We start from the raw sequence: 57,671 nt of genomic DNA, 5'->3' as shown, positions 1-57,671 counted from the left end.
CTTCAATTGTTGAAGAGTGTGACATGGAACTGTTGAATTTAACCTGTGTTCAATCAGTGATGCTTGATCAGGTTATTTCAGTAACAGAAGACACAAAAGTATTAGAAGCAGCCCAGCTTATGATAAACAAAAAGATTGGTTGCCTTCCAGTAACCATGGATAATAGAATAATAGGTTTATTTACTGAAAGAAATGCCATTAAGGGGCTTATTTCCCTGACTGGTTCAAATGAAATATAAAAAATTAATAATTATCCTCCTTTTCTAACATAATATAAATAACTTTTTGGTCATTAGGAGGAGTTTATGAATGGTATATTCACAGCCTGAAAATGCCAGTTCTAGCTTTAAATGTGCTAACTGTGGAACCATGTTTTCCCTGACAGAGAATAAATCAGGGGAGTGTCCTATTTGTGGCTATCATTGCAGCGAGGACAATTGTAGTATGGTGGATGCTTCAGATGAGGATTACTAAATGGTAATCCTCATTTTTTTTTAGTAATAACTTAAACCATTAGAAGGATTAACTACTTGTATAGAGAATTAAGAATTGTATAAATTAGAATGAAAATTTGAACAATTGTCCATGGGAGAGTGACTGTAATGATTTTTAATACATTAGAAAAGCCTCTTTTTTATGACGTTGAAGTTCTTATGAAAAGAAAGGAAACTGATAATTCCTTTACTTTTCAATTTGCTTTTATAAAAAAGCAAATAGTAACAAAACTAGAATTTGTGCCTGGGCAGTTTAATCTATTAGAAATACCTGGTTTGGGGTTATATAAAAGTACCATTACATCCAACCCTAATAAAACAGATTTTTTTGAGCATACAATTCATTATGCAGTAAAAAATAGCATTGAATATAAAATTATTGAATCACTCATGGAGGGAACAGTAATCAAGGCTGCAGGGCCCTTTGGAAACGGCTGGGCAAAATCTAGTCTTCAAGGAAAAGATCTACTTGTTATTGCAGGTGGATTGGGCTTTAGGAGCATTCGACCAATGCTGGATTATATTGAGCATCGAAGAGTTTTATTTAATGAAGTAGAGGTTTTATATGCAGTGAAAACCCCTAAAGATTTTCTTTACTCTTATGAGTATGAAAGATGGAAAAATGCAAAAATTGACATGGAATTTATTGTGGAAAATGCTCCATATAATTCAAATACTCAATATAAGAAGGGGCTTATTGTGAGTCTTTTAAAAGATATGAGAATTTCAAATGAAGAGACAATGGTGCTGATTTCTGGGTCTGAGATGATGATCAAATTTACAATAAACTTTTTATTTAAAAAGCAGTTTTCAGAAAAGCAGATTTATATCAGTCTAGATTATTTATTAAATAAACCGGATAGTAATTGGGTAGGTCTAAATGGCCCGGTTTTTTCTCTGGAGCAAATAAAAAGTTGGCTGCTGCAGTAATAAAATTACTTGCTTTGCAGAACAATATAGGAAAGTGAAACTTGCCATAAGAAAAAAATGCAAGATGTGGTGCAAAGAAATGAACATGATATGTCCCTTGTGTAATGGATTAAGAAATCTACAGGAGTACACGTGTCCCGGCTGTGGGCATAATATGCAAGATCAAGGCAGGGTTAACGGATTTTTTGGTCCATACAGCCCCTATGAAGAGCTGGAAGCTGCAAACAGCCCTGATGAAAAATGCGTGCACTTGATTAGCTGTCCAAGGTGTGGTAATGATTTTAGAGTGAATATAGATTTAGTAGAGATGTAGTTGTACCTTATCCTTCTCCCTTTGTATGGAGTCCCATCTTACTAAATCTCTTATTAAGCTGTTTTTAATTAATTTAGACCATGCTTTTTGCAATCCTTCTACATATTTATTGTTGAGGGATGATTTTTTTTCTATCAAAGGACATTGGTAAGGCAGTTCAAGGGTTTCCCAGATTATTTGTAAGTTGCCATCCATCGTAAGATTAGGTGCCAGGGGAAAGGTTCTGCACTGGATAGGGCGTTTTTCCCTTGGACAAGGCTTTAAGCACCTTGCATAGTAAACAGGCTGAACCCAGCTATAAGGAAAATCATAGTCCTGGGGGTTGTGTATCTCCCAGGATAACCAGTCCCTATCTGCAGACGTAAAAACTTTTTCTTCACCTGGCAGCAAATACATACCCATGTTCTGGTTGTGGGTTTGGCAGCAGGCAGCTTTACAAAGGCTTCCACAGTCAATGGCAGCTAGAGGTCCCGGATCCAACAGGGCATATATTTCAAGATAATCTTCTAATGTGAGTTCCAATTTAATATCTCCTTATCCTATTAATGCTTATATTTGATGCTATTTACAGTGTTCTGGAGTGGGAAAATGTCGTCACTTATAGATTCTATACTATATTACATAATTTTAATAGGTTATCCAGGGATTTTTTTCGCAATGTTTCTTGAGGGTCTGTCAATACCTTTTCCTGGCACTTACCTTATTATATTTGCAGGGTTTTTAGTAGCTGGAGGCCTGTTGTCGTTTTGGCCCACCTTGCTGTCTGGGGTTTTAGGTTTTACCCTGGGTTCCATGGGTCCCTTTTTCATGTCCTTTATCTGGGGTAAGAAACTGCTAATTAGAATTAAAAAAACAAGCAGCAGCTATTATAGAAAAATCCTATCAGGTCAGGAATGGCTTGAAAAATACGGCCCAATGGTGGTTGTGTTCAGCAGGCCTTTATTCTGCGGCAAATATGTGTCCTATTTTGCGGGAATGGCAAAGATGTATCCTTCCAGATATTTCTGCTATACCCTCATGGGAGCTTACCTGTGGTGCGGTGGACTATTAGTCCTGGGTGTGTTATTTAAAAACAACTGGCAGCTGCTTGTAACCTATTCATCTATGGCTTTCCCAGGTGTAATAACTCTAGGCATAGTGTATTATATAATTATTCGTATTTATTATAGATTAAGGGTGTAGGCTAATGAAGCTGAAGGAAAAGCTGGTGGAGTTTTGTAAAAATCTAGGATTTGATTTGGTTGGCATAATAGAGCCGGAACCACTAAAGGAAAGATTAGAAGTCCTTCTAGACAGGCACAAAAAAGGCTATAATTCTAATTTTGAAAACAAGGATATTAACCTGCGTATTTCACCCCATTTGCTATTACCTGGAACCAAGTCAATTCTTGTTCTTGGACTGGGGTATTGCTCAGAAGTCCATTTTAAGGATCCTTTAAAGGGACAGGTTGCTAGATACGCAAGGGGTAAGGACTACCATGTAGTCATGAGGAAGAAAATGACCCGGGTTGTTGAATTTTTAAAAGCCCTACAAGGGGATTTTCAATATAAAATTTTGGTTGACAGCAGTCCCTTAATTGAGAGGCTTCTTGCAGAAAAAACAGGCTTGGGCTGGATTGGCCAGAATACTTGCTTTTATACTAAACCCACAGGCTCATGGATATTCATTGGCGAGATCTTGTTGACAATTGACCTTGGAATTCACAAGGCCGATGGTATACGCGGTGGTTGTCAGAACTGTCGTATCTGTATCAAGGCATGTCCTACAGGGGCCTTGGAAGGTGAATATATCCTAAATCCTCATAAATGCCTGGCATATGTTTCCCAGGCCAGGGGGGTTATTCCTAAGGAACTAAGGGAACTGATGAGGCATAACCTTGTGGGTTGCGACATCTGCCAGGAGGTATGCCCAAATAACAGGGGAGTTTTGCCTGGTGGAAACGAGGATTTTAAATCCATGGATTTTCATAATATAGACATCAAGGACATATTAGGTATTTCCAATACAGATTATAAAAGGCTATACACTGGGTCTGCATTTGGCTGGTGTGGAAAAAAAGTTTTGCAAAGAAATGCTATTGTTCTTCTTGGGAACCAGAAGCAGCCTGAAGCAATTTCCTTAATAAAGCCCTTTTTAAATCATCATGACTATAAAATGAGGATACATGCTGCCTGGGCTTTAGGCCAGATTGGCGGCAGTGAAAGTAAATTACTACTTGAAAAAAGAATGGTAGAGGAAACCAATCTAGAAGTTGTTAACGAAATTAAAGAAGCCCTGGATAAAATACAGCAGAAAGCATCACACTATACTTAACAGGAAGACGCAGGGACTTCCATCATCTTATTCAAATAAATGAGCTATTTCTCAGTGTAATAATGTGAAATAGGTACAATTAGGTGATGCTCAAAATGATTCAAAGGAGAAAGCACAGTGAAACTTCGCATGGTATTTATAGGTTTATTATGCCTTATTATTTTTTCTGCCTGTAATCAAGGTCCCCAGCAAAAGCCCAGCCTTCCAGAGGGAAAGATTGGGGTTATTTTTACCTTAATGGAAGAGGATATTGCTCAGATAATGAAAAAAACCATGGAGGAGGAAGCACGTAAACAAAATGTGGTTTTAGCCGTGGTGGAAATGGCTCCTACCCAAGAAGAATTAAGGCAAAAGGTTGATGAAATGCTTCAGGAGGACATAGATGCTGCAATTATTCAGTTTGGTCCGGGAAAAGGCAGCAGGGAGATTGCAACAAAAATAATGGAAGAGGGTATTAAGCTAATTTCCATGGGCACAATGCCTGAACAGGTTCCCCTGGATGGACATGTGACTCCTGACTTTGTCAGGATTGGACAGCTGCAAGGTAGTTTTATAAGTACAAGCCTTAAACAAACCCAGGGTGAGGTTGTAATATATACCTTTGATACTGACGCAGTTGCTTTTGCAGAAATGGTTGACGGGGCAGCAGCAGAACTTGAGGAAGCCCAAATTAAGTATACTGTTAAATATCTGTCTCCTGATGATATAGAAGGGGCCGCAGATGCTATAGCACGGGACTTAAGTCAAAATTTTAATATTATTGGTGCCATCTTTCCGTCTAGCCTACTAGCCCTAAAGGGTGTGGAAGCTTTAGATGCTGTGGGCAGAGACCCCCAAGTAATTACATTAGGTCTAGGTGCCAACAAAGATGCTGCAGAAGCTATAAAGCAGGGTTTACATGATGGGGAAGTGGATTATATGCCCCAAATGCTTGCTAGAAATGCTGTTATAGCAGCTGCCCAGCTTATCAAGAATGATCAATGGGATAGTGATGAGACCCTTAAAAATGGAAATTTTGATGTACCTGCTGCAATCATTCCTGTGAGGCTGATAACTCAAGAAAATACATACCTTTTAGATGAGCGTCTGAAACTGATTGAGGGCCAGGAAAACAGCAGCTCAAATCAAAATAACCAGGGAAACCCACAATCATCAGGCAGCGGCCCTATGAGTTTAACAATTGAGACTAAAGAAGGAAGACAAGTACAGGTTCAAATTCCCAAGCCCATTGCTAATTTGGAGGTTGGACCCAAAGAAGATGGGGAGCAGACTCCTCTAATGTTAACTATAGAAACAGTTGAAGGTCAGACTATTGAGATGGAGATACCCGGGGAGATTGTAACCCTGCAGCTGCAGCAGGCTGAGAAGGAATGAATATGAAAAGGTCGAGAAACATCTCGACCTGGTCTAACTTGATAACATAGCAAAACATTGAGGATTATCTATAAATGCTTTATAAATAGGTTTATCATTTACCTCACATAAAGGCTGTTCTATGTTTGGAGCGGCTTTTATTTTTAAGCCCACTGAGTTTTTATACGCAGGATTTTTAATCCAATCACCCTTGCCATTTTCAGTTTCTACATAGAAATAGGCGGCTCCCAATTTTTCTAAAAATGGTTCCGGACTAGAGTCTACACTTGTTGCAATTAAATTAGCAACAACCAGAAAACTGTCTCCCGGATTAATAGTGACATGGCCGTAATTTGATGGTATGTATACCTTATCCCCTGTTTTGGCTTCAATGGCAATAACCTCTTCAACCTCATTATTACGACCATTTTTTTGCAATAAAAATATAGCCTCGCCAGATAGAACTTCGCAGTATTCTGAATATGTTTCCTTGCCTGTGTTTTTTAATGGATGGAAATGACCGGCAGTTTTAATAAACTCTTTACCTATTTTACCTGATAAAAGGACAGTAATATCGTACCGTATACTATATTCTCTAAAAACTCCCTCATCCTGTTGGAAACATATATTTTCGTATCTATAGTACAAGGGGTCCTCACTAGGTTTTGTCTTATAATAATAGACTTGCAGTGCGTCTTTTAGTCTGCGAATTTCTGGATCGACAGGATGAATTATTCCTTCGGTAAAAACTAAAACACCTCTATCCGTCAGAATAATATCTGTACCAAATATCATTAATAAAGGCCTCCTTGGCAACTTCTTTTTAGATAATTATATTATAATTTAAAAAATAATACAAAAGAAAAACAGGAAAATATAAAACTATAAAATATTAAAAAATAACCAGCTCACATCATCCGGCTGGTTATTTTAGCTTTACATCTTGACCATATTATTACCACAACATTCCTGTTCTACACTAGATGTGCTGCTGCATGTTTTACATTGGTAAGCGCCCTGCCTAACAGTTGATCTGCCACAGCAAAAGTCTGGTAATCTTGAGGTTTTCCCACATTGACTGCATACGTAAGCCAAAGTATTCACCTCCACCCATTTTATTATTTAATTCTATCTATAAAATACCCATTATTTAGTAATATTACTCATACCATATAAAAACCTGCAATATATTTTTTAAGAGAGAAGTATAATGTACTTAGTACCTGAATGAGGGGGAAAAGAATGGGATTCTTAAATGAGCTGCAAAAAACACAAGAAGGTTTACAAAAAATCAAATGGGAAGGAACTTTTACAGATTATCTGCTAAAAGTTAGAGAAAATAAAAACATTGCAAGGTTGGCTCACAGCAGAATTTACCACATGATTGCATCCCGCGGTATAACTAAAACATGGGGGCTGCAGCAGTATAACTTTTTTGCTTCGGATCTTTTTGGGTTAGATAAGACCCTTGAGAAAATAGTTGAAGATTATCTTCACCCTGCAGCAAGAAGATTAGATACTCGAAAAAGAATTTTGGTTCTGGTAGGCCCAGTAGGAGGCGGGAAGTCAACCATAGTTAACATGTTAAAAAAAAACCTGGAGAAATATTCCAGGACAGAGGAAGGGGCTCTTTATGGAATAAAGGGCTGTCCCATGCATGAAGAACCCCTGCACCTGATTCCAGAGGAAATGCGAGAGCTGTTTTACCATAAATATGGTATATATATAGAAGGAAATTTATGCCCCACATGCAAAACTAATCTTAAGGACAAGTATAATGGAAACATTGAAGATGTAAAGGTAGAAAGGGTTATCATTTCCGAAGAAGAAAGGAGAGGCATAGGAACCCTTAGTCCTTCAGACCCAAAGTCCCAGGATATCTCTGAACTTACTGGGAGCATTGATTTTTCAACAATCTGCCAATATGGCTCAGAATCAGACCCAAGGGCATATAGATTTGATGGGGAATTAAATAAAGCAAATAGAGGTATAATGGAGTTTCAAGAAATCTTTAAATTTGATGAGAAATTTTTGTACAATTTATTAAACCTCTCCCAGGAGGGTAATTTTAAAGTGGGCAGATATGCTTTAATTTCAGCAGATGAAATGATAATTGCCCACAGCAACGAAACAGAATATAGAAGCTTTATAAATTGCCAAAAAAATGAGGCCTTGCGCTCTAGGATGATGTTTATACAAGTTCCCTATAATCTAGAGGTAGGTAATGAACTAAAAATCTACGAAAAAATTATTAAAACAAGTGATATAAGTGTTCATATAGAACCCCATGCCCTGTGGACTACTGCAGCCTTTTTGATTCTAACAAGGCTCATGCCTTCAAAAAATCAAGGCTTGACCTTGATTAATAAAATGAAGCTTTATAATGGAGAACAGGTAGAAGGCTTTTACAAAAAGGATGCAGATGATTTTAGGCGAGAGTTTTCTAGAGAAGGAATGGAGGGTCTTGATCCCAGATTTATTATAAATGTAATTTGTTCAGTACTTGGTAAAAGACACAATAAATGTGCAGGTTCACAAGATTTCTTAAAGGCTTTAAAAGTCGCGTTAAGGGAAAATGATATGCTCATAAATGAAGTACGGGAAAAATATCTTGGGTTTTTAGAACAAGTGCGACAGGAATATTTTAGCAAAGTCAAAAAAGACCTATTTGCTGCCAGCAGATTTTCTTTTGCAGCAGAAGCAAGGGTGGTTTTTAAAGAATATCTTGAGATGATTTGTGCTTTTGTAAAGGGTAAGGCTTATGATGAAAGCTTTATGAGAGCATTAGAGGAGCATATGAATGTTAGTGAAAATGCCAAAAAAGGCTTTAGAGAAGAGATATATGTAAGATACAGCGGTAACACCACAGTATACTTAGAACATGAACTAGATGAACATAAATTATTGAAGAATGCCATTTTTGAAAAGCTTTTCTTTGATTTAAGAGAATTGCTTAGGTTAAAGCTGGCTAGTTATTCTAAAGATGATAAGAAACTACAAGAAATTATCCAATTTCTTATTGTTGAATATGGGTACTGTGAGGAATGTGCATTAAAACTGCTGCAAACTATTAATAGTTTAACATACAGATAAAACAAATCCACAAACAAACAAATAGATAAAAATACTTTTAAGCAGCATTCTAGTATGCTATAATATAATGTAGAAAAATATTGTTTTGGGCAATGGCGTCCTTAATAAACCTGCCAGACAGCAGGTTTATTAAGGACGCCATTTTTATGGTATGCCGTTTTGTATACCAATTTGATATAAAAGGGGTAAAAACCATGCCAACTAATTGTGCTACCACAGGCTTGATAGAACTGGACAAAATAATTGACAAGTTGAGAATAGGGGACAATGTGGTCTGGCAGGTAGAGGATATTAATGATTATCATCACTTTGTAACCCCCTATGTAAACAAGGCCCTGGCTGACGGTAAAAAAGTGGTTTACATGAGGTTTGCCCGCCATAAGCCATTGGTTGGGGATGGAGAAGGAGCTATCATATATAACCTGGATGCCCACAGGGGTTTTGAGCATTTTTCCTCACAGGTTCATAATATTGTGACCCAAGAGGGGGAAGATGTGTATTTTGTATTTGATTGTCTAAGTGATCTACAGGCAATATGGGCAACAGACACCATGGTTGGCAATTTTTTCATGATAACCTGTCCCTATTTATTTGAGTCAAGAACAATAGCTTACTTTGCTATTTATAGAAATAATCATTCATTTAAAACTATAGCTTGTATAAGAAAGACTACCCAGCTGCTGATAGACGTGTACAACTATGATGGAGCCCTTTATGTTCATCCGCTAAAGGCCTGGAAAAGATACTCTCCAACCATGTTTTTACCCCATAAAAAGGTTGGTGAGAGTTTTATTCCAATAACAAATAGCCATGATACTACCATTCTCCTCTCCTACATGGCGGCAAAAAGAAATGAAACTTCTAAAAGACATCTGGATTACTGGGATCAATTATTTTTAAAAGCTGCTAATATCTTGGAAAGGCCTTCTACAGAAGGTGAAAAACAGGAAATGGTTGAGCAGCTTTGCAGGATCATGATTGGCAGAGAAAAGAGAATACTGGGTCTTGCCATTGACAACTTTACACTAGAAGACCTTTTAAGCATCAAAGCCAGACTTATTGGAACCGGATTTATAGGTGGAAAGGCAGCAGGAATGCTTATTGCCAGAAATATTCTTTTAAGAGATAAAACCTTTGATTGGCAAAGCCATTTTGAACCTCATGACTCCTTTTATATTGGTTCGGATGTTTTTTATACCTACCTGGTTCAAAATGGTTGGTGGAAACTGCGCATGAAGCAAAAGGCTAAAAAAGGATATTTTACTGAGGCTCAAAATTTAAAAGAGAAAATGTTAACAGGAGAATTTCCTGAAGAGATTAAAGAACAATTTTTGCAGATGATAGAATATTTTGGTCAGTCTCCCTTTATTGTTCGTTCCAGCAGCCTGCTGGAGGATGGTTTTGGAAATGCTTTTGCCGGAAAATATGAGAGTATTTTTTGCGTGAATCAGGGTTCGCCAGAGGAAAGGTACAAACAATTCAAAGAGGCAGTTCGCAGAATTTATGCTAGTGTTATGAATGAAGATGCCCTAGCATACAGGCTGCAGAGGGGTCTGGATCAGCATGACGAACAGATGGCACTTCTGGTTCAAAGAGTATCCGGCGCCTACTATAATAATTACTTTTTCCCTTATCTGGCTGGAGTTGGCATATCACACAATACCTTTGTTTGGAACAAGGACCTGGACCCTGAAGCTGGAATGCTGAGGCTAGTTTTCGGTCTAGGGACCAGGGCAGTCAATAGGGTTGAAAATGATTATCCCAGACTAGTTGCCCTGGATGCCCCATTATTGAGGCCCCATGCAGGCCTGGCAGATATAAGAAGATTTTCGCAGCATTATGTAGATGTACTAAATGTACGCGACAATAAACTTGAAACAGTTCCCCTAAAAAAATTAACCAATGATAAATTAGACTTAAACCTTGATTTAATTGGTGTTCGAGACCACGAATCCATTAGAAAGCTCAAGGACATCTGTGATATAGACGAGGACTTATGGATACTCAATTTCGATAACCTGTTCACTAAAACATCCTTTAATACAGTTATGAAAAAAATGCTTAAAAAACTGGAAGCAATTTATGCCTATCCAGTTGATACTGAGTTTACAGTTAACTTTACCAGGGATGGTTCATTTAAGATAAACCTTTTGCAGTGCCGTCCTTTACAGACCCAAGGAAGTGACGAAAAGGTTACAATCCCAGAAAACCTGGATGATAAAACAGTAATTTTTAAACTTGAAAGCAGTTTTATGGGTGGCAGCATTGCTAAAGAAATCCAAAGGGTTATATATGTTGACCCCAAGAGCTATAGTGAGCTCTCAAATTTCCAGAGACATGAGGTTGCCCGCACTGTAGGTAAATTAAACAAGAAAATCCAGGATAAGGACAAAACACCTACTTTACTGTTAGGGCCAGGAAGATGGGGAACAACTACACCTTCATTAGGTATACCGGTAAGCTTTTCGGAAATAAATAATATAACGGTAATTGGTGAAATTGCCTATAAAAGCGGCAGCCTTACACCAGAATTGTCCTATGGAAGTCATTTCTTCCAGGATCTGGTGGAAACTAATATATTCTATATAGCAATTTTTCCTAGTGACCAGAATGTGGTTTTTAATTGGGAGTGGTTTAACTGCCTTCCAAATGAACTGTTAGATTTCTTGCCGGAAAAAGCAGATTACAGCCATGTGGTCAAAATCTGCAATTTAAAAAATAATAAGGCAATGATTCTAGCAGATATAGTTTCACAAAAGGTAATTTGTTTCACAACATAATTAAAAATAACAAAATAATTGGGGGTCGTAAGAATGTTAATTACACAAGAAATCATGGATCAAGTTATCAAGAGAAATCAAAATGAGCCAGAATTTCATCAAGCTGTACATGAGGTGCTTGAATCTCTTGAGCCTGTTCTGGAAAAATACCCAGAGTACAAGGATCTTGGTATTATTGACAGGATAGTTGAACCTGAAAGGCAAATTGTTTTTAGTGTTCCCTGGGTGGATGACAATGGGAAGGTGCAGGTAAATAGAGGTTTTAGGGTTCAGTTTAACTCAGCCATTGGTCCATATAAGGGTGGCTTGCGTTTTCACCCATCTGTTAACCTGGGCATTATTAAATTTTTAGGTTTTGAGCAAATCTTTAAAAACTCTCTAACTGGTTTACCAATTGGTGGAGGCAAGGGTGGTTCTGACTTTGATCCAAAGGGCAAGTCAGAGGGTGAAGTTATGAGATTCTGCCAGAGCTTTATGAATGAACTCTTCAGGCATATAAGTGCAGATAATGATGTGCCTGCGGGAGATATTGGAGTGGGTGCAAGGGAAATAGGATACATGTATGGACAATATAAGAAAATAACTAACTTGTATGAGGGTGTATTCACTGGAAAAGGCATTCCCTATGGCGGTTCCCTGGGCAGAAAAGAAGCTACAGGCTACGGACTTGTTTACTTTGTTGAAGAGATGCTAAAGGCCAAGGGGGATTCCTTTAAAGGCAAAACTGTGGTAATTTCAGGTTCTGGAAACGTGGCAATTTATGCAGCAGAAAAGGCCCAGGAACTGGGTGCCAAAGTTGTGGCAGTATCTGATTCTAATGCATACATTTGTGATGAGGATGGCATCAAGTGCAATCTAGTCAAAAGGCTTAAGGAAGTGGAGAGAAAGCGTATTAAAGATTATCTCTATGATGTGCCAGGAGCCACATGTGTTGAGGACTGCTCTAGCATCTGGTCAATCAAGTGCGATATAGCCCTTCCCTGTGCTACAGAAAATGAACTGGACGGTATGGCTGCCAAGAAGCTTATAGAAAATGGTGTAATTGCTGTGGCTGAAGGTGCTAATATGCCATGTACCCCTGAGGCTGTTAAGCTTTTCCAGGACAATGGTGTTTTATTTGGCCCTGCCAAGGCAGCTAATGCCGGTGGAGTTGCCTGCTCGGCCCTGGAAATGACACAAAACAGCATGAGATTGCAGTGGACATTTGAAGAGGTTGATGCAAAGCTGAAGCAGATTATGAGAGACATCTATCTCAAGTGTGATAAGGCAGCAAAAGAATTTGATTTAGAGGGAGATTTCGTGGCTGGTGCTAACATTGCCGGCTTCCTGAAGGTAGCAGATGCCATGAAAGCCCAGGGAGTTGTGTAAGATAACAAAAACCTAAAGTTCAAAGGACAAAGTTTAAAGGACTATGTACACATAACACATGGTCCTTTATGATTCACCAGCAAGTCAGGCGGGTCTTAAAATATTTAAGAATTTTTTTTATTTTAATGGAACTTTTTGCTTTGGTTAATTGACTTATTAGTAGAAGCATAAATAAAGGGGGATCTTATGAGATTAAGCATTAAATTTTTATTTTGGATTTTCCTGGTGGTTTTACTTTCTATCCCTGTAGCCGGAGAAGAAAAGCAATCAGATTTGTCTGAGGCATCAGTGTATTATGAGAGATCTAAACATGGACCCATTGATGGATTTGATGTAAAAACAAGTAATTATCTAATAGAGGAGGGCTTTGGGAGAATAACTGATCGTGGAGATGGAACGGTAAGTTTATATGGCTATACTAGAGCAAATAAGATCTGCAATGAAATTAGCATACAGATCATCCTGCAGCGAAAAGATGGCTCATCTTGGACCAATATTCATTCCCATACATACCTTGCAAGATATGATGATTATGCTTGGGGATCTAGAGTTGTAGCAGTAGAAAGGGGGAAAGAGTATAGATTAAGAACAGTTCATAAAGCTAGTGACCATTCTGTAAATGATGAAATTTCACAGGTAACTGGATCAATTATTATTAAATAAGACAAGAGTCTATTTTAGGAGAACTAAAATATTTATGACTTCGTCTTATAAAAAAATTTTACTAAGGATTAAAAATATTAGCGAGGTGATGCCTATGATATCATTTGATATATCTAGTATAATAAAATAAATGAAAGGATGGGATGCAAGTGAAAAATTGCAAATATGTTTTTTTGTTTATCATAATCTTAATTGCTTTGTTTGCTGTATCGAATGTTGGAGCTTTAGATGTTGCTCTGGATAAAATATTTGATAATAGACTGCAAGGTTTTGAACACGGAGTACTTATTGAGTATGATGGCAGATTTGTTTCTGATGGATATGTGTTAAAAGATGGCAATATAGAAAAACTTAAAACCCAAACGAAATCAATAACAATTGAGAATGGTTACGGTGACAGATATACATTTGACTTTATGAAATTTTCAATGGAAGACAAGGTAGTATCTGTTAAACCTACAGTTGAAGGCGGCTCACATAACTTAATTGTTGGAGAAAATATTATTGTATTTACAGATCAAGCAGAAACTGGTTTATGGGTTGCTGACATAAATACATTGGATGCAAAAAACATTCAGCCTGATAAGGTTAATAATTTGTCTTTAACTGATCTGCTTAATAAAAAAATAGAACTTGAAGAAAAAGGAGAAGTGCCTATCGGAACATTTAGTTGGATATATAACCCTGTCCTTTCTCCCAATGAAGATACAATTGCTTTTATATCCAACAGAAATGGATTTCCAGACAATCTTCATCTTACTTTATGGATAACCGATATTAATGGAAACACAAAAGAAGTTGTTGATGAAAGTGACAATAATTCTGTTGCCCCTATTATGTGGGTTAATAATGATGAGTTAGTATACCTTGCTTACAATCCAATTGATGAATTAAAAATCGTAAATATCAGAACCGGGGAAAAAAAGCATTTGATGATGCTAGGTACTGAATTTTCTTTCAATAGTGCTCCGGCTAAAGGGCAGTATCTTCTATACAGCCCCATTAAAGGAGCAAGTCTAGTTCATGAAAATTATATATATAATGTAGTTACCCAAAAATCTTTCTCTCTGTTAATGCCAGAGGGCTATAAAAATGAAGGCTTGCATGTATGGAATGAAGCTGGAAATAAAATTGCTTACTATATTCGCAGCTCAGAAGGAAGCAGAAAGTTACTTGTAGCAGATTGTGCAACAGCTAAAACTGTAATTTACGAGCCCCCTACGGGAACAGAGTTTGAGCATATACCAAGTTGGTCTAACGATACGGTAGTTTTTTCTGCTAATGGCAAGTTATATAGCACGAAATAATGTTAGGAGGTATATTGAATTGAAAAAAGGAATTGGATTGTTTTTAATCTGTATCTTAACCCCCACTCTCCTTCTTTTCCCAATTAAAGACGTGAGAGCTGATGATTATATGGAAAAATTTAAATATACCGGACCCTATTATGGAAGTTATACTCTATATGCTCCTTTTAGAACATCAGGGGGCGCTAACGATTATAATACAATTACCAGCAAGTATAATAATCCCAGGCGAGCTACTTCATCTCATGGCGGGGTTGATTTTCAAGCACAATTAGCTAGAGATGTTTATTCCATCGCTAGAGGTATTGTTAGATCTGTGAACGATATAATTGATTCTAAACCATTTGGTTATTACGTAGTAGTTCAGTTAGACATTAACGGAAATGGTAGTTATGATAATGTTTATGCAAGATATGTTCATTTGAGCCGTATTGATGTAAATGTGGGAGATATTGTTTGGACCACTACAAGACTAGGGCGATCTGGTAATACAGGAGCTGATAGTTATAACCAGAGTCCTTCTTCATCTGCTCTTCGTAGCCTACCGTGGGAAAAGTACTATTCTAATATTGCTGCATGGAAGTATGGACAAGAACTAGATTTTATAAGCGACTATTATAATAGTGGACGTACCTTTTATGTAGCTTGTTATGGAAAAAGCGGTTCTACCAAAATCGCAGCACAGGAAGTAGTTATGTATGTTAGACTCCATAACTCTAGTAACGATTTCACTATGTATAATATGGTACACCTTGGATCAGATAAATATAGTGTAACAATACCTACTGGAGATTTCCCAAATGGAACGAGGGTAGAATTTTTCTTTAGAGGTCGCCCAAACACTACAACTACCTATCATCATGGTTTTTATCCAGCGAAATTTGCTTCTCCTCCAATACCTCCGGATAAAACAAAAGCTTGGCATATGTATAATAAAATTTTATAACCTTACTGCAAAAAAACCCAGAAGACAAAATATTCTCTGGGTTGTTTTTTATTACTATATAAACATTTCCTCCAGATCATCAATTGCTTATTGGGAATAATGAGACATTTCTCTATCTTTTTCCTCTTTAAGAACGGCAAGTTATACTAAAAAATTTTATAATAGTCTTTCCCCTGGCCCCAGGTCATAAAAATGTTCTGTTCATAAAGCAAATTACCCAGGTTTGCTCAGGAAAATATTATTATGGTTCTAGTAGTCCATATTCTGTATTTAGTTACAACTTACAAAACAGAAAGTACTTTTCGGGTGATGATTTAAAGGATTGGGGACCTAAGAGTCAATCGTCAAAAACGACATTCACTGTAAGCCTTTGGCCACCTAATGTTTCATGGACGTTTGATATAGGTGGCTCCACAAATATAAATGTAAATACTGACGCAAATATTTCAACAGATATAGTAGATTACTATTTTAACCGTGGAGGTAATATGCTTCCCAGCAAAATAATAGTTACTCCTGGCACATCATGGTTTACTACTAGACAGGAAGGTGCTCAAAGGATTAATAATACAGTAAGAATTCATGAATATAATGAAGCTGGCGGTGTATGGCATGATTTGCCACTAAACTATACCCCTCGTAAAACTTTCTAACATTAAAAAGAAAACCTTATTATGAACTTAAACATGATAATAGATAGACTGCATGGTATATTATCCCGCTTCTATCTATTATTTGTTTAATTTTACGGGAATGTTATTGTATATAACACCTCGTCATATATGGAGTAAGCTTTAATTTCCTCAATGTCTAAAATATCTTCGAGTATAATAATACTAAACCAAAAGCTATTCCAATTTTCAGGTTCGAATAAAGTAGCTTCGATTTCATTTCCCCCAATTAAAACCCCTACTCTATTAATATTGGGGTCTGTTGCATAACCAAATAACACCTCGATTCTATTCCATTCATCTAAGGTACTTGTTCTAGTCCATTGTGTATTCCATGTAAAAGACGGGGTGTATGTATATAACCATCCTCCTCCAGTAGAAAAACTCCAGTTTCCTGCATTGTCTTGCTCAAAAATCCCTGCAGCTAATCCTTGTTTGTTTTCGCTATCTAAATAATTCTTATAGAAAACAATTCTTTGTTTCCCTAAGTCCTCAACGTGCAAGATATGTTCAGCAATGCCTTTCTGCTGCAATGCATTTTCAAATTCTATAGGTTTGTTGACGTAGAGTTGAATTATAATTAAAATGATGATAAAAGTAACCATTGCTTTTATATACCTCAAGTTTTCCACCTCTTTCTTAACTATGTTAATTAGACTTAAATGGTTTTAGCCAGAACTTCCTCTACAATTTTTTAACAGTGCAGACTTAAGTCCTAATAAAAGAAATATTGCCTACATTGGTAAAGGAAAAGATGATAAATATTCCGTATGGGTCTATAGTATTGATACTAATGAATTCCACTATATTTACACCATAGAACCTGAGGAATGGGGAAATACTTTAAGTCCAATAATAGGTGTAAGCTGGGGTACAGATAATGAACTCTACTTTGATGCACCAGTAAAAGGAAAACCAAACGTTTTTAAATACGATGCTGATGCTGGAGCAGTTGTAAAATTTCGAGAAGATGCTCAACTACCCTTTGGTGATTATAAGGGTGACTATATTGCCTACTTAAAAGGAGATGATTATATATCACCAAGTGAGGATTGGCATACGATAATTGAAAATATTAAAACAGGAGAAACAATTTCATTTCCAGAGTTTAATAAAGTATTATATGGAGATAAAAACATTTCAGTTATAGGAAGATATAGTGCAGTTGTTTTAGAAAGATATAGTTTAAATAAAATAAAAACAATGGAAAGTTACGGGGAAATGGGATTTCCCCAGATGCTAAATGACGCCCTGATATTTAGTGAAATTATATTTGAACAGGGGAAATTATCATCCGCACAAGATAGAATAATAGAACCATAGAAATTGTATTAAACAAAATAGAAGAGTTTAAGGTCCAAATATAGGTTGTTTCTAAATTTCATACTAAGTTTAGTCCTTAAATGTGACGTCAATTTTAATATTCCGACCCGTGCACTCATTGAATTAAACCCTGTACCTTATATAGATTCAGGGTTTTTCTTGTTCTTTTCAAACCTTTCTCGCTCATGTTTTTTCAAATACTTTTTGCGTAATCTTATTGATTTTGGTGTTACCTCAACATATTCATCTGTTTCTATATAAGCAAGGGCCTGCTCTAAGGAAAGGGTGCGCGGAACTTTAAGCTTTACAGTTTCCTCCTTTGTAGAGGAGCGTATATTAGTTAGGGCCTTTTCTTTACATACATTTACAACAAGATCCTGCTCCCTGCTGTTTTCCCCAACCACCATACCTTCATAAACTGCAGTTCCAGGTTCAATGAAAAGAATACCCCTTTCCTCTGCTGCCAGGAGGCCGTAGGTGGTGGCTGTACCTGTTTCAAAGGCTATAAGCACACCCCGGGTTCTGCTGGTAAAATCACCCTGATAGGGCTTATAGGAGTCAAAGCTTCTATTCATGATTCCATAGCCCCGGGTATCAGTCAAAAACTCTGTTCTAAATCCCACAAGTCCCCTGGTAGGTATGGAATATTCTAAACGCACCTGTTCTCTAAGATGGGTCATGTTCAACAAAGTGCCTTTTCGCAGCCCCAGCTTTTCCATGACAGCACCTGTGTATTCTTCAGGTATATCTATAATAAGGTTCTCAAAAGGTTCGTGTGTTATCCCATCTATTTCCTTGGTGATTACCTGGGGCTTGGAAACCTGAAACTCAATACCTTCTCTGCGCATGGTTTCAATTAGAATTGCCAGGTGCAGCTCTCCCCTGCCTGCAACTAGAAATACATCAGGACTTGCTGTTTCCTCAACCCGCAGAGATACGTCAGTTTCAATTTCTCTCATCAGTCTTGCTCCAAGCTTCCGAGAGGTTACAGGCTCACCTTCTTTGCCTGCAAAGGGTGAATTATTTACAATAAAGCTCATTTGTAAGGTAGGCTCATCTATTTTTAACAAGGGCAGGGGGTCACAGTGTTCCACATCACATAAGGTTTCTCCAACATTGATTTGTTCCATGCCTGATAGTGCTACAATGTCGCCAGCACCTGCCTGATCCACATCAACCCTTTTAAGGCCTTCAAAGGTAAAGAGCTTGGTAATTCGATGATTTTCAGTCTTACCATCTTTTTTGACAACTATCACCTGACTGCCCTTTTTCATGGTGCCCCTATTAATTTTGCCAATAGCAATTCTGCCAAGGTAATCGTTATAATCAAGCAGGGTGACCTGCATCTGCAGGGACTCACCTTCTTTAGACCGGGGTGATGGAATATGGTTGATGATGGACTCAAATAGGGGTTCTAGATTTTCCCCAAGGTGATTTTGTTCTAGGCCGGCTTTACCATCTAAGCCTGAGGCATAGACAACAGGAAAATCAAGCTGATCCTCATTTGCCCCCAGGTCAATAAATAGATCTAGAACCTCATCAACTACTTCAGCAGGTCTGGCATTTTCTCTATCCATTTTATTGACTACTACTACTGGTACCAGGTTCTGCTCCAGGGCCTTTTTTAAAACAAACCTTGTTTGCGGCATACATCCCTCAAAGGCATCCACCACAAGGAGTACTCCCTCTACCATTTTCATTATTCTCTCAACCTCGCCGCCGAAATCGGCATGTCCCGGGGTATCTAAAATGTTTATCTTGTACCCTTTATATTTTATTGACGTATTCTTGGCAAGGATTGTAATACCCTTTTCTCTTTCAAGGTCGTTTGAATCCATAACTCTTTCCATGACTTGTTCATTGGCCCTAAAGGCACCTGATTGAGAGAGCATTTTATCTACCAATGTAGTTTTACCATGATCAACATGGGCGATTATTGCTATATTACGTATATTGTCTGCTGACATTGAATTTCCTCCTTGGTTTGCTTTGCTTTTGTTAAAGTTTTTCCTTGGTTCCAATTAACTGCTTTAGTTCCGCAATCTCTTGTCTGAGCATTTTAATCTCTTCTGCTAGTATCTCTCTTTTGCATTCTTCTTGTTCATCTTCTTCCGCGCAATTTGCCTGGTGAACATTGTTTACTATGACACCAACAAAAAGGTTGATGACAACAAAGGTTCCTACTAGAACAAAGCTTACAAAATACGCCCATGCCCAGGGAACCATGGCATTTATTGGTCTCATCACAGCACTGGCCCATGATTCTAGGGTTACTACCTGGAAAAGGGTTAAAAGCGATAAATGCAATGAGCCAAAGTATTCAGGGGAAACCTTAGAAAATAGAATGGTTCCCATAACACCAAAAATATAGAAGATTAGGCCCATTAAAAGTAAAATATTTCCCAGGGATGGTATTGTACTTAATAAAGCATTAACCAAACGCTGAAGTGACGGAATAACAGAAATTGCTCTTAATACCCGCAGAACTCGTAGAATACGAAGGACAGAGATAAAATGAGCTCCTGCAAATATAAGGCTGCTTGCAACAATGATGAAATCAAAATTGTTCCAACTGTTTTTAAAAAAAGTGTACCAGGGTCTGGTAGCAATGATTCTAAGGGCAATCTCTACACTAAAAACCCATAAAAAGATGCGTTCTGTAAAATAGAATAATTCCTTATGCGGTTTATATATTACAGGATAGGTTTCTAATCCAATTACAATTGCGTTAAGAAGAATAATGCCAATGATAAAGTTAGTAAAAAAGGGATGGTTTACTATAGAAAGAGACCATTTATATATATAACTGCTGTTTTCATTTCTTACCCTCAACGGTTCCATTTTATCCATTCCCTCCTTAACTTTTTAACTGTTCAAGCCGTTTTAAGGTAACCTTATTAAGTTTAACAAAAAACCTGTCAGGTGCCAAGTTTTAAAAAGCTTTCAGTTAGAAGTTTTACTACTTTGTTGTGAAATGTCCAGGCCAAATTGCATAAGTTATATAAATGAATTAGGAGAGATTAAATATGGTGAATTTTCGAATTAACAGGGAGGACTGGTCATTATACAGAAAGCCCTTTATAGATGTAGAAAGACATAGACAAAAAATTCTTGAAGCCCTTAAAGAAAACTTGTCTGAGCTAATATGTGACGAAGGCTTTATACTTGAAAAAGGTAAAAAACTCTTTAAAATACCAGTTCAGTTAATGGAAGAATATTGTTTTCAATATAACCCTTATCAAGTTGAATATGTTGGTCAGGGCCTGGGTAACACAAAGGAGGGTGTAGTCTTAAGCACCATAAAAAATGACGGACCGTCGGAAGGAGGTAAGCAGAGGGCAGGAAGCCTTCCCGGAATAGATTATTACGAGGTGGAAATAAAGACTGAAGATGTTGATGATATTTTATTTAAGGAGCTTAAACTGCCTGATCTGAGGGATAAGGGCAGTAAGGTTATAGAAAATGAGAATATAGCGTTGAAAAACATAAGCAAGGTGGGACCCATTAGCAGTCTCAATAAGAAAAAGACAATATTAGAGAATATAAAAAGAAATGCTGCTAAAGGACATGGACTCCTGGGTAATTTTATTCCTGAGGACCTGCGTTTTAACACATGGGAAAAAGTTAAAGAAACTACCCGGGGTGCCGTGGTCATTGCCATGATGGATGTATCAGGTTCCATGGGTACTTATGAAAAGTATTTTGCAAGGAGCTTCTTTTTCTGGATGACAAGATTCTTACGTACTTGCTACAAAAAGGTTGAAATAGTGTTTCTTGCACACCATACCGAGGCCAAAGAGGTTGAAGAAAAAGAGTTTTTTACAAAAGGGGAAAGTGGAGGCACAAAGTGCTCTGCAGTCTATGATCTGGCCCTGGATATAATAAGCACCAGATATAAGCCATCCGAGTATAATATCTATGCCTTTCATTTTTCTGATGGTGATAACCTACCCTCTGACAATCCAAGGTGCCAGGAGCTAATGACAGAACTAATTGGGATATGCAACTTAGTAGGCTATGGAGAAATTACCAATCCATATTATAGGACAGGAACGTTAATGGAGTTGTTCAAACCCCTTGGTAATAATAAAAATTTCATACCAGTAACCATAAGAAATAGAGAGGACGTATATCTTGCTTTAAGAAAATTTTTTCAGGATAGGTGAGTTCTGTGAAAAGCTTGTATAAAAGGATAGAGAAAATAGAAGTATTGGCACGCGAATCAGGTTTAGATTTTTATCCCATACAATTTGAGCTGTGTCCAGCACATGTAATCCATTCTGTTGGGGCCTATGGAATACCCACCCGCTTCAATCATTGGAGCTTTGGAAAGGATTTTTATAAAATTAGGATTGAGCATGAACTGAATCTTCACAAGATATATGAACTGGTTATAAACTCAAATCCCTGTCAAGCCTTCTTGTTGGAGAACATATCTTTAGTGGAGCAAACCATTATTGCAGCTCATGTTTTTGCACATAGTGACTTTTTTAAAAATAATGCCTTTACCCTAAATACTGATAAGGATATTTTAAACACCATGGAGAAACACAAAGACAAGATTTGCAGGTATGAGGAAAGCTTTGGCAGCACCCAGGTGGAAAAGGTGCTGGATGCCGCCATGGCAATCAAAACTCATGGTGGAGCAGGGGAAACGGACATAATCTCTTATATATGTTCACATAGTCATATTCTAGATGATTGGCAAAAAGACATACTGATGATGTTAAAAAGAGAAATGGCATATTTTGTACCATTAAGGGAAACCAGGATAATTAACGAGGGATGGGCCACTTTTTGGCATTCAAAAATTATGCGCATGCTAAACTTGAGTGCAGAAGAGTTTATAGAATTTGCCCAAATACAGGGGAAGCTGCTGCAGACAAACAAGTTTTTTATAAATCCCTATCTCGTTGGGTTTAAAATTTTTTCCCAGCTTGAGAAGGAAATGGGTACTGAAAGCCTTTTTAATATACGCAGGAATGAAAGAGACTTATCCTTCCTGCGAAATTACCTTGATAAGGATTTAATAGAGGATCTGGATCTTTACCTTTATGCAATAAGAGATTATAACTGGGTAGTTATAGAAAGGGATTGGGAAAGGGTCAAGGATGGTTTTATTAATAGCTTAATTAATGGGGGCTGTCCTATTATTAAAATTGCAGATGGAAATTATAATAACTGTGGTGAACTATATCTGCATCACAGCTATGACAGGTGGGAGCTTGATGAGCACCATGCCCGGAAAACCATGAAACTTATCTACTCCCTGTGGGGTAAAAAAATTTACCTTGAGACTGTTCTAAATAATTCCCCAGTAGTACTTACCTATCCTGATTAAGTATAGTATAATTAATTAATATATAAGCAAACATAAGACACGGTAAGGTTCCTCTGTCTTATAAACAAAAAAAATATATATAGGAGTTGTTGCAGGTGAATAAAGCTTTTCCCCAATATCGTGAATGCATAATGGACATTAGGCCGTATGTGCCAGGCAAGCCAATAGAGCTGGTTCAAAAGGAGTTTGGCTTGACAGATGTGATAAAACTGGCCTCCAATGAGAATCCAATAGGTCCATCTCCAAAAGCCATAGAAGCCATGAAGGATAATGCCCACAAAATGTTTCTATATCCTGATGGTTATTGCACTGATTTAAGAAACATGGTGGCTGAATATTTAGGTGTTGAACAAAACCAGCTCATATTTGGAAATGGTTCTGATGAGGTAATTAAACTTCTTGGTGAAGCCTTCATTCATCCAGGAGACGAGGTAATAGTTGCAGACCCCAGCTTCTCTGAATATGATTTTGTATGTCTTTTGATGGGCGGTATTCTCAAGAAGGTGCCTTTAACAAATCATACCCATGACCTGGAAAAAATGGCTGGCCAGATAACTGAAAAGACCAAAATGATTTTCCTATGCAATCCAAACAACCCGACGGGTACTATTGTTGCAAAGGATGAAGTTAACAAATTTCTGGCAAAGGTTCCCGATACAGTAGTGGTTGTTTTTGACGAGGCTTATTATGAATATGTGGAGGACAAGGCTTATCCCCAATCCATGGAATACCTAAACCAGGGCAGGGAAAATATAGTTATTCTAAGAACATTTTCGAAGATACACGGTCTAGCAGGATTAAGAATAGGGTACGGAGCTGCTGCTCCCAAGATGATCCAGCTTTTAGAAAGAACCAGAGAGCCCTTTAATGTTAATCTCATGGCTCAAAAAGCAGCTCTAGCCAGCCTGGCTGATAAGGGGCACGTTCAAAACAGCAGGGATGTTAATAACAAGGGACGAGAGTTTTTGTATAAGGCTTTTGAAGAAATGGGATTAGAGTATATTCCTACCCATGCCAATTTCCTCATGGTAGACCTGCAGAAAAACTCTAAAGAAGTTTTCATTGAGCTGCAGAAAAAGGGCGTTATTATAAGAACAGGTGACATCTTTGGCATGGACACTTTCATCAGAGTTACAATAGGAACTGAGGAAGAAAACAAGAGGTTTATCAAGGCATTAAAAGAAGTCCTTGCAAGTCTCTAACAACCAAAAAAACAAATACATTGTTTCCCAGCTATTAGGGTGGTACCGCGATGAGCAAGGCTTTTCATCCCTGGGGATGAAAGGCTTTTTTATTATAATTTAGGGGGAGCTGTAGCATGGATGTTATAAAAAGACTGGAAAAAATTGTGGGCGAAGATAATGTATTGACTAAATATGAAGATAAATACTGCTATACTTATGATGCCTCAGCTGTTTCAGGGGGTAAAAGTCAGGTTCCCCTGGCAGTTGTCTTTCCGGCAAATGCCCAAGAAGTATCAGAGATACTCAAGCTTGCCAATGAAGAAAGGATACCTGTTATACCCAGGGGTAAGGGGACAAATGTCAGTGGCGGCTCTATTTCAGTGGCTGGCTCAATAATCATGGTCTTAACTAAAATGGATAAGATAATTTCAATAGATAAGAAAAATATGGTAGCTGTCCTTGAGCCTGGTGTAATCACAGGTGAATTTCAAAACCAGGTAGAGCAGATGGGCTTGTTTTATCCACCTGATCCAGCCAGTAAAAACTTTTCTACCATTGGTGGTAATGTGGCTGAATGTGCCGGTGGGCCAAGGGGGGCCAAATACGGTGTTACTAGAGACTATGTGCTGGGTCTTGAAGTGGTTCTGCCCACTGGGGAAATAGTAAAAACAGGAGCACAAACCATGAAAAGTGTGGCAGGATATGATTTAACCAGGCTTTTTGTTGGTTCTGAAGGAACCCTGTGCGTCATTACCAAAATTATTGTCAAGCTGATCCCCCTGCCTGAGGGTAAAAAGACCATGCTGGCCATTTTTGATGACATGTATAAGGCCTCAGAAACAGTGGCTGAAGTCTTTATGGCCGGGGTGGTGCCAACAACCATGGAGCTCCTGGATAATATCTATATAAAGAGCATAGAAGAGTGTATGAAAATAGGGCTGCCCGTTGATGCAGAAGCTGTTTTGCTCATTGAAGTGGATGGTGACAGGGAGGTGTTAGACAAGCATATGAACATAATTTCTGAAATCTGCAAAAAACAGGGGGCAGCCCAGGTGAAAATTGCCGGGGATGACAGGGAAGCCGAGGAGCTATGGGTTGCCCGCCGGGCAGCTTTTGCAGCTGTTTCAAGGGTAAGGCCCACCATTATTGGTGAGGATGCTACAGTTCCCAGGGATAAAATACCTGCAGCTGTCCAGAAAATCAGAGAAATTGCAGATAAGTATAACATTATAATTGCTGTTTTAGGCCATGCAGGTGATGGTAATCTACATGCTACTATTCTAACTGATGAACGTGATGCCGAGGAAATGGAACGGGTTGAGCAGGCTGCAGATGAGATGTTCCCAGCCTTATTGGAAATGGGTGGAACCCTAACAGGAGAGCACGGAATAGGAAGGGTCAAAAGTAAATATCTACCCATGGAAGTTGGTGCCGAAGGCATAGCCCTGATGAAAGCTATAAAAAGAACCCTGGATCCAAACAACATACTAAATCCTTCCCAGATGCTAGGAGAGTGAACAGATGGTTGCAGAATTAGAAAGGGAAGTTATACGATGCATAAAATGTGGAGCCTGTCAATCAGTTTGTCCAATATATAAAGAGCTAAAAACAGAAGCCAGTGTGGCCAGGGGAAAGGTTGGTTTAATAAGGGCAGTCATCAAGGGTGATATGGATATGACTGAAACCCTTTCAGAAAGAATGTACTGGTGCCTTTTATGCAAGGCATGTGTAGAAAGCTGTCCCAGTGGAGTCAAGGTAGATTCTCTGGTAGTAGGGGCAAGGAGTGAGCTTGTCAACAGGAAGGGGCTGCCCCTGGTAAAAAAGGCAATTTTTAAACTAGGCCTAAAAAATCCAAGATTATTCAATCTGGGTTTAAATATGAGCTCCCTGGTGCAGGGTGTATTATTTAAAAGGACCAATAATGGTCAGGGCATGCTGCCAAGGATACCCATGGGACTGGATAAACGCAGGGTTTTAAAGCCTTTAGCTGGTAAATCCTTTAGAGCAGGCAGTCCGGCAAGGTTTGAAAGCCCAGGTGCAAAAGCTACAGCAGCTTTTTTTACTGGCTGCATGATAAACTATGTTTACCCTGAGGTTGGAGAAGCTGTAGTAAAGGTCCTTGAAAAGAACAAAGTAAATATATTGATTCCCACAAAACAACATTGCTGCGGCACGCCAGTCTATACAAGTGGCGATACTGAGACTGCAAAGCTGTTAATGAAGCAGACCATAGATACATTATACAATTTAAAGGTAGATGCTATAATTACTGCCTGCGGCTCTTGCGGCCTTTCACTTAAAAAAGAGTATTTGGAGTATCTAAAGGATAGTCCTGAATACCTGGAAAAGGCCAGGATTGTAAGTCAAAAGGCTGTTGACTTTTCAAAGTTCATGGCAGATATAGGGATGGATATGGATTTAAAGGAGCTAAATAATATTGTCACCTACCATGAATCCTGCCATTTGACAAGGGGGCAGGGGGTTAAAAGTGAGCCCCGTCAGCTCATGGCACGTGTACCTGGTCTCAAGCTTAAAGAGATGAAAAACCCAGGCTACTGCTGTGGAAGTGCAGGAAGCTTCAGCCTGAGCTATTATGATTTATCCATGAAAATAAACACTAGAAAAACAGAGGATATTGCCCATACTGGTGCAGACACCCTTGTTACAGGCTGTCCTGCCTGTATGATGCATATTAATGATGGCTTGACACAAAAAGGTCTAGATATAAAGGTCATGCATACAGCAGAGCTGTTAGCAAAAGCCATTAAATGATGTAAGGAATTTTAAAAAGAAATGAGGTGAAAAGAAAACATGATAAATCTATCAGTACCCTATGGTAAGAGTGAGGAACACTTTAGCCTTCCTGATGAAATGGAAATTAACTATATAACTGCTAATCCATTAACGCCAGTTAAAGACTTTAAAGAGCATATTCTTCATAAGCTGGAGCATCCTACAGGCACCAGGCCTTTTAAAGATATTTTTAATAAAGGAGAAAAGGTGGTTATAGTTGTTAGTGATGTAACACGACTGTGGGTTCGCAGTTATGATTTTCTGCCAGTACTAATAAATGAGCTTAATAAATTGGGAATACCAGATGAAGATATATCCCTTGTCATGTCCACTGGTGACCATAGGGAGCAATCCAGGGAAGAGCACAGGCTTATAGTTGGAGAAGAGGTCCTGGAACGTGTGAAAATCTTTGACCATGACTGCTTTGCCGATGATCTTGTATCTCTTGGTGTGACCAGCAGGGGGACTAATGTCTATCTTAATCGCCAGGTGCATGAAGCAGACAGGGTTATTATTACCGGGGGAATCTGCTACCATCTATTGGCTGGCTTTGGAGGCGGCAGAAAGAGCCTGGCACCTGGTGTAAGTGGCTATACTACCATTCAAGAAAACCATGGTCTGGCCATAAAGGCAGGGCCAGGGCAGATTGGCACAGGAATATTAGACGGCAATCCTGTTGCCCAGGATATGGATGAAGCGGCAGCCATGGTAGATCCAGACTTCCTCCTTAATGTGGTTGTAAATGAGAAAAAGGAATTTATAGGCATTACAGCAGGCCACTGGAGAGCTGCCCACCTAGAAGGCACAAAAATTGTGGAGGAGGCCTTTGGAATTCCAATAGCTAAAAGGGCGGATGTGGTAATAGCAAGCAGCGGCGGATACCCCAAGGATATACAGCTTTATCAATCCATTAAAACCCTGGACAATGCATATTATGCTGCAAGGGATGGAGGCAGCATCATCCTTGTAAGTGAGTGCTTCGATGGTCCGGGACCAGAGGCTTACCTATCCTGGTTCAAGTATGACAGCTATGAAAAAATGGCCAGGGCACTTTATGAAGGCTTTACCATGCCGGGTTTTGTTGCCTTAAGAACTGCAGAGGTGCAGTTGAATAAGACTGTGTACCTGGTAAGCTCTCTGGAACGAGAGGTTGTAGAAAGGGTGGGCATGAGGCCTGTTAGTTCCATTGATGAAGGGTTAAAAATAATTCAGGAAAAGCAGCAGGTCAAATCTGTACACATCATGCCCCATGGCTCAATAACTTATCCTATTGTTAAATAGAAGTGTTATTAATTTAGAACTAAAAAACTAAAAGTCTGCTGGACTAATAGTCTGGCTTTAAATATGAAAATATTTCAGGGAGGGAATTAAATGAGTATACCGTTAATAATTGTGGTGGTGTACATTATAGCTTTATATGCAGTAACATGGTATGCTACCAAATTAAGCAAGGGAGGAATTGTGGGTTATTTACTTGCCGGCAGGGGTTTTCCAGCAGGCATTGTGGCAGTGATGGTGGCTGGATTAGCTATTGGCGGAGCCTCTACCATAGGCGTTGCTGAAAATGCCTATAGAGTTGGCATGGCAGCTGGTTGGTATAATGCTGCCTGGGCGGCAGGAGCCATCTTAGTTGGCTTGACAGTTGCTTCAAGATACCGTCAGTTGGAATGTGCCACTATTCCCGAATTATTTGAAAGGTATTTTGACGTTTCGGGTAGAATAATTGCAGTGTTAGGACAAATTGTTATTCAAATTGTTATCACATCTCTACAATATGTTGCAGGTGGAGCAATACTTGCGGCCCTTTTACCAGAAGTATTTACCTTTGAATCAGGAATGCTTTTTAGTGCAGTTGTATTTGTTGGTATTACCCTTATTGGAGGATACTGGGCAGCTGGCCTTACAAATGTTATTAATGTAATTGTAATTTATTTTGGTATACTTTTGGGAGCAGTCTTAGCTGTTAAAGGTATTGGTGGTTTTTCTAATCTGGCAGTTTCTTTACCACCTGGGGATCAGTGGTTTTCACCCCTGGGCGGTCTTGGTTTGGCAGTTATTATTGCCTGGTTTATAGTTATGATTACCCAGGCTTACTCTACACAGGCCGTTGTGCAGATATCCTTTGCCGCCAAGGATGGACGAAATGCAAGATTGGGATATATACTTGCCGGTATCATTATTTTACCAGTAGGATTTTTAAGCGCAATACTAGGAATAGTTGTAGCGGCAAAGTTTCCCGGTATAACCCCGGCCATGGCCCTGCCAATGACCATTTTAGAGCTAAATCCCTTTACCGCCGGCATGGCGTTGGCAGGCTTGTGGGCAGCTGATGTATCAACTGCTGTGGGACTGCTTCTAGGCAGCTCTACTCTGGTTGTAAATGACATATGGAAAAGGTTTATCCAGCCAGATATTCCTCAAAAACAGCAGCTAATAGTATCAAGGGTAACAGTTCTTTTAATAAGCTTATTAACATACTGGCTTGCAACATCAGTCCTGGGAATTATTAAAACCTTACTAATAGGTCTTACTTTAACAACCTCATATACAATTGTACTTTTATTTGCCATGTTTGCACCAAAGTTTTGTAAGAGGGGATCTGCTTTTTGGACAGTTTTAATTGGTATCATCTACCTGGCAATCTGGCAGTTTGTTCCTGCTATTAGGATAGTACCTCATCCAATTTATTTGGCCTGGCCAATAGGCCTGATAGCATTTTTCATAGTTTACTTTGTTGATCCAAGACCTTCCAAGATACCAGCATCCAGGTAATCCTCTAAGATTTTCAAAAACTCCATTGATGCAGCCAATAATCCTGTTTAATATGTAAACAGGAGTTCATGAAAGGTGGGTTAAATTGTTTTGGTTGAAAAAAAAAGAATTCTCACCATAAATCCAGGAGCTGCTTCAACAAAATTTGCTGTATTCCTGGATGAGGAACCAGTTTTAAAGAGGACTGTTGAGCATACCTCAGCAGATCTGGAGGCTTTTGAAAGGGTATTTGATCAGTACGCTTATCGTCTAGATATTATTTTAAAAGAGCTTGCTGATGCCAATATTGAAATTAATTCACTGGATGCAGTTGTTGGGCGTGGTGGATTGGTAAAGCCTATAGCGGGAGGAACATATATTGTAAACGAGGCCATGCTTAAGGACCTGAGGGAAGCAAGGAGGGGGGAGCATGCGTCAAATCTAGGAGCAGCTATTGCCCATGGTATTGCTGCCAGGTTAAATATTCCCGCCTATATTGTGGATCCGGTAGCTGTTGACGAAATGGATCCTGCAGCAAAAATTTCAGGACTGCCGGATATTGAAAGGACCAGTTTGTCACACGCTCTCAATATGAAGGCTGTTGCCCACAAGGTGGCAAGGAAAATGGGCAAGCAATATAAAGATATGAACTTTGTAGTAGCACATTTAGGCAGCGGTGTTTCTGTTGCTCCCCACAAAAATGGCAGGATGATTGATGTAAATAATGCTATTGAGGAGGGGCCCTTTGCTCCTGACAGATGTGGAGGGCTTCCTGCAACCCAACTCATGAACTTATGCTATTCAGGCAAGTACACCCATCAAGAAATGAAGGAAAAACTCATGACTAAGGGCGGCTTATATGCTTATCTTGGAACCAAGGATATTAGAGAAGTGGAAAAAATGGCAGCAGAAGGCCACGAAAAAGCTGGGCTTTTACTAAGCGCCCTTTCCTACCAGATTAGTAAGGAAATAGGCGCCATGTCTGCTGTTTTAGAGGGTCAGGTTGACAGTATCATAATTACAGGCGGCATGGCCCATTCCAAAAGAATTACTGATGAAATCATCAGACGAGTAAAATTTATTGCTCCTGTGGTTCTTGAACCAGGTGAGGAGGAGCTTGAATCTTTGGCAATGGGAGCATTAAGGGTGCTTAAAAAAGAAGAAAAAGCTAAAGAGTATTAAATGGTTTTCTCAAGGAGGTTTAACCTTTGTACCATAATTTTAGAGAAATCCTTGATACAGCTAAAAGCAGGGGTAATTATGTAATTAGCGTTGCTGTGGCCCAGGACAAGGATGTACTTGAAGCTGTAAGAGCTGCTAGAGAAGCAGGCTTAGTTTCCGCCATCCTTGTTGGGAATGCAAAGCTAATAGGGCCCATTTTAAAAACCGTTGGATTGAGTGACGGCTATAAGATTATAGATGAACCTGATGAAGAAAAAGCTGCTTTAAAAGCTGTTTCCCTGGTGAAAAATGGTCAAGCCCAGATACTTATGAAGGGGCTTATAAACAGCAGCACCTTCTTAAAAGCCGTCCTGCATAGGGAGGAGGGCTTAAGAACAGGACGTTTATTAAGTCATTTAGGGGTTTTTGAAATTCCATCATGGGATAGATTATTATATCTTTCAGATGGAGGAATAAATATAGCCCCAAATATAAATGAAAAAAAAGACATTCTAGTCAATGCCCTTTTAGCATTAAATTTTATGGGACTTGAGAAACCCAATGTGGCAATTCTCACAGCTAACGAACAGGTCAACTCAAAAATGCCGGCAACTGTTGATGCCAGGGAGTTGGCAGAAATGGGCAGGCTGGGTGAGCTTCCAAACGGCATAGTAGAAGGACCCATTGCCCTTGATGTAGCTGTAAACCCAGATGCTGCCAAACACAAGGGAATCAAGAGTCAAATTACAGGTAAAACAGACCTGTTCCTGGTTTCAAACATAGAAACTGGCAATGCCCTCGGCAAGGCCCTAATTTATTTTGCTGGAGCAAAAATGGCTGGTATTGTACTGGGTGCAACTAACCCCATAGTCTTGACTTCAAGGGCCGAGAGTTCAGAAGGCAAGCTTAACTCCATAGCCCTGGCCTGTCTTGCCTATGCAAAACCATTACATTCCTAATATTTGTCTTATTTGCTTGGCCTGGGATCTGCTAACTGGTACTTCACTTTTTTCCTTATCATCTACAGTTAGTAAAAGTGTCCCATTATATAAGGGAGTTACTTCACGAACTCTCTTGATGTTCACAAGGTAAGAACGGTGACAGCGAAAGAAAAGAGTTTTATTGAGTCTTGTTTCCAGTTCTTTTAGGGTGAATCTAGATAGATAATGTTTATCAAAGGTTTTAAAGGTGCAGTAGTCATTCTGGGCATTTACGTAGATAATATCAGCATGCTTTAAAAGAACTGTTTTACCCTGGCTTTCAATGGGAATAATGTCAAGATGAGCAGCAGCTTCCATTTTAGGCTGTGTAAAAGCAGCTTTATTTTTGGCAATTCTGTTCTCAGTCTTGGCTAAAGCCTCTTTCAGTCTTACAGGATTGATTGGCTTAAGCAAATAATCAACAGCATCTACCCCAAAAGCTTCTAGTGCGTATTCTTCGTGAGCTGTTACGAAAATAACTTCAGGCTTTTTGGGGTTATCTTTTATCTGTTTACTCAACTCAAGGCCACTGGCTCCAGGCATATTAATATCTAAAAAAATAATGGAATAGTCCAGTGCATTTATGAGCTGGAGGGCCTCAGCAGCATTGGCAGCTTCCCCAATGACTTCAACATTGGAGAACTCTTCCAATAAATATCGTAATTCCATTCTAGCAGGATACTCATCGTCAACAATTAGAGCCTTTAATTTCATCATGTGACCTCCAATAATTATTAGTTTTTCTTTTTATTTCTTCAATTAAAGCAAAAATCCTTTTAGCTATTGATATTAAAAGCCAACAAAAAATAGTAATAAATTCCTCCTTCCAAGGATAAACATGTACTATGATAAAACATTTTAAGGAAAGGAGGATTTTTTGTGTTAATTAAATCCAGTAAACAAAAGGTTTTTGTAATTGTTCTTATTGTCTCCATTATGCTTTTAATTAGTGGATGTGGTGCAATAAATACCTTAACTTCATTAAAAGAAAAATTCAGAGGTGATGGAGAGCCAACAATAACAATTGATATTCCACAAGAAAATCAGTTTCAGGAGGTTCCCATTGCTTCAGAAAACCCAGTTCAAGAACCAGGGGAAACCATATTTGTCCAGTTGTGGTTTAGTGATAGTCAGGGTCAAAAACTTATAGTTGAAGAAAGAGAAATTAATAAAGTTGAAGGTATTGCAAGGGCAACCATCAATGAGTTAATTAAAGGCCCCAGCATGGATAGTGATCTTCTGCCAACTATCCCAGTAGGAACAGTATTAAAGGACATTAACGTAAAAAGTGATGGTTTAATTATTGTTGACTTTTCAAAAGAATTGATAACTAACCATATAGGTGGAACAAGTGCTGAAACCTTAACTGTTTATTCCATAGTAAATACCCTTACTCAATTCCCAACAGTTGATAGAGTTCAGTTCTTAGTTGAAGGTCAATATGTTGAAACTTTGACGGGTCATATGGATCTTACCCAGGCCATCTCTTCAAGCTTTGAATATGGGCCATAAAGAATAAATGAAGAAAGCACACCGGCAAAATAGCCGGTTTTTTCTTTGGTTTTAATGCCTTGGTCTATTTTTCCAATTTAAAAAAAGGCAAAATTTGCAGGAAATACCTATAAAATCACGAAATATAAAACGTATTATCTAAAAGATGCAACAAAAGCAGCATGACTTACGTCTATATCATTGGGAGTGATGTTAAATTGGAGAAAAAATCCTTATATAAGTATATTACATATTTATTAGTAGTGGTTATATTTACAGCTTTAATAATACCGGCAAATATAGCTCTAGCAAGTGGAGCAGAAGGTACCATTACAGGGAATCTGGTAAATGTGCGAGCCGGTCCCAGCACTAGTCATGCCATAGTTGACCAGGTACCCAAGGGCAGCAAGGTTGCTGTTTTAGAAGAAAGTAATGGTTGGTGCAGGGTAAGGCTAAGTAACGGGAAAACCGGTTGGATTTCCAAGGAGTTTATTAGAATAAACACCACCACCAGCACATCTACTAATACAGCTTCAGGCAATATAGGTGTATCTGTAAATGGCAGGAATGTAAGCTTTGATGTACAGCCTTTTGTTAATGCCCAAAATAGAACAATGGTTCCCATTCGCTTTATAGGTGAGGAGCTTGGCTCTCAGGTAAATTGGATACCAGCCGAACAAAAGGTAACCCTAAGGAACCAGGGTCAGGAAATTGAACTTTGGATTGGCAGGAGAGATGCAAAGGCAAATGGCATTACTGTAACAATGGATACACAGGCAGAATTAGTTAATGGAAGAACAATGGTACCCTTGAGGTTTATTAGTGAGTCCTTTGGGGCCAATGTAGAATGGCAGACTTCCAATAGAATGGTGGTAATTACTACAGCAGCCAGCAAGCAGCCCCAGGGCAATATTGCAGTTGTAACAAGCACTACTTTAAATGTACGCTCAGGTCCCGGTACAGAACATTCATTGGTTGGACAAGCCTCCTTTGGCAAGGAGTTTAAAATAATGAGTTCGGCAAATGATAGTGAAGGGAAAATATGGCACCAGGTGACATTAGATAATGGAAAACCGGGTTGGATTGCCGGGTGGTTAGTTATTCTAAAGGATAACTTCTCACAGGATGGGGATTCTGGCTGGAGCGGCGATGAAAAGCAAATGGCCATTGTAACTGGAAATGTTGTAAACCTTCGTAAGGGTCCAGGAACCTCTTTTGATATACTCGAAAGAACAGTCCTTGGAGATATGCTTGAGATCCTTAATGAAACCAATGGTTGGTATTATGTTAAAACCACCAATGGAATTGAAGGGTGGATTGCCGGGCAATATGTATCCCTGCAGGCTATTAGAGATGACAGAAATGGTCAAGTGTCACGGGGAACGGGCAGAGTGGTGTCCTTCAGTGGAAATGACCAAAACCCTACCTATCCGGCATTGGTGGGTTTAGAATATGAAGAACAGAATGAAGCTTTCTTCGTAACATTAAAAGGCAACAGGGGACTGTTTTATAGTACAATGTACCTAGAAAATCCATATAGAATTGTCATTGATGTTCAAGGTGTTACATTGGACCTGCCAACCAATGAAATGGAGAATTTAGTCCTGGACAATCCTTTTATAGATAAAATCAGGGTAGGCCAGTTCTCGGAAAATGTTGGGAGGATAGTGTTAGAGCTAAAAGCACCAATTGGCATGACAGAACTTAGCAGACAGGGTGAAAATGAAATTACCTTCCTGTTTCAAAGGGGTTCACTAGTTGGAAAACTTATTGTAATAGATCCTGGTCATGGTACTATTAATGGTATTGGAATATCTGACCCAGGTGCAATTGGTCCTACAGGTTTAGCTGAAAGAGAAGTAGTAATGGACATCTCCAACAGGTTGGCTGCCATGCTTACAGAAAAGGGAGCAAAGGTAATACTAACTAGAAATAGTCCCAGCACAACCTTAACCCTTGACGGCAGAGTGCAGCTTGCCAACTCAGTCAATGCTGATTTATATATTAGTGTACATGCTAATGCATCACTTAATCGCAATGTTAATGGAACTTCTACTTACTACTATGCTCCTGCAAATGATCCAAAATTAGGGCCTCAGCGTTTACAAAGAATCAGGCTGGCCCAGCTAGTTCAACAGTCCATGGTAGCCCATGGAGGAAGGCAGAATCTGGGTATTATCCAGAGCTCTTTTAAAGTAATAAGAGAAACTAATATGCCTTCCATACTAGTAGAAACTGCCTTTATTTCAAACCCCACAGAGGAAAAACTCCTGGCTGATCCAACCTTCAGAGCTAGAATTGCCAGGGGTATTGCAGAAGGAATAGAAAGATACTACAATTAACAAGACAGGGGGACGGTTCCTCTGTCTTGTTTCTTGTTTTATATTGACATAGGTTTTCTAAATGCTAAAATGGTTTAGTAATTTATTATTTTCAAAATGCGCATAAAACTGTGTTTTTCATTAAGAAATAAACATAAAATAGATTTATAGTCTTGCTTCACATTTTTCATAAAGGAAGAGAGGCGTTATTTCCTTGCTAAACAGTAAGCCCATAGGCATATTTGATTCCGGGTTAGGTGGCTTGTCAGTAGTTGAAAAAATATTTGTCAAAATTCCTCAGGCTAAAATAGTGTATCTTGGAGACACTGCCAGGGTTCCCTATGGAGGTAGAACTGCAGAAGAACTAAGAAGCTTTGCAGATGATATTACCCATTTCTTACTGAGTAAGGATTGTGGAATAATTGTTGATGCATGTAATAGTACCTCTGCAGTAGCCCTGGATTTTCTTCAGCAAAAATATTCAAACCCCATAATTGGTGTAATTGAACCGGGAGTTAGGGCTGCATTAGATACAACCAGAAATGGCTGCATTGGCGTAATTGCTACAGAGGCAACAGTAAAAAGTGGTGCTCATAAAAAAGCAGCTCAGGAACTAGATCCTGGTATAACAATGATTTCTCTGGCATGTCCTGATTTTGTACCCCTGGTAGAGACAGGAGAAGTCACAGGAGAAAGAACCTTTAACATAGTCAAAAGAACCCTTGAGCCTCTTAAAGGCACAAACATTGATACTCTAATATTAGGGTGTACCCATTATCCCTATCTATCAGAGCTAATAAAAGAGGTGATTGGTGAAGGTATAACCCTTGTGGACCCTGCCCACGAAACAACTAAAGAGACGGCAAAATATTTTCTGCAAAAAGTTCCAGAAGAAAATTCAAAAATAAAGGCAGAAGACCACGAATTTTACGTTACTGGTAACCCTGAGCATTTTCAGAGGTTAGGGGAAGTTTTAATGGGAAGAAAGCTGCCGTTGGTTAAGAAGGTGAATACATGAGAAAAATTGGTATAACAACAACAGTTCCGTCAGAAATCATTTTTGCAGCAGGAGCTGTTCCACTGGATCTGAATAATATTTTCATTACGGATCCATCACCCAACCATTATGTAGAAATTGCAGAGCTTGCTGGGTATCCTCGTAACCTGTGCGGGTGGATCAAGGGTATCTATGGAGTTGCAGTTGAAAACAAAATCCATGAGATTGTTGCAGCAACACAGGGTGACTGCAGCAACACCCATGCATTAATGGAAACCCTGCATTTAAAGGGAGTTCAGATTATTCCCTTTGCATTTCCCTATGATAGAGATAGGGACATGCTCATGCTCCAGCTGAATAAATTCATGAATTATATGGGTGTCGGCTGGTTGGAAGTGGATGCCTGGAGAGAAAAGCTCCAAAGAATAAGACGTCTGGTTTGGGAATTGGATAGATTGACATGGGAGTCAAATCAGGTGACTGGCTTTGAAAATCACCTCTGGCAGGTAAGCTGCAGTGACTTTAATGGCGATCCAGAGGCTTTTTACCATGAACTTAAGGGGTTTTTAAAAGAGGTAAAAATGCGCAAACCTTTAAAAGAACAGGTACGTCTTGGTTTTATGGGTGTTCCTCCCATATTTACCGATTTGTATCAATATATTGAAAAAATAGGGGCCAGGGTGGTTTTTAATGAGATTCAGAGGCAATTTACAATGCCCTTTGAAGTGAGAGAACTGGTGGATCAATATTTGCTTTACACATATCCGTATCACGCCTTTGCCAGGTTAGAAGACCTGCAGATAGAGATAAAAAAGAGGCAGCTGGATGGAATTATACATTATACCCAGAGTTTTTGCTTCAGACAAATAGAGGATTTAATTTATCGAGAAAAGATTAACGTTCCAATCTTGACATTAGAGGGGGACAGGCCCGGATTACTTGATGCGAGAAGCAGAATGAGGATAGATGCATTTGTTGAAATGTTGAGGTGATTTCATGTTATTTTGTGGAATAGACTTGGGAAGCAGAAATGTAAAAGTTGCTATAATGGAGCATAATAAAATAATAAAAACAGCAGCCTTTGATACAATCAATTTTTATAGAAACCATGCGGTGAAACGAAACCAGCAGTTATATATTGATTTTTCTTCATTGGATATTCCAAATTGTGATAGAGTTGTGTCTACGGGCTATGGAAAGCTTACAGTCAAGCTGGCCGGAGCGGATGCTATTGCCGAGATAAAAGCCCACTATCTTGGGGCCGTACATCAATGTGGACTTGATGACTTTACTCTCCTGGATTTAGGTGGTCAGGATAGCAAGATCATTAAGATAGCTGGAGGTAAAATGGTTGATTTTGTTACTAATGATAAATGTGCGGCCAGCTCAGGACGCTATTTAGAAAATATGGCAGGTGTTTTGGGAATTAATTTAGAACAATTAAGCAAATACTATGAAAATCCTGTAGAGCTTAGTTCCACCTGTGCCGTTTTTGGGGAATCAGAATTAATAGGAAAAATTGTTGAAGGATATTCCATGGAGGAATTAGCTGCAGGTGTTAACTATACTATTTTTAAAAGAATACAGCCCCTGCTCCATAAAATTGGATATAACCCATTGGTCTTTGTAGGCGGGGTGGCAAAAAATACTGCCTTGACAGAAATATTAAAAAAAGAATTAGGTGCCTCAGTAATAATCCCCCTGCTGCCCCAATATAATGGAGCAATTGGATGCTGTGTATATGCTTTCAATATTCAACAGTCACATTGAGAATTTACTGAGTTTGATGTAAAATATGGTAAAAAGGCCGGGAGGGAATGCTAATGAAATTTGTTGTTGCCCCAGATTCTTTTAAAGGAAGTATCTCAGCAATTGAAGCTGCTTCTGCCATGGAGGAGGGGATTAAAAGGGTTTTTGCTGATAGTGAGGTTATTAAGATACCCCTTGCTGACGGCGGTGAAGGTACTGTGGAGGCTTTGGTAACAGCCACTGGTGGTAAGATTATTCATGTAACGGTACTTGACCCTTTAGGCAGAGAAATGGAAAGCTTTTTTGGTATTCTTGGCAACGGTAAAACTGCAGTAATTGAGATGGCTGCAGCTTCGGGACTTCCTCTTTTAAAACCGGAGGAAAGAAACCCATACATAACTACAACATATGGAACTGGACAGCTCATTAAAGCTGCTTTAGATTATGGATGTGATGAGATAGTTATAGGTATAGGTGGAAGTGCAACCAATGACGGTGGTGCAGGGATGGTCCAGGCTTTAGGTGTATCACTGCTGGACAACTGTGGACGTGAGCTTCCCTTTGGTGGAAGAGCTTTAAAGGACTTACATACTATTAATTTGGCTAACATGGATCCCCGATTAAATAAGACAAAAATCACTGCTGCCTGTGATGTCGACAATCCCCTATGTGGTGAAAGGGGAGCAAGTGCAGTCTATGGACCACAAAAGGGAGCTTCTCCTGAAATGGTTAAAGAATTAGATGCTGCTCTTGCTAACCTTGCTGATAAAGTAAAGGAACAAATGGGAGTTGATGTTCTTCATGTTCCTGGGGCTGGAGCTGCAGGAGGCCTGGGAGCAGGTATACTAGCCTTTCTAAAAGGCAATCTTAAGCCAGGAATTAAACTGGTCCTTGATGCTGTTGATTTTGATGAAAAGGTAAAGGATGCTGATTTAGTTTTGACTGGTGAAGGCAGAATAGATGAACAGACTGCTTATGGAAAAGCTCCCATGGGAGTGGCTCAGGTAGCACAAAAATATGGGGTTCCTGTTTTAGCCTTTGGTGGGATACTAGGGGATAATTATGAAAAAGTCTATGAAAAGGGAATAGATTTTGTAAGTGCCAATGTTCAGAGCATTATTTCTTTAGATGAAGCAATAAATAGCGGTTATTCCCTATTAGTTTCAAATACTGAAAGGGCAATGAGGGCAGTTAAAATAGGGATACAGATTGGGGAGATTCCCCGGTAGTTTATTAGGGGTGTATCCCCTTTCACTAATGGAGGTTAATAATGAGATGTATTGTTTTAGGAAAATGGTCTCCCTACCCTAAAGGAAATGAGGCCTGCAGCGGATATTTAATCGAAAATAATGGTACAAGAATTGCTTTGGATTTTGGCAATGGCATCTTCAGTAAGCTGGAACAATACGGATCCTTTTGGAACCTTAATGCAATTATTTGTACCCATCTCCATGCTGACCATAGTGGAGATTTACCCCTTGCAAGAAATGCTGTAAAGTCTGGTATTTTATATAACAAAATCAAAGCAAAAATGCCAGTTTACCTGCCGGGGGAACCGGCATTACAGTATTCTATAATTGATACATACCAGGATGGTCTGCAATTTAATATTATAGAAGATTTGTCAGAAGAAAATCTATACAAGACAGCCCAGGTAGGCTCATTGAAACTAAAATTCTTCAAAGTTGAGCATACTATGCTTGCTTATGGTGTTGAAATTGCAGCTCAAGGGAAAAGGGTTGTATATACAGGGGACACTGAATATTTTCCAAGCTTGATAGATTATGCCATGGATGCAGATTTATTCATTTGTGAAGCCACTGTATTGGAAAAAAATAAGGGTTATGCCGTTGGCAGACACTTAACTGCAAAGCAAGCAGGAGAAATAGCCCGGAGAGCAAAGGTGAAGCAATTCCTGCCGAGTCATTTCTTTCCAGAATATGGTCTTGATTATATAAAAAAAGAGATAGAGGAAGGCTATGGTAGTGGAGTTGCCATGGCAGAAGAAGGAATGATAATTGAAATTTAGGAGGTAATAAACATGCCAAGAGATGATGGAAGAGCTGCAGATCAACTTCGCAAGGTAAAAATTACCAGAAATTACAACAAATTTGCTGAGGGCTCAGTACTAATGGAAATGGGAGATACAAAGGTAATATGTACGGTAACAGTTGAAGATAAAGTTCCCCCTTTTCTAAAGGGTGAAAATAAGGGCTGGATTTCAGCCGAGTACTCAATGCTTCCAAGGGCAACATCAGTCAGGACAATAAGAGAGGCTGCCAGGGGTAAAATTGGGGGTAGAACAATGGAAATTCAAAGGCTTATAGGCAGGGCTATGCGATCTATTGTAGACTTAAGTGGACTTGGAGAAAGAACCCTATGGCTTGATTGTGATGTAATACAAGCTGATGGTGGAACACGTACTGCAAGCATTACTGGCAGTTATGTTGCCTTAATAGATGCATTGTATAGTCTGGTTGAGAAGGGTGACCTGAAAAAAATTCCTGTTATAGATTACCTTGCTGCAATTAGTGTTGGCAAGGTCAATGATGAAATTTTGCTTGATTTAAACTTTCAGGAGGATTCTAATGCCCAGGTGGATATGAATATTGTTATGACTGGGGATGGAAGAATAGTTGAAATTCAAGGAACTGCCGAAGAGTATCCCTTCACAAAACAGGAAATGGATAGTTTATTAAAAATAGCGGAAAAGGGAATCCAGGATCTTGTAGTCATACAAAAAGATGTTCTGGGACCAATAGCAGAGCAAGTAGGTATATGGAGCCAAAATAACAAGGATGAGACACATGTCAAATCATAAAAAAATAGTACTTGCTACCCAAAATCAAGGTAAAATAAAAGAGTTTGCTGCAATGCTTAAAAAAGACTCTCTTGATGTTGATGTCATATCACTGTTGGATATTCCTGATGCTCCTGAAATTATTGAGGATGGAAGCACATTTAGAGAGAATTCTTATATAAAGGCAAAGGCTGTGTGTTCAAAAACCAATCTTATTACCCTGGCAGATGATTCTGGCCTTGAGGTAGATTATCTGGATGGAGCTCCAGGAATTCATTCGGCAAGATTTGCAGGTGAGCCAAGGGATGATAAAAAAAACAATGAAAAGCTTCTAGCATTATTAAAAGATATTCCCTATGAAAAAAGAACTGCACGTTTTAGATGTGCAATTTGTATCATGACTCCAGCCGGAAACTATTTTGAAACTCATGGAACTTGTGAAGGTATTATCGTTGATGAGCCTAAAGGTGAATATGGTTTTGGCTTTGACCCTATTTTTTATCTTCCCCAGTACAAAAAAACACTAGCCCAACTGGACCCAGACATTAAAAACACAATTAGTCACAGGTCGGAAGCTTTTAGAAAGGCTGTAAAAATACTTGCAGATATTTTGAATAAATAATCTTGAACATGATGGGATATCATGTTATAATAACATCCGTTGAAGGCGAAGAAACAAAAGAAAACCAAAAAACCTTTGACATGAAATTGGATTTAGGGTATAATGAATTTTGTCAGTCGCGAGACGACATCCCGAGCGGGTGTAGCTCAATGGTAGAGTTCTGGCCTTCCAAGCCAGTCGCGTGGGTTCGATCCCCATCACCCGCTCCATAAAATGTCTTTGAGCGCCTGTAGCTCAGCTGGATAGAGCAACGGACTTCTAATCCGTAGGCCACAGGTTCGAATCCTGTCAGGCGTACCATATAATTTTAGTAAGTGTAACCGATGGTGGGTGTAGCTCAGTTGGTTAGAGCACCAGATTGTGGCTCTGGGGGCCGTGGGTTCAAGTCCCATCATCCACCCCATATTCAGTTCATCAAGAAATTTTGGGGCGTAGCCAAGCGGTAAGGCAGCGGTCTTTGGAATCGCCACTCGTAGGTTCGAATCCTGCCGCCCCAGCCATTGTACATGAGCCATTAGCTCAGTCGGTAGAGCACCTGACTTTTAATCAGGGTGTCCCGCGTTCGAGTCGCGGATGGCTCACCATTAAAAACTTTAACATGCGGGAGTGGCGGAATTGGCAGACGCGCTAGACTTAGGATCTAGTATCTACCGATGTGGGGGTTCAAGTCCCTTCTCCCGCACCAAACCCAAAAGCACTTGGCACTCAATGAGTTGAGTGTCTTTTTGATTCTGCTAAAGAACTTTTTATAGTTTTATAGGATATAGATATCTGTTTTGCAAGCAAAGTTATTAATTGTAAATAACAAATTACTTTAAAAAGATATTTTCTGAATAGTACAAATAATATTTGACTTTATGGAAAATGTTACATATACTTAAGCTAAGAATATGGTGGTTGTACAAATCTCTCCAAAAAAGAAGGTGATAACCACATGAAGCTTGGCGAAATTGCTAAGGTTTCTTCAGGACTTGTTGTTGCTAGAAAAAAAGCAAATTTAGATCCAAAGTATAAGTATAGAATGCTTACTCTAAGGAGTTTTGAAGAAGAGGGCTGGCTTAACATAAACCATCTAGAAGAGTTTGGAAGTTCTGAGATTATAAAACCTCAATATCTAACTGAAAAAGGTGATATTATTGTGCGGTTAAGCTCTCCTAACACTGCAGTTAGTATTTCTGATGGATTAGAAGGACTTCTCATTCCATCTTTGTTTGCAATAATAAGATTAACTAGTGATAGAATTAATCCGGAATATTTGACTTTATACTTAAACTCAGAAGCAGCAAAAAAACAGTTCATTAAAGAATCATTTGGAACAGCCTTAACTATCATTAGAACCAGTTTCTTAAAAGATTTAGAAATTAAAGAACAATCAGTTGATAAACAAAGGAAACTAGAACATATTACAAGGTTATATCTACAGGAGAAGAAATTACTAAAGGACTTGGCCAGAGAAAAAGAGAAATTATATAGATCCATCTTACAAAAATACTTTGACCCCAGGGAGGAATTATGATGAGTCAAAAATTTACCCAAGATCAGATAAATAATGTGCTGTGGCAGGCATGCGATACCTTCAGAGGAAATATTGACTCCTCTACCTATAAAGATTACATACTGGTTATGCTTTTTATCAAATATCTCAGTGATACATATAAGGAACGCTTAACAGAATATGAAGAAAGATATGCTGGAGACGAAGTTAGGATAAAAAGGGCCTTGGACCGAGAAAGATTTATGATGGATGAAAAATCTACTTTTGATTATCTTTATGATAAAAGAAGCAGCCCTGAGATAGGCGAAACCATCAACAAGGCATTAGCTCAAATAGAAGAAAAAAATAAGACCAAGCTCCGCGGTGTGTTTAAGAATATTGATTTTAATTCAGAAGCGGTACTAGGAAAAGCAAAAGAGAGAAATGCCATGCTAAAAAATATGCTAGAAGACTTTGCCAAGTTAGACCTTAGACCTTCTAAGCTTTCAGGGGATGACGTTATCGGCAATTCCTATGAATTTTTGATTTCCAGATTTGCCTCTGATGCTGGCAAAAAGGGTGGGGAATTTTATACACCTAGTCAGGTATCCGAGCTTTTAGCCAGGTTAGTTAAGCCGGAAGTTAATGATAGAATATATGATCCCACCTGCGGATCTGGTTCGCTGCTGATTAGAGCATATCAGAAAGTTCCTAACGGTAAGGCTCAAATCTATGGCCAGGAAAGAAACGGTCAGACCCAAGCCCTATGCCTGATGAATATGTTCTTACATGGCATAGACGATGCAAAGATTGCCTGGGGAGATACCCTTTCTAATCCCCAACACCTGGAAGATGACAAACTGATGAAATTTCAAGTGGTAGTTGCTAATCCTCCCTTTTCCCTGGATAAATGGGCCATGGGCTTTGCCGGGGAGGGTAGTGATAAGCAGTTTAAAATGGAAGCCTCATTAGATCCATACAGAAGATTTGAATGGGGTGTACCCCCTGCCAGCAAGGGTGATTTTGCCTTTGTCCTTCACATGCTCCACTCTTTAGCTGAAGGAGGCAGGATGGGTGTAGTTCTACCCCATGGGGTATTATTTAGGGGAGCTAGCGAAAAGAAAATTAGAGAGCAGATTATTAATTTAAATCTTTTAGATGCAGTTATTGGCCTTCCAGCAAACCTATTCTTTGGCACAGGTATTCCTGCCACAATCCTGGTATTTAAACAGAATAGGGATAGAAATAAAATTCTTTTTATAGATGCCTCTGGTGAAGGCTATTATGAGAAAGGTAAAAACCAGAATAGGTTAAGAGAAGAGGATATTCAAAGAATTGTAGATGTGTATGACAGATATGAGACTGTAGATAAATTCTCCTATGTGGCCGCAATAGATGAAATCAAAGAAAACGACTATAACCTTAATATACCACGCTATGTTGACACCTTTGAGGAAGAAGAACAGGTGGATATGGATGAGATTAAGGAAAACATCAAGAATATCAAGGCAGAACTGGAAGAAGTGGAAGCCCAAATGGCAAAATACCTTGAAGAGTTAGGGTTGTAGGAGGTGTGGGATATGAGTAATTTTAGAAAGGCTGATTTTAGAGAACATGGATATATGGGGCTTTATGGTGGCCTAACGAGCAAAGAGATTCATTTAAAGAAGGGGCTAAAGAAAGGCCAAAATATCTTAGACCACATGGGCAGTACAGAGCTTGCAGCCAATTTGTTTAGGGCAACTCAGACAGACGAGAAACTGAGAAGAGATAATATTATAGGTAAAAATCTTGCTAACAAAATCCACTTTTATGTAGGTCAAAAGGTAAGAAATACAATTAAAGAATTAGGCGGCACCATGCCTGAGGATTTGCCCACACCATCTCAAAGCATTAAACAGTTGGAAAAGGATAAAAAGAAAAAGCTTACAACAGGTGACGACCAATGAAGCCAGAGATTAAAGAACGGATTGAGATGATTAACAGAGGTGAAGTGCCGGAGGGGTATAAGAAGACGAAGGTTGGAATTATTCCAGAAAATTGGGAAATCAGGAGACTTGGCAGTTTAGGCAAAAGTATTATTGGTTTGACATATTCGCCAAGTGATATTTGTAATGATAATACGGGAACTTTAGTTCTACGTTCTTCTAATATTGAGGGAAATAGACTTGTTTATAACGATAATGTGTATGTTAAGAAGAATATTCCAAATAAATTACTGGTTGAGATTGGTGACATTTTAGTATGTGTTAGAAATGGTAGTAGAGCATTAATAGGAAAGAATGCTTATATATCTGAACAGCACTTAGGACATTCATTTGGCGCTTTTATGTCAGTTTATAGAAGCAAAAACTCACGTTTTATATTTCAACTCCTGCAAACTTACCATTTTAAAAAACAAATATTTGCAAACTTAGGAGCAACAATTAACCAAATAACAACGAAAGATCTAAGCGCTTTTATATTTGCTATGCCACCTCTCGCCGAACAACAAAAAATTGCCTCCATCCTCTCCACCTGGGATAAAGCTATTGAACTAAAAGAGAGGCTTATTGAGCAGAAAAAAGAGCAGAAAAAGGGTCTAATGCAAAACTTGCTTTTTGGTAAAATTCTTTGGAATGATAATGTAAGTCGAGATAGAAAGAAAATACAAACTAGAATAAAAATAATAAAAAATGGAGAAGTCCCTGTGGGATATAAAAAAACCAAAGCTGGCATTATACCCATGCATTGGAATTCTTTAAAGGCAGAGGACTTATTCAAAAATCATACAAATAAAAAACATGATGGTAACTTGGAAGTGTTGTCTGCAACTCAGGATAGAGGAATTATTCCTAGAAGTGAGCTAGACATAGACATTAAATATGATAAAGAGAGTTTAGGAACTTACAAAAAAGTTGAATCTGGTAATTTTGTAATTAGCTTACGATCCTTTCAGGGTGGTATAGAGTATTCAGAGTATGAAGGATTAGTCAGCCCTGCTTACACTGTTATTAAAAACAAAATTGACATGGATAAAGGATATTATAAATATTACCTTAAGACTGAAAACTTTATAAGGAGATTAAATTCAGTTATATATGGTATTAGAGATGGAAAACAAATTGGGTTTAGTGATTTTTCACAGCTATATTTAGTCTATCCACCCGTAACCGAACAAAAAAATATAGCCGGTATAATTAACTATAGTAATACAGAGATTAATCTCCTCGAACAAGAACTAGACCTACTAAGACAACAAAAGAAAGGCCTTATGCAGCTCTTATTAACCGGAAAGGTCAGAGTGTAGGACGGAGGTGAACCATGGTAATTGAAAATGAATTTAATGAATTGAATATTTCCCAGATACCAGCACTAGAAGTCTTGAAAAACTTAGGATATACCTACATCCCTGCAGAGGAAGCAGAAGCTAAAAGGGGAAACCTATATAATGTAATCTTAAAAGACATCCTGCAGGCCCAACTTATAAAGCTTAACAGCTATGAATATAAAGGTAAACACTATCAGTTTTCCATGAAAAACATTCAGCAGGCCATGCAGGATCTTGATGAGGGATTAACTGATGGGCTGGTTAAAACTAACGAAAAAATTTATGACTCACTAATGCTAGGGCGCAGCTATCCAGAGAAGCTGCCTGACAGTGGGGGGGTTAGATCCTTTAGCATTAACTTTATTGACTGGGATACTCCTGTCAACAATCTCTTTCATGTTGTGGAAGAATTTAGAGTGGAAAGAGAAGACGGCCAGGGAACTATCAGACCGGATATAGTGCTGTTTGTAAACGGCATTCCCTTTGCTGTTATTGAGTGTAAAAAATCATCCATTGCAGTGAACCAAGGTATTGAACAAATGATCAGGAACCAGTCCAAGAATTATGCTCCTAACCTCTTTAAGTTTATCCAGGTAGTTATGGCCACCAACAAAAACGAGACTAAATATGCAACCTGTTCTACCCCTAAGAAGTTTTGGACCATATGGAAAGAAGAGCATGAAGGGTGGCTGCAGGGGCAGTTGTCACAGGTGGTAAAGGGAAGAATACCAACCAACCAGGATAAGAACATTGTTTCTCTATTCCATCCTCACAGGCTTTTGGAGCTCACACAGTTTTTTACCCTTTTTGAGAAAAACGTTAAAAAAATAGCCAGATACCAGCAGTACTTTGCCATTAAAGAAATCATCGAAACCATACAGAAGTATGACAGTTCCGGCAATCGGCAATCCGGTGTTATTTGGCATACCCAGGGATCTGGCAAATCCTTGACCATGGTTATGCTGGCCAAATACATATTGTCAGAGCTTATGAAGGTTAACCCTAAAATAATCCTAGTATCAGATAGAATAGATCTAGATAAGCAGATACATCGAGTCTTTACCCATACCAGATTAAAAGCTGCTAGAGCAAGTAGCGGTCAAAACCTGGTAGAACTTATCAATGATAATGGAGCAGATATTATTTCTACTTTGGTCCATAAATTTGATACAGCTTCCAAGAACCAAAAACCAGTACCCTCAAAAGACATCTTTGTATTAGTTGATGAATCCCACCGCACCCAATACGGTGAGCTGCATATCAAGATGAAGCGGGTATTTCCCAATGCATGTTATATTGGCTTTACCGGCACTCCCCTGATGAAAAAAGAAAAGAGCACCATGAGCAAATTCGGAAAGCTTATTCACAAGTACACAATTAAAGACGGGGTAGATGATAAAGCCATTGTTCCACTTCTTTATGAAGGTAAAATGGTTGAACAGACTGTAAACCGTAAGGCCATAGATAACCAACTTGATATCATCACTAGAAACTTAAATCACAAGCAAAAAGATGAGGTAAAGAAAAAGTGGAGCAGGTTTGAAAAAATTGCCTCATCGGAGCAGAGGCTAAGGCTAATTGCCTTTGATATTAATGAACATTTTCTAAATAACTATAAGACTAGGGGCTCCCAATTTAAAGCCATGTTGGCTACTAACTCTAAGATAGAAGCAGTAAAATACCTAGAAGCTTTTGAAGAGTTAGGGGACCTTAACTGTGCAGTAGTCATTTCCCCTCCAGATCAGCGAGAGGGCTATGACGAGTTGGATGAGGAGTCCAAGGACAGGGTACGCAGGTTCTGGGCAAAAATGATGGACAAGTATGGGGATGAAGAAAAATATGAAGACTCTATCAAGGATGAGTTTGTTAATGGTGATGAATTGGATCTCTTGATTGTAGTGGATAAATTACTTACAGGCTTTGACGCCCCAAGGGCAACCCTTCTTTATATTGACAAACCCATGAAGGAACATACCCTGCTGCAGGCAATTGCCAGAGTCAACAGACTATTTGAAGGAAAAGACTACGGCTTTATCATTGATTACAGGGGATTAATACAAGAACTAAATGAAGCCATGGAAGCATATTCAGGTGCAGGCCTGGAAAACTTTGAAGGAAAAGACCTAAAGGGTGCTTTAATAGATGTCATAAATGTAGTGGGTATGTTAAGGCAGGCCTATACTAATCTTATAAATATCTTTGTGCCTGTCAAGAACAAAAATGACAAGGAAGAGTATGAGCTGCTCCTGGCAAATGAGGAAATAAGAAATGATTTCTATGATGCCTTAAGCCTATTTGGCAGGTATCTAGCCATAGCTTTAGAGTCCGAGCATGTCTATAATGCCCTGGGTGATGATGCAATTGCTAAATATAAGAGAGACATTAAGTTTTACCAGGAACTGCGTGCATCAGTAAAACTTAGGTACTCAGACACTATTGACCATAAAGAGTATGAAGCAAAAATGCAAAAGCTCATGGATAACTATATTGCTGCTGAAGAAGTAATTAGAATAACTAATCCGGTAGACATTTTAGATGAAGAAGGCATTGAACAGGAATTAACTAGACTGGAAACCCCAAGGGCAAAAGCAGATGCCATTAGGACTAGAATGTCAAAGAGGATTGAAACAAAATATGATGAAAACCCAGCCTATTACAAGAAGTTTTCAGAACGGATAGAAGAAGTGCTTCAGGAATATAAGGATAAGAGGATATCAGATGCAGAATACTTGAAGAAAATGTCTGATATTATGAAGGACTTCAGGCAGGGGCACTCTGGCACCAAGTATCCTGAAAAAATTAAAAACCATTCCCATGCCCAGGCTTTTTACGGAGTAGTAAAAGAAGTACTTGAAGAAGGAGATAGTTATAAATCTCCAGATGCTGAAAAAGTCAATGAAACAAGAGAGATATACAACTATGAAAACATCCTAGCTGACATAGCAATTGATATAGATATTATCATCGAAAAGCACAGTAAAGTTGACTGGCATGATAATGTTGATGTTCATAATAAGATAGCCCAGGAGATTGATGATCTTCTATATCTCTATGGTAAAAAACACCCCATTGTTCTGGATTATAATCAGATTGACAGAATTATTGAGAACGTAAAAACTGTAGCATTAAGAAGGTATTAGCACATGGAAAAGCATACAATAGCTTATCAAGGAAAAGACATAGAGTTTGAAGTTCTTAGAAAGAATGTAAAGAATGTGAACCTAAACATTCGGCCAGACATGTCCATTGTGGTTTCGGCTAATCCCAAGGTCCCCTTGGAATTTATCAAGGATTTTGTGAAACAAAAATCCCCATGGATTTTAAAAAGTATTAAGTACTTTAAAGAGGTTCAGCCTGAACAATACAATGGCAAAGAGTACGTCAGCGGAGAGACTTTTAAATACCTAGGAAGACAATACAGGTTAAAGGTAGAAGAGGCTGAGCAGGAAAGTATTAAATATCAAAGAGGCTTTATCTTACTTCAGGTACAGGATAAAACAGACTTTAAGATAAAGAGAATACTGGTTCAAAAGTGGTTTAGAGAAAAGGCCGTTGTAAACTTTCATGAGTCTTTGGATAGAGTTTACCCACTGCTAGAAAAATATGGTGTAAAAAAACCGGAGATTAAGATCAGGGATATGAAGAGCAGGTGGGGCTCTTGTAATAGGGCCAAAGGAATAATCACCCTTAACCTTAAACTAGTCAATGCCCCGAAGTATTGTATTGATTATGTAATTCTTCATGAGCTGGTCCACTTTAAATACCGTAATCATGACAATAATTTCTATAACTTTCTTACTTCGTTGATGCCTGACTGGAAACAAAGAAAAGAGATTTTAGATGAAGAAGTTGTGCGAGGGCTGTAATATGAAAGATATCATTGTAATGTAACACAGGTAGAGTTTTTCTTTGAAGGATTGTTTATTAGGTAAGACCGAGGCTAAGTTATATATAATGTAGCTTTAAGTAAAAAGTGGTATAATGTAGTAAATTCTTTTATAACACTCGTGGAGTTGCGTCATGAATAAAGAAAAACTGACAATAGACCAGATAATAGCTCATATGAAAGACAAAAAAGGGATTGCTTTTACAATAGTTGATGAAATAGCAGCCAAGGATTTTCTGATGCATAATAACTATTATTTCAAAGTTAAAGCCTATGCTAAAAACTATGAAAAGTATTTGAAAGGTGATATGGCAGGTAAATATATTAATTTAGAGTTTGCATATCTTCTAGAGCTTTCGAAAATTGATATGTATTTTAGAAGATTAATTATCAAGATGGCACTTGATATAGAACATTTTTTGAAGACACAACTGCTTAGAGATGTAATGGATAATGATCTAGAAGATGGGTATTCAATAATACATGAGTTTTTATCAATGTATCCATATGTTAAGAACAATATTGTGGATAAAATTCAACACTCTGCATGTAGAGACTTAATATTGAAATATGAGAATAACTTTGCAATATGGAATATTATTGAAATCTTGTCCTTTGGAGATTTTATTAAGCTCTATGAGATGTATTATAATAAATACCGGAATAGGGACTCCATGAATAACCATCTGTGGTCTGTTAAATTCCTACGCAATGCAGCTGCACATAATAATTGCTTGCTTAATAGCCTGAGAACTCCATACACTATTAGCATTAATATTAACAAAAATGTGAATACATTTATTTCAAAGATACCAGGTATAGGCAGCGATAGCAGAAAAAAGAAAATGAAAAATCCAATTATTCATGACTTCGTTGTGACTCTGTATGTGTTTAACAGGGTTGTAACCAGCGATAATATTAAAAAGCATACTATGAATGAGTTGAAAGATTTAATTGATAATAGATTTACAGCTAATAAAGAGTATTTTAAATGCAACCAAGTTATTGAGTCTTATTACCACTTTATGAAAAAAATCGTTGACTATTTTTACAAATTATGAATATAATATTATTGACGAACAAAAACTCTTTCGAGTTTTTATCGAGAAGGTGCCTGCGCCTTCTCGATTTTTTGCTATAATAGGCAGGCACAAGTTGTGCCATTTTGTGCCCAAATGCCCAGAATGAAGAAAAAATAAACTTCCAGAGCGTCTGGACAGACGACCTGGAAGTCATTGTACTGCAGTATATTAAGCGTATTCCCCACTGCACCAATAGTTGCAAAATTAGCCTTATTTAGACTTAGGATCTAGTATCTACCGATGTGGGGGTTCAAGTCCCTTCTCCCGCACCAAACCCAAAAGCACTTGGCACTCAATGAATTGAGTGCCTTTTTGATGTGCGCTCAGCATGGTGCTTACTAGCCCAAAAATATGGAGGAATTTAGCCTGCTATGTAGAAAGTGTTTATGTAGCACAAATAAAGCATTGGAGGTTAATCATGGATTTTGTTGTTGATTTTTACTCTTTGCATGAAACTTTTTTAATTAATGTAGCTATAGCTGTAGCTATCTTTATGCTTTTCCTCATATTAAGAAGAATCTTTGTCAACTATATCTTAAAATTAGTTATACGATTCACTGATAAAACTAATACATGTTTGGATACGGCTATCATCAGATCTTTTGAAAAGTCTTTAAGAGTATTTTTTATCATATTAGGTATATATCTATCGTCTTTATATCTTCCCCTGCAGGAAAAACATGATTTAATGTTTTTAGGAATCTGGCGTATTTCCATAATTATTCTAATTGCATGGGGTTTATATAATTTTGTTGGAAATTTCTCAAATATTTTTGCTGAAGTGGAAAACAAACTTGATATAAGTGTTGATAAGATATTAGTGCCTTTCTTTTCCAAAGTTATAAAAGTTGTTATTGTTATTCTTACCTTTGTGTTGATTATAAGTGAATTAGGTTATGATATTAATGGATTTATAGCCGGTCTGGGGTTGGGCGGTCTTGCTATTGCTTTAGCCGCACAAAACACAGCATCTAACATTTTTGGTGGGATTGTGATTATTACTGATAAGCCTTTTTCCATTGGAGATTGGATTGAGTCTCCTAGTGTTGAAGGTACAGTAGAGGATATAAACTTTAGGAGTACTAGGGTTAGAACCTTTGCTGATGCAGTGGTCACTGTACCAAATGCTACTCTAGCAAATCAACCAGTAACGAATTGGACAAGAATGGGTAGAAGAAGAATTACATTTAATTTAGGAGTAACTTATACTACTCCCAGGAAAAAGATACAAGCCTGTGTTTATAAAATCAAATATATGTTAGAGAATCATAAAGATATTCATCAACAGACAATCTTTGTAAGATTTGATAGCTTCAATGACAGCAGCCTCGATATATTTTTATACTTTTTTACTAAAACAACAAACTGGGGAGAATTTCTTAAAGTAAAAGAAGATGTTAATTACAAAATAATGGAAATTTTAGAGGAAGAAGGAGTATCTGTTGCATTTCCAAGTAGGAGTTTGTATTTAGAGACTCCCATTGATATTTCCAAATAGATTATTAACTTTGCTCTTTGCTCCAGACATGGCGATAGTTGCATTTCAAACCATCAACTGAATGCCTGGAAGCTTTTGTGCCGCAAGGCAGTATTAAATTTAATTTTAATTGCTATTTATATATAGTAATGTTAAAATATTAACGTGAATATGCGGCAGTGGCGGAATTGGCAGACGCGCTAGATTCAGGTTCTAGTGAGTGTACGCTCATGGGGGTTCAAATCCCTTCTGCCGCACCATAATCGGAGAGTCTGACCAAAACAGACAAATCAAGGCACTCAGGAAATTGGGTGTTTTTTTGTTTAGCAAAAAACCTACAAAATTTTTGTCGGCAAGCCTTCCAGGTTGGCAACTGATTTTCTTCAGCATCAAAGGAACTAGTAGCCATTGCAGAGGAATCAATACTTCTTCATTGGATATGAAGAAGTATTGCACTTTAATGACCTATAACTTTGGACTATATTGAGGAACGATTCCCAGCCAACCCTTTGTTTTTCCGAAAAGAATCATCTTATCTATAATATTTATTTCCTGCACCAGTAAATCTTTAAATATATCCCGTAGCCTGTCATTTGTAAAACATTGCTTAAGGGCTAAAGCATGCATCCAGGCGGCACCTATCATTCCGGTGAAGAGAATCCTAAACATATAGGAATCCTCCATATTTGTAGTTCCAGTACTAGCTATCACAGCTGGAGGCCTTTGTGGTAGTGGGACACCGAATTTGATAAGCTCTTGCTCTAGTTTTTTTACTTGAATCTTCAGTGTATCCTGTAGACCTTTTTTCAATAAGGTTTTAAAGTCAGAATCATTTGTGTGCTGAACCCAGTACTGTGTTTGATAAATGTTATCATATCTGAAAGTGAGATGATCCCACAGATGAAAGATTTCTCCAGTGTCAGCTTTTTCCCTTTGTGAAACAGGAATATTGGGGTATATGGGAGGTATGCCTATCCAACCCTTTAGTTTTAAATACTTGATTAAGATATCCAGATCACCTATAATATCTGTAAGAAATTTGATGAACATAGCTCTGATTGCATCATTGGTAGTTGAATTGCGAATGGATTTAAACAGCAGTTCTACTTGCTCCTGCAGAAAGAGCAATAAATATTTACCTATATTTTCATCAGTCAGCAACTCTGAATTAGTGGCTACGGCCAACTTATCTGCTCTTGGCTGAGTGGGACCATCAATGGAATACTTTCTTAACTCTTTTTCTAGATCTTTGGAGCGTTTTTTGTACTTATCTATGGCCCTTTGCAAGATTATATTTAAATCCGGGTCGTGTACATATACACCCCATATTTGCGCCATGTCAATTCCAGCATAAGTAACATTGGTCATATCCCATAGGACATAAGCTTCCTCAACATTAAGCTGTGCTTGTCTTGCATCTTTTTTTGCACCTATATTTAGAACCATTTTTATCCTCCTGCATAAAAAAGTTAGAATCAAATTTTTTAGGTAATATTAGTATGTACTGTTTGCTTAAAACTTTTACAAGTAAATATCGGCATATATGCCAGTAAACCATGATTTAAATAATCAATTAAATCATATATGAGGGCAGGAATGTCCCCAGCTAGGGAAAGGGGACACACCTGCTGAAGTCTGGGATATTCCTGGGGACAGGAATGTCCCCAACTAGTGGGGATTAACAGGCTATAAGCTCGAAATAAGTGCGGCTAAGGTTCAGGTGGGGTTTTAACCCCACCTGAACCAAGTCTTTTTTAAAATCTGGACATGTTGTGATAAACTAATCATATGCAATTTTAAAAAATAAATGAAAGCAGGGGATATATATGCCAAAAAAAACCGTTGATGTTAAAGCATCATTAAAAGATGGATTTACTGTTGATGTCGAGGCAAGAAATTTTAAAATGGCAATTGACCAGCCAGAAGCTATGAAGGGCAAGAATGAGGGACCAACACCCCTTGAATACTTCTTTTTCTCCCTTGCAGGATGTATATGTACTATTGGTAGAATTATGGCAATGCAAAAGAAACTTGAGTTGAGGGGAATGGAAGTTAGAATAGAGGGTGATTTAGATACAGATGTTTTACTGGGCAAGGATCAATCTCAACGACCAGGATTTCAAGATATTAGGGTCTATACTAAGATTGATGCTCCCATGACCAGGGAAGAAAAGGAGGCTTTTCTTAAGGAAATTGATAACCGTTGTCCCATATCTGATAATATTGAACATGTCTCATCAATCAAGCTTGTTGTTGAAGAATAAGAGGCAAACTAAAACATAACAGGTATTATAAAATAAGCCCTATTGGAGGTTATTTAATAGCCCCAATAGGGTTTTATAATACTACTTTCAAATCTATAAATAGCAGGAGGATTTTTATAATACTTTGGATAATAGTTCACTAATATATGTAACTTGCGTTTTAAGGAGGGAGCAGCTTTGCATGCAACAAAAATTATAGAAGAAACTAAATTTCAACTAGCCAGTATTCCGTGCATATATATAAGACCGGCTGATCAAGAAAAAGAACGCCCTACCATATTCGTTTATCATGGGTGGTCTTCTCAAAAAGAAAACTACCAATTCATGGCAAGAATCCTGGCCTTTCATGGTTATGGGGTTATGGTTCCAGATGCTCCATACCACGGGGAAAGGGGTATTTTAGAATATGAAAATGTACACGTTATGGAGCAGAAATTCTGGAGGATAGTAATAAGAGCAGTAGATGAATTTAAGTTGCTTCTGGAGGAAGCTCATGAAAAGCTAGGTATCAATTCTCAGAAAGTAGCAGTTATGGGAAGTTCAATGGGCGGTATAATTGCCAGCGGCATCTTTGCCAAGGATACAAGAATTAAAACCTTAATTAACATGAATGGAGCTTGTGCATGGGAGGACGCTGAAAAGAGAGTAAGAATTTTAAGGTGTGTGGATAGAGCAGTCAGTATTGGTATAGAAGAGCTGCGTCAGTATGACCCTATGAGTCACTTAGAAGCTCTTTATCCAAGACCTATCCTAATACAGCATGGTGACTGTGATACTTCAATACCTGTTGAAACCCAGTGGCACTTCTATAATGAAGCAGCTAGGATGTATAAAAACAGACCAGATAATCTAAGATTGACAGTTATAAAAAATCTGAACCACCATAAAACCATAGGCATGTTGGAAGAAGTTGTAGATTGGCTCCAATGTCATCTTTAATTCTTATAACCAATTACCTAAACAAAGACTCTAGCACCCAGGTTAAAAATGTAAATTCAATGTAATTAATATCTAATTCGATAAAATTAGACAAAATTAGACAAAATTATAGAAGGAATAAATAATTTAAATGACGAATAATGAAGAATCATGTAGTACCATAATCCCAATAACCGTGGGACTATAAAACTAAAAAAATCTGAAAAAGGCAAAGTTGTCGAAAGACAGTGACTGCAAAGCTATGGGTCTAAAGTTGTTAAGTGGAACTATACCATAAACAACCATGATTGCCAGGCTGCCAGCCATAAAGCTTAATTAAGCATAAATTGGACTGGTCTAATTATGACAAGTCCAATTTTTTTACATTACTAGATAAGTATAAGTTTTACAAAGTTATATTTATTTATACATAACAATATAAAAGGGTTTGTAATATACAGGACTTATGCAGTTGATGGAAAATAACACCAAAGCATAATCCAAAAATATTTTCAAAATGCAACCAGATAATCCCAAAAACACTTGACAATTGCAAAATGTCCCCATAATCGAAATGGATGGTATTATTTACCATACCCTAACGATATGGGTGATGCAAATGAAAAAATTGTGTAAACCAACTTTCAAAGAGAAGGATCACGGTCAAGGTGCCGGGATTCCAGTACTTAAGACCATCTGGGATTTGTTTGATCTTTCTTTGCTCTTTTCTCAAACAGGAATCCGTAAGCACTCCGGGGTTCCAACATGGCTTTTGGCTTTTGCCTACATCTGTGGTCTGGTAAGTAATGCGAGCTCTGCAAACCAAAATGCTAAGTTTTCAGCGGATGCCCCTTTCTTAAAACAGCTTCTTTCCGGGCAATTAATCTCGCAGAGTGCCTTCAGCCGGTTCCTGTCTAAGCCTTTTCAGTGGCTTCAGTTCTCTATTGGTAGAATTTCTAGACTGCAGGAACGTACAGAGACCCGGTTGACCGACGGTGATATAATTGCCTTAGACGATACTAAAATTGAACATCCTTATGGTAAAAAAATCCCCTTTCTCTGTTGGCTTTTTGATAGTTCAGATAAGCGACATGTATGGTGCATTAATCTTGTATCGACTCTAGCTGTCTTAAAAAACGGCCTTGAATATCCTATGTTGTGGCGTTTCTGGGTTAAAAAAGACCAGGATAATGAAAAACAAACCAAACTCAATCTTGCTATAGAGATGTTAAAAGAGCTACGTCAATTTAACAACGCTAGACTATGGGTTGCCATGGACCGCTGGTTTTTATGCAAGAAGTTTTTAACTTGGCTTATGGATAACAATTTTGATTGGGTTACCAAGGCTAAACGCAACACAGTATTATTTAGGAAAATCTATGACCCTGTTCTAGGTAAGGAGCGCTTTGTCAAACTTAATGCTAAACAATTACTGCAAGAGATTTATCCTAAAATTAGGGTTATTGGCAAAAACTCAGTTCTTAGTATTCCCGACATTTACATCAAAGTGCCTTA

General features: G+C 38.3%; 49 protein-coding genes, 7 tRNA genes, 1 pseudogene and 1 riboswitch (1 of these 58 running past the window's edge). Of the genes and pseudogenes, 50 read left to right on the top strand and 7 right to left on the bottom strand.

Annotated elements, in window-relative coordinates; all coding sequences use genetic code 11:
- The 4 genes from K364_RS0108790 to K364_RS26640 form a co-directional block, all read left to right on the top strand.
- Nucleotides 1–239, top strand: partial view of a CBS domain-containing protein gene (locus K364_RS0108790; RefSeq protein ID WP_084295628.1) — the 3' portion only. Its footprint begins 175 nt before the window's first position; the window shows 239 of its 414 coding nt (coding positions 176–414); its start codon lies beyond the left edge, outside the window; its stop codon occupies nucleotides 237–239.
- Nucleotides 240–309: 70 nt separating this feature from the next.
- Nucleotides 310–474 (top strand): Rpo12/RPC10 RNA polymerase subunit family protein, encoded by a 165-nt coding sequence (locus K364_RS26645; protein WP_156946431.1) that lies wholly within the window; start codon nucleotides 310–312, stop codon nucleotides 472–474.
- A gap of 128 nt (nucleotides 475–602) precedes the next feature.
- The gene (locus tag K364_RS0108780) at nucleotides 603–1,424 is read left to right on the top strand and encodes a ferredoxin reductase domain-containing protein (RefSeq protein WP_028307723.1); all 822 of its coding nucleotides are present in this window, start codon (nucleotides 603–605) and stop codon (nucleotides 1,422–1,424) included.
- Nucleotides 1,425–1,503: 79 nt separating this feature from the next.
- Nucleotides 1,504–1,737 carry a hypothetical protein gene (locus K364_RS26640; protein ID WP_156946430.1) on the top strand — a complete coding sequence of 78 codons (234 nt, stop codon included), beginning with the start codon at nucleotides 1,504–1,506 and terminating at the stop codon, nucleotides 1,735–1,737.
- Here the strand turns inward: K364_RS26640 and K364_RS0108770 are convergent.
- The gene (locus tag K364_RS0108770) at nucleotides 1,723–2,259 is read right to left on the bottom strand and encodes a hypothetical protein (protein WP_051533894.1); all 537 of its coding nucleotides are present in this window, start codon (nucleotides 2,257–2,259) and stop codon (nucleotides 1,723–1,725) included. The two genes, K364_RS26640 and K364_RS0108770, sit on opposite strands and share 15 nt — an antisense overlap.
- Nucleotides 2,260–2,325: 66 nt before the next feature.
- Here K364_RS0108770 and K364_RS0108765 point away from each other — a divergent pair, with 66 nt between their 5' ends.
- The 3 genes from K364_RS0108765 (at nucleotide 2,326) to K364_RS0108755 (ending at nucleotide 5,425) form a co-directional block, all read left to right on the top strand.
- The gene (locus K364_RS0108765; protein WP_028307720.1) at nucleotides 2,326–2,919 is read left to right on the top strand and encodes a DedA family protein; all 594 of its coding nucleotides are present in this window, start codon (nucleotides 2,326–2,328) and stop codon (nucleotides 2,917–2,919) included.
- 4 nt (nucleotides 2,920–2,923) lie between these two features.
- Nucleotides 2,924–4,051, top strand: coding sequence for a tRNA epoxyqueuosine(34) reductase QueG (queG, locus tag K364_RS23340; protein ID WP_051533893.1), 1,128 nt, complete (start codon nucleotides 2,924–2,926; stop codon nucleotides 4,049–4,051).
- 117 nt (nucleotides 4,052–4,168) lie between these two features.
- Entirely contained in the window at nucleotides 4,169–5,425 is a 1,257-nt protein-coding gene (locus K364_RS0108755; protein WP_028307719.1) for a sugar ABC transporter substrate-binding protein, read from the top strand.
- Nucleotides 5,426–5,458: 33 nt separating this feature from the next.
- On the opposite strand, the gene K364_RS23335 is transcribed toward K364_RS0108755, so the two are convergent.
- Nucleotides 5,459–6,199 carry a glucose-6-phosphate isomerase family protein gene (locus tag K364_RS23335; protein ID WP_051533892.1) on the bottom strand — a complete coding sequence of 247 codons (741 nt, stop codon included), beginning with the start codon at nucleotides 6,197–6,199 and terminating at the stop codon, nucleotides 5,459–5,461.
- Between the two features lie 447 nt (nucleotides 6,200–6,646).
- On the opposite strand from K364_RS23335, the gene K364_RS0108740 reads away from it, so the two are divergent.
- The 7 genes from K364_RS0108740 (at nucleotide 6,647) to K364_RS26635 (ending at nucleotide 16,214) form a co-directional block, all read left to right on the top strand.
- The gene (locus K364_RS0108740; protein WP_028307718.1) at nucleotides 6,647–8,497 is read left to right on the top strand and encodes a PrkA family serine protein kinase; all 1,851 of its coding nucleotides are present in this window, start codon (nucleotides 6,647–6,649) and stop codon (nucleotides 8,495–8,497) included.
- 194 nt (nucleotides 8,498–8,691) lie between these two features.
- Nucleotides 8,692–11,277 carry a PEP/pyruvate-binding domain-containing protein gene (locus K364_RS0108735; RefSeq protein ID WP_028307717.1) on the top strand — a complete coding sequence of 862 codons (2,586 nt, stop codon included), beginning with the start codon at nucleotides 8,692–8,694 and terminating at the stop codon, nucleotides 11,275–11,277.
- Between the two features lie 33 nt (nucleotides 11,278–11,310).
- The gene (gene gdhA / locus K364_RS0108730) at nucleotides 11,311–12,645 is read left to right on the top strand and encodes an NADP-specific glutamate dehydrogenase (RefSeq protein ID WP_028307716.1); all 1,335 of its coding nucleotides are present in this window, start codon (nucleotides 11,311–11,313) and stop codon (nucleotides 12,643–12,645) included.
- Between the two features lie 186 nt (nucleotides 12,646–12,831).
- Nucleotides 12,832–13,308 carry a hypothetical protein gene (locus K364_RS0108725; RefSeq protein WP_028307715.1) on the top strand — a complete coding sequence of 159 codons (477 nt, stop codon included), beginning with the start codon at nucleotides 12,832–12,834 and terminating at the stop codon, nucleotides 13,306–13,308.
- Between the two features lie 149 nt (nucleotides 13,309–13,457).
- The gene (locus tag K364_RS0108720) at nucleotides 13,458–14,615 is read left to right on the top strand and encodes a PD40 domain-containing protein (RefSeq protein WP_028307714.1); all 1,158 of its coding nucleotides are present in this window, start codon (nucleotides 13,458–13,460) and stop codon (nucleotides 14,613–14,615) included.
- 19 nt (nucleotides 14,616–14,634) lie between these two features.
- A complete protein-coding gene (locus tag K364_RS0108715) occupies nucleotides 14,635–15,561 on the top strand; it encodes a M23 family metallopeptidase (RefSeq protein ID WP_028307713.1) in 927 nt (308 codons plus the stop codon).
- A 488-nt stretch (nucleotides 15,562–16,049) separates the two neighbouring features.
- Nucleotides 16,050–16,214, top strand: coding sequence for a hypothetical protein (locus K364_RS26635; protein WP_156946427.1), 165 nt, complete (start codon nucleotides 16,050–16,052; stop codon nucleotides 16,212–16,214).
- Between the two features lie 92 nt (nucleotides 16,215–16,306).
- On the opposite strand, the gene K364_RS0108705 is transcribed toward K364_RS26635, so the two are convergent.
- The 3 genes from K364_RS0108705 to K364_RS0108695 all read right to left on the bottom strand — a co-directional run bounded on the left by K364_RS0108705 (nucleotide 16,307) and on the right by K364_RS0108695 (nucleotide 20,396).
- Nucleotides 16,307–16,855, bottom strand: a complete 549-nt coding sequence (locus tag K364_RS0108705) for a hypothetical protein (RefSeq protein ID WP_028307712.1) — start codon at nucleotides 16,853–16,855, stop codon at nucleotides 16,307–16,309.
- 837 nt (nucleotides 16,856–17,692) lie between these two features.
- Nucleotides 17,693–19,522: a translational GTPase TypA gene (typA, locus tag K364_RS0108700; protein ID WP_028307711.1), complete on the bottom strand. Its 1,830-nt coding sequence runs from the start codon at nucleotides 19,520–19,522 to the stop codon at nucleotides 17,693–17,695.
- Nucleotides 19,523–19,553: 31 nt separating this feature from the next.
- The gene (locus K364_RS0108695) at nucleotides 19,554–20,396 is read right to left on the bottom strand and encodes an ion transporter (protein ID WP_035268432.1); all 843 of its coding nucleotides are present in this window, start codon (nucleotides 20,394–20,396) and stop codon (nucleotides 19,554–19,556) included.
- Nucleotides 20,397–20,581: 185 nt separating this feature from the next.
- Between K364_RS0108695 and yhbH the strand changes: the two genes are divergently transcribed.
- The 9 genes from yhbH to K364_RS0108650 all read left to right on the top strand — a co-directional run bounded on the left by yhbH (nucleotide 20,582) and on the right by K364_RS0108650 (nucleotide 31,744).
- Nucleotides 20,582–21,721 (top strand): sporulation protein YhbH, encoded by a 1,140-nt coding sequence (yhbH, locus tag K364_RS0108690; protein ID WP_028307709.1) that lies wholly within the window; start codon nucleotides 20,582–20,584, stop codon nucleotides 21,719–21,721.
- A gap of 5 nt (nucleotides 21,722–21,726) precedes the next feature.
- Nucleotides 21,727–22,896: a SpoVR family protein gene (locus tag K364_RS0108685; RefSeq protein WP_051533891.1), complete on the top strand. Its 1,170-nt coding sequence runs from the start codon at nucleotides 21,727–21,729 to the stop codon at nucleotides 22,894–22,896.
- A gap of 95 nt (nucleotides 22,897–22,991) precedes the next feature.
- Nucleotides 22,992–24,098: a histidinol-phosphate transaminase gene (hisC, locus tag K364_RS0108680; protein WP_028307707.1), complete on the top strand. Its 1,107-nt coding sequence runs from the start codon at nucleotides 22,992–22,994 to the stop codon at nucleotides 24,096–24,098.
- A gap of 116 nt (nucleotides 24,099–24,214) precedes the next feature.
- Complete coding sequence (locus tag K364_RS0108675; protein ID WP_028307706.1) at nucleotides 24,215–25,597, top strand: FAD-binding oxidoreductase; 1,383 nt, start codon at nucleotides 24,215–24,217, stop codon at nucleotides 25,595–25,597.
- A 4-nt stretch (nucleotides 25,598–25,601) separates the two neighbouring features.
- Complete coding sequence (locus K364_RS0108670; protein ID WP_028307705.1) at nucleotides 25,602–26,852, top strand: (Fe-S)-binding protein; 1,251 nt, start codon at nucleotides 25,602–25,604, stop codon at nucleotides 26,850–26,852.
- Between the two features lie 39 nt (nucleotides 26,853–26,891).
- A complete protein-coding gene (gene larAH10, locus K364_RS0108665) occupies nucleotides 26,892–28,154 on the top strand; it encodes an NPN-dependent 2-hydroxyacid racemase, LarAH10 family (protein ID WP_028307704.1) in 1,263 nt (420 codons plus the stop codon).
- 90 nt (nucleotides 28,155–28,244) lie between these two features.
- Nucleotides 28,245–29,645 (top strand): sodium:solute symporter family protein, encoded by a 1,401-nt coding sequence (locus K364_RS0108660; RefSeq protein ID WP_028307703.1) that lies wholly within the window; start codon nucleotides 28,245–28,247, stop codon nucleotides 29,643–29,645.
- Between the two features lie 90 nt (nucleotides 29,646–29,735).
- Nucleotides 29,736–30,806, top strand: a complete 1,071-nt coding sequence (buk, locus tag K364_RS0108655) for a butyrate kinase (RefSeq protein ID WP_028307702.1) — start codon at nucleotides 29,736–29,738, stop codon at nucleotides 30,804–30,806.
- A 26-nt stretch (nucleotides 30,807–30,832) separates the two neighbouring features.
- Nucleotides 30,833–31,744: a bifunctional enoyl-CoA hydratase/phosphate acetyltransferase gene (locus K364_RS0108650; RefSeq protein WP_028307701.1), complete on the top strand. Its 912-nt coding sequence runs from the start codon at nucleotides 30,833–30,835 to the stop codon at nucleotides 31,742–31,744.
- On the opposite strand, the gene K364_RS0108645 is transcribed toward K364_RS0108650, so the two are convergent.
- Nucleotides 31,733–32,479 carry a LytR/AlgR family response regulator transcription factor gene (locus K364_RS0108645; protein WP_028307700.1) on the bottom strand — a complete coding sequence of 249 codons (747 nt, stop codon included), beginning with the start codon at nucleotides 32,477–32,479 and terminating at the stop codon, nucleotides 31,733–31,735. The two genes, K364_RS0108650 and K364_RS0108645, sit on opposite strands and share 12 nt — an antisense overlap.
- A 165-nt stretch (nucleotides 32,480–32,644) precedes the next feature.
- On the opposite strand from K364_RS0108645, the gene K364_RS23330 reads away from it, so the two are divergent.
- The 24 genes and pseudogenes from K364_RS23330 (at nucleotide 32,645) to K364_RS0108525 (ending at nucleotide 53,234) form a co-directional block, all read left to right on the top strand.
- Nucleotides 32,645–33,277, top strand: a complete 633-nt coding sequence (locus tag K364_RS23330) for a GerMN domain-containing protein (RefSeq protein WP_051533890.1) — start codon at nucleotides 32,645–32,647, stop codon at nucleotides 33,275–33,277.
- A gap of 197 nt (nucleotides 33,278–33,474) precedes the next feature.
- Nucleotides 33,475–35,598, top strand: a complete 2,124-nt coding sequence (locus K364_RS25525) for an N-acetylmuramoyl-L-alanine amidase (protein ID WP_028307699.1) — start codon at nucleotides 33,475–33,477, stop codon at nucleotides 35,596–35,598.
- A gap of 193 nt (nucleotides 35,599–35,791) precedes the next feature.
- Nucleotides 35,792–36,595, top strand: coding sequence for a glutamate racemase (gene murI / locus K364_RS0108630; RefSeq protein WP_028307698.1), 804 nt, complete (start codon nucleotides 35,792–35,794; stop codon nucleotides 36,593–36,595).
- On the top strand, nucleotides 36,592–37,566 hold the full coding sequence (locus tag K364_RS0108625; RefSeq protein ID WP_028307697.1) for a 2-hydroxyacyl-CoA dehydratase family protein: 975 nt from the start codon (nucleotides 36,592–36,594) through the stop codon (nucleotides 37,564–37,566). The genes murI and K364_RS0108625 overlap by 4 nt, the downstream gene beginning before the upstream one ends.
- Before the next feature lie 4 nt (nucleotides 37,567–37,570).
- Entirely contained in the window at nucleotides 37,571–38,344 is a 774-nt protein-coding gene (locus K364_RS0108620; protein WP_028307696.1) for an acyl-CoA dehydratase activase, read from the top strand.
- Between the two features lie 53 nt (nucleotides 38,345–38,397).
- Nucleotides 38,398–39,552, top strand: a complete 1,155-nt coding sequence (locus K364_RS0108615) for a glycerate kinase (RefSeq protein ID WP_028307695.1) — start codon at nucleotides 38,398–38,400, stop codon at nucleotides 39,550–39,552.
- Between the two features lie 41 nt (nucleotides 39,553–39,593).
- Nucleotides 39,594–40,352, top strand: a complete 759-nt coding sequence (locus tag K364_RS0108610) for an MBL fold metallo-hydrolase (protein WP_028307694.1) — start codon at nucleotides 39,594–39,596, stop codon at nucleotides 40,350–40,352.
- 12 nt (nucleotides 40,353–40,364) lie between these two features.
- Entirely contained in the window at nucleotides 40,365–41,144 is a 780-nt protein-coding gene (gene rph, locus K364_RS0108605) for a ribonuclease PH (protein WP_028307693.1), read from the top strand.
- Complete coding sequence (locus K364_RS0108600) at nucleotides 41,131–41,745, top strand: XTP/dITP diphosphatase (RefSeq protein WP_035268427.1); 615 nt, start codon at nucleotides 41,131–41,133, stop codon at nucleotides 41,743–41,745. The genes rph and K364_RS0108600 overlap by 14 nt, the downstream gene beginning before the upstream one ends.
- 135 nt (nucleotides 41,746–41,880) lie before the next feature.
- Nucleotides 41,881–41,954: transfer RNA gene (locus K364_RS0108595), tRNA-Gly, on the top strand.
- A gap of 14 nt (nucleotides 41,955–41,968) precedes the next feature.
- Nucleotides 41,969–42,045, top strand: a tRNA-Arg gene (locus K364_RS0108590).
- A gap of 26 nt (nucleotides 42,046–42,071) precedes the next feature.
- Nucleotides 42,072–42,148 (top strand) — tRNA-His (locus K364_RS0108585).
- 22 nt (nucleotides 42,149–42,170) lie between these two features.
- A tRNA-Gln gene (locus K364_RS0108580) sits at nucleotides 42,171–42,245 on the top strand.
- An 8-nt stretch (nucleotides 42,246–42,253) separates the two neighbouring features.
- Nucleotides 42,254–42,329: transfer RNA gene (locus K364_RS0108575), tRNA-Lys, on the top strand.
- Nucleotides 42,330–42,345: 16 nt separating this feature from the next.
- Nucleotides 42,346–42,430: transfer RNA gene (locus K364_RS0108570), tRNA-Leu, on the top strand.
- A 249-nt stretch (nucleotides 42,431–42,679) separates the two neighbouring features.
- On the top strand, nucleotides 42,680–43,261 hold the full coding sequence (locus tag K364_RS0108565) for a restriction endonuclease subunit S (protein WP_028307691.1): 582 nt from the start codon (nucleotides 42,680–42,682) through the stop codon (nucleotides 43,259–43,261).
- Complete coding sequence (locus K364_RS0108560) at nucleotides 43,261–44,787, top strand: type I restriction-modification system subunit M (protein ID WP_028307690.1); 1,527 nt, start codon at nucleotides 43,261–43,263, stop codon at nucleotides 44,785–44,787. The genes K364_RS0108565 and K364_RS0108560 overlap by 1 nt, the downstream gene beginning before the upstream one ends.
- Nucleotides 44,788–44,817: 30 nt before the next feature.
- Nucleotides 44,818–45,168, top strand: a pseudogene (dinD, locus tag K364_RS0108555) (DNA damage-inducible protein D); the annotation flags it as partial.
- On the top strand, nucleotides 45,165–46,508 hold the full coding sequence (locus K364_RS25520) for a restriction endonuclease subunit S (protein ID WP_051533889.1): 1,344 nt from the start codon (nucleotides 45,165–45,167) through the stop codon (nucleotides 46,506–46,508). The pseudogene dinD and the gene K364_RS25520, both read left to right, overlap by 4 nt.
- A gap of 14 nt (nucleotides 46,509–46,522) precedes the next feature.
- Nucleotides 46,523–49,669 carry a type I restriction endonuclease subunit R gene (locus tag K364_RS0108545; RefSeq protein ID WP_028307688.1) on the top strand — a complete coding sequence of 1,049 codons (3,147 nt, stop codon included), beginning with the start codon at nucleotides 46,523–46,525 and terminating at the stop codon, nucleotides 49,667–49,669.
- A 3-nt stretch (nucleotides 49,670–49,672) separates the two neighbouring features.
- A complete protein-coding gene (locus K364_RS0108540) occupies nucleotides 49,673–50,395 on the top strand; it encodes a M48 family metallopeptidase (protein WP_028307687.1) in 723 nt (240 codons plus the stop codon).
- A gap of 154 nt (nucleotides 50,396–50,549) precedes the next feature.
- Complete coding sequence (locus tag K364_RS0108535) at nucleotides 50,550–51,476, top strand: Abi family protein (RefSeq protein WP_028307686.1); 927 nt, start codon at nucleotides 50,550–50,552, stop codon at nucleotides 51,474–51,476.
- 439 nt (nucleotides 51,477–51,915) lie between these two features.
- On the top strand, nucleotides 51,916–52,995 hold the full coding sequence (locus tag K364_RS0108530) for a mechanosensitive ion channel family protein (RefSeq protein WP_028307685.1): 1,080 nt from the start codon (nucleotides 51,916–51,918) through the stop codon (nucleotides 52,993–52,995).
- Between the two features lie 152 nt (nucleotides 52,996–53,147).
- Nucleotides 53,148–53,234 (top strand) — tRNA-Leu (locus K364_RS0108525).
- Between the two features lie 205 nt (nucleotides 53,235–53,439).
- Here K364_RS0108525 and K364_RS0108520 read toward each other — a convergent pair.
- Nucleotides 53,440–54,420 carry a DUF3231 family protein gene (locus K364_RS0108520; protein WP_028307684.1) on the bottom strand — a complete coding sequence of 327 codons (981 nt, stop codon included), beginning with the start codon at nucleotides 54,418–54,420 and terminating at the stop codon, nucleotides 53,440–53,442.
- Between the two features lie 380 nt (nucleotides 54,421–54,800).
- On the opposite strand from K364_RS0108520, the gene K364_RS0108515 reads away from it, so the two are divergent.
- The 3 genes from K364_RS0108515 to K364_RS23310 all read left to right on the top strand — a co-directional run.
- Nucleotides 54,801–55,238 (top strand): OsmC family protein, encoded by a 438-nt coding sequence (locus tag K364_RS0108515; protein ID WP_028307683.1) that lies wholly within the window; start codon nucleotides 54,801–54,803, stop codon nucleotides 55,236–55,238.
- Between the two features lie 177 nt (nucleotides 55,239–55,415).
- Nucleotides 55,416–56,177 carry an alpha/beta fold hydrolase gene (locus tag K364_RS0108510; protein WP_028307682.1) on the top strand — a complete coding sequence of 254 codons (762 nt, stop codon included), beginning with the start codon at nucleotides 55,416–55,418 and terminating at the stop codon, nucleotides 56,175–56,177.
- A 197-nt stretch (nucleotides 56,178–56,374) separates the two neighbouring features.
- Nucleotides 56,375–56,480, top strand: a riboswitch (cyclic di-GMP riboswitch).
- A 295-nt stretch (nucleotides 56,481–56,775) separates the two neighbouring features.
- Nucleotides 56,776–57,671 (top strand): transposase (locus K364_RS23310; RefSeq protein ID WP_242841673.1); only part of this gene is annotated, 896 nt, incomplete at its 3' end.

Source organism: Desulfitibacter alkalitolerans DSM 16504, from assembly GCF_000620305.1.
Lineage (GTDB): Bacteria > Bacillota > DSM-16504 > Desulfitibacterales > Desulfitibacteraceae > Desulfitibacter > Desulfitibacter alkalitolerans.
Note: the sequence above shows the minus strand (reverse complement) of the source record. Positions and strands in the feature narration are given on the sequence as shown.

Excerpts from the sequence above, each read along its gene's own strand:
- K364_RS0108545 (WP_028307688.1), top strand. The coding sequence starts at position 46,523 with ATGGTAATTGAAAATGAATTTAATGAATTGAATATTTCCCAGATACCA.
- K364_RS0108780 (WP_028307723.1), top strand. The coding sequence starts at position 603 with ATGATTTTTAATACATTAGAAAAGCCTCTTTTTTATGACGTTGAAGTT.
- K364_RS0108660 (WP_028307703.1), top strand. The coding sequence starts at position 28,245 with ATGAGTATACCGTTAATAATTGTGGTGGTGTACATTATAGCTTTATAT.
- K364_RS0108535 (WP_028307686.1), top strand. The coding sequence starts at position 50,550 with ATGAATAAAGAAAAACTGACAATAGACCAGATAATAGCTCATATGAAA.
- gdhA (WP_028307716.1), top strand. The coding sequence starts at position 11,311 with ATGTTAATTACACAAGAAATCATGGATCAAGTTATCAAGAGAAATCAA.
- K364_RS0108625 (WP_028307697.1), top strand. The coding sequence starts at position 36,592 with ATGAGAAAAATTGGTATAACAACAACAGTTCCGTCAGAAATCATTTTT.
- yhbH (WP_028307709.1), top strand. The coding sequence starts at position 20,582 with ATGGTGAATTTTCGAATTAACAGGGAGGACTGGTCATTATACAGAAAG.
- typA (WP_028307711.1), bottom strand. The coding sequence starts at position 19,522 with ATGTCAGCAGACAATATACGTAATATAGCAATAATCGCCCATGTTGAT.
- K364_RS0108695 (WP_035268432.1), bottom strand. The coding sequence starts at position 20,396 with ATGGAACCGTTGAGGGTAAGAAATGAAAACAGCAGTTATATATATAAA.
- K364_RS0108765 (WP_028307720.1), top strand. The coding sequence starts at position 2,326 with ATGTCGTCACTTATAGATTCTATACTATATTACATAATTTTAATAGGT.
- K364_RS25520 (WP_051533889.1), top strand. The coding sequence starts at position 45,165 with ATGAAGCCAGAGATTAAAGAACGGATTGAGATGATTAACAGAGGTGAA.
- K364_RS0108560 (WP_028307690.1), top strand. The coding sequence starts at position 43,261 with ATGAGTCAAAAATTTACCCAAGATCAGATAAATAATGTGCTGTGGCAG.
- K364_RS0108565 (WP_028307691.1), top strand. The coding sequence starts at position 42,680 with ATGAAGCTTGGCGAAATTGCTAAGGTTTCTTCAGGACTTGTTGTTGCT.
- larAH10 (WP_028307704.1), top strand. The coding sequence starts at position 26,892 with ATGATAAATCTATCAGTACCCTATGGTAAGAGTGAGGAACACTTTAGC.
- K364_RS0108670 (WP_028307705.1), top strand. The coding sequence starts at position 25,602 with ATGGTTGCAGAATTAGAAAGGGAAGTTATACGATGCATAAAATGTGGA.
- K364_RS0108610 (WP_028307694.1), top strand. The coding sequence starts at position 39,594 with ATGAGATGTATTGTTTTAGGAAAATGGTCTCCCTACCCTAAAGGAAAT.
- queG (WP_051533893.1), top strand. The coding sequence starts at position 2,924 with ATGAAGCTGAAGGAAAAGCTGGTGGAGTTTTGTAAAAATCTAGGATTT.
- rph (WP_028307693.1), top strand. The coding sequence starts at position 40,365 with ATGCCAAGAGATGATGGAAGAGCTGCAGATCAACTTCGCAAGGTAAAA.
- K364_RS0108540 (WP_028307687.1), top strand. The coding sequence starts at position 49,673 with ATGGAAAAGCATACAATAGCTTATCAAGGAAAAGACATAGAGTTTGAA.
- K364_RS0108615 (WP_028307695.1), top strand. The coding sequence starts at position 38,398 with ATGAAATTTGTTGTTGCCCCAGATTCTTTTAAAGGAAGTATCTCAGCA.
- K364_RS0108515 (WP_028307683.1), top strand. The coding sequence starts at position 54,801 with ATGCCAAAAAAAACCGTTGATGTTAAAGCATCATTAAAAGATGGATTT.
- K364_RS26635 (WP_156946427.1), top strand. The coding sequence starts at position 16,050 with ATGCTTCCCAGCAAAATAATAGTTACTCCTGGCACATCATGGTTTACT.
- K364_RS0108620 (WP_028307696.1), top strand. The coding sequence starts at position 37,571 with ATGTTATTTTGTGGAATAGACTTGGGAAGCAGAAATGTAAAAGTTGCT.
- K364_RS0108675 (WP_028307706.1), top strand. The coding sequence starts at position 24,215 with ATGGATGTTATAAAAAGACTGGAAAAAATTGTGGGCGAAGATAATGTA.
- K364_RS26640 (WP_156946430.1), top strand. The coding sequence starts at position 1,504 with ATGAACATGATATGTCCCTTGTGTAATGGATTAAGAAATCTACAGGAG.
- K364_RS23335 (WP_051533892.1), bottom strand. The coding sequence starts at position 6,199 with ATGATATTTGGTACAGATATTATTCTGACGGATAGAGGTGTTTTAGTT.
- K364_RS0108600 (WP_035268427.1), top strand. The coding sequence starts at position 41,131 with ATGTCAAATCATAAAAAAATAGTACTTGCTACCCAAAATCAAGGTAAA.
- K364_RS0108645 (WP_028307700.1), bottom strand. The coding sequence starts at position 32,479 with ATGAAATTAAAGGCTCTAATTGTTGACGATGAGTATCCTGCTAGAATG.
- K364_RS0108735 (WP_028307717.1), top strand. The coding sequence starts at position 8,692 with ATGCCAACTAATTGTGCTACCACAGGCTTGATAGAACTGGACAAAATA.
- K364_RS0108740 (WP_028307718.1), top strand. The coding sequence starts at position 6,647 with ATGGGATTCTTAAATGAGCTGCAAAAAACACAAGAAGGTTTACAAAAA.
- K364_RS0108725 (WP_028307715.1), top strand. The coding sequence starts at position 12,832 with ATGAGATTAAGCATTAAATTTTTATTTTGGATTTTCCTGGTGGTTTTA.
- K364_RS0108520 (WP_028307684.1), bottom strand. The coding sequence starts at position 54,420 with ATGGTTCTAAATATAGGTGCAAAAAAAGATGCAAGACAAGCACAGCTT.
- K364_RS26645 (WP_156946431.1), top strand. The coding sequence starts at position 310 with ATGGTATATTCACAGCCTGAAAATGCCAGTTCTAGCTTTAAATGTGCT.
- K364_RS0108530 (WP_028307685.1), top strand. The coding sequence starts at position 51,916 with ATGGATTTTGTTGTTGATTTTTACTCTTTGCATGAAACTTTTTTAATT.